Origin of the sequence: Micromonospora sp. KC723 (assembly GCF_004348595.1) — a bacterium.
In the GTDB taxonomy this organism is placed as follows: Bacteria; Actinomycetota; Actinomycetes; order Mycobacteriales; family Micromonosporaceae; genus Micromonospora.
This window is the reverse complement of sequence record NZ_SMKD01000009.1, coordinates 1-57671: the sequence shown is the minus strand read 5'-3', so window position 1 is coordinate 57671 and position 57671 is coordinate 1. Positions and strand designations below refer to the sequence as shown.

Here is a 57671-nt window from a genome sequence, read left to right as displayed (position 1 = left end):
CGCTGCCGGGCACCGACATCGCCGAGGCGCAGCGGATCGTCCTCGGCGAGCTGCCCGCCCTGCCCCACCTGCCCGAACTGCCGGCGCGTGGTCCCGGCGCCGACCTGATCGGCCGGACCGCGGGGCTGCTGGTGGAGCTGCCGGTCGAGCTGTACGCGGCGCGCTGGCGCATCGCACCCCGCCCCGGGCGGGACCTGCGCCGGGCCCGTGACCTCCTGGAACGCGACCTGGACCAGCTCGCCGAGCAGGCCGAGACGTACACCGGGCCGGTGAAGATCCAGGCCGGCGGGCCGTTCACCCTGGCCGCGGCGCTGGAGCTGCCGATCGGTGGGCGGCTGCTGCGCGACCCGGGCGCGGTGCGGGACCTGGCCGGCTCGCTGGCGGAGGGACTGCGGACGTACGTCGCGGCGGTGGGCCGGCGGCTGCCCCGGGCCTCGGTGTTGCTCCAACTGGACGAGCCGTCCCTGCCGGCGGTGCTCGCCGGCCGGGTGCCCACCGAGAGCGGTTTCGGCGCCCACCGGGCGGTGGAGCCCGAGGTCGCCCGGACCCTGCTGCGCCAGGTGGTCGAGGCGGCCGGGGCGCCGACGGTGGTGCACTGCTGCGCCCCGGAGGTGCCGCTGGAGCTGATCCGCTCCGTCGGGGCGGTCGGGGTCGCGCTGGACCTCACGGTGGTCAGCGAGCTGGATCCGCTCGGCGAGGCGATCGACGCCGGGCTGGGGCTGCTGGCCGGCGCCGCGCCCGCGCTGCCGCCGCCGGCCGGTCGCGCGCCGACCTCGGCCGACGTCGCCGACCGGGTACGCACCCTCTGGGACCGCCTCGGGTTCCCGCGTCGGCGACTCGCCGAGCAGGTGGTGGTCACCCCCGCCTGTGGCCTTGCCGGTGCCACCCCGGCGTACGCCCGGGCGGTCCTGGCCGCCTGCCGGGACGCCGGTCGGCGGCTGTCCGAGGAGTGACCCGAACATGACCACCAGCTCCGCGCCGGGGCGCGCCTCCGGATCCCTCTACGGTCTCGCCTACGGTGACGCCCTGGGCGCGCCGACCGAGTTCCTGACCGTCGCCGAGATCCACCGCCGGTACGGCCCCACCGGCCCGCGCGAGTTGGTGGGCGACCCGGCGCTGGTCACCGACGACACGCAGATGGCCCTGGCGGTGGCATGGGCGCTGTACGACGCGGGCGCCTACACGCCGGAGACGGTCGAGCCGCTGCTGCGGCGGCGTTTCCTCGACTGGGCGGTCAGCCCGGACAACAACCGTGCCCCCGGGATGACCTGCCTGCGCGCCTGCGGTGAGCTGAGTCGGGGGCTGCCCTGGCAGCAGGCGACCGTGGCCGGCTCGAAGGGGTGCGGCGCGAACATGCGGGTCACCCCGGTCGGGCTGCTCGACGTCGACCTGGACACCCTGGCCGGGCTGGCGCAGCTCCAGGCCGGTCTGACCCACGGCCACCCCACCGGGCTGGCGGCCAGCGAACTGACCGCGTACGCGGTGCGCCTGTTGCGCGGCGGCGCGGACCTGGCGGAGTTGCCGGCGCTGCTCACCGCGCGGGCCCGTGAGCAGCGCCGGGTCTACCGGGGTGACTGGCTCGGTGACCTGTGGCAGCGACCCGGGGCGGACTCCCCGGCGGGGTTCATCGCCCGGGGCTGGGACGAGTGCCTGCACGCGCTGCACCGGCTCGACGTCGCCCTCGGCCGACCCGACGACGGCGACGATCCCTGCCGGCACACCGGTGAGGGCTGGATCGCCGAGGAGGCCCTGGCCACGGCGCTGCTCTGCGCCCTGCGCCATCCGGACGACCCGCTCACCGCGATCGCCCGGGGCGCCACCACCGCCGGTGACTCCGACTCGATCGCCGCCCTGGCCGGCGCGTTCCTCGGCGCCGCCCACGGCACGGAGGCCTGGCCGGCCCGCTGGTCCACCCGGATCGAGTACGCCGACCAGCTCACCGTCCTCGGCGCGGCCTGGGACTGAACGCGGTCCACCGGACGACCCGGGACGGGCCGGCGTCGGGTGGCGCGCTGACCGGGTGGGCCGGGTGCCGGGCGGAGGCGGCCGGTCAGCGCAGCGGATCCGGGTGATCGCGGCAGGCCCGCCCGGTCAGGTGGGGCTCCGCCGGCCGTGCAGTCGCCGGACCTGCCGCCACAGTTCCGGGTCGCAGGAGCCGGCGCGGCGGGAGAAGTCGCCGGCCGGCACCGGCAGGGGTTCGGCCAGGTCGAGCCAGCTGTCGTGGTCGGCGTCCGGATCCCAGTCGCCGGTGGGGATGCGGACGTGGTCGTCCCGGTCGCTCTTGTCCTGACTGGTGATCTTGAGCACCTCGGCGCTCCGGTCGTCGACCCGCAGCACCAGGCAGGGGCGGACCTTGGAGCCGCTGCCGTCGGCGTACGGGACGTCGGCCCACCAGATCTCGCCCGGCCGGGGCGTACCGGTGGGGGTGCGCGGTCGGGGCGGCGCGGTCGGGCGGGCCCGGTCGCGTGGTGGGGTGCCGCGCTCCGGCCTGGCCCGGTCGCCACCGCCGTCGGACGGGCGGCCGCCCCGGCGTCGCCACTCGTTCCAGGCCCAGCCGGCGACCACGGCCAGGACCACCAGCACCGCCCACCACACCCACTCGGGCATCCGTACCCCGCCTCTCCCAGGCGGCGCACCCGCCGCCGACCTGCGGCGATCGTCGCACGCACGGCCCACGCGCGCCCGTCGGGCACGGCGGGGAGGCGCGGGATTGTCCCACCGGGCCGTTACGGTGCTCCGGTAGCGTGATCACGGTTGGCAGCGGTGTCCGGAGGCGGCAGGGTGTCGGAAGAAGAGATTCCCCATCAGTTCAGCGCCTCGCCGGAGGCGGCAGCCGGCGGCGAGCCCACCCCCGAGGCGCGGGAGCGGCACGCCACGCTGAGTCAGGAGCTGACCGAGCACCAGTATCGCTACTACGTGCTCGACGCGCCGATCATCTCGGATGCCGAGTTCGACCGGCAGTTGCGTGAGCTGGAGGAGTTGGAGGCGCGCTACCCGGCGCTGCGTACCCCCGACTCGCCGACCCAGCGGGTCGGCGGCTCCTTCTCCACCGACTTCGCCCCGGTCGCCCACGCCGAGCGGATGATGTCGCTGGACAACGCCTTCACCGACGAGGAACTGGCCGCCTGGGCGGAGCGGGTCGAGCGGGACGCCGGTGGCCCGGTGCCGTACCTCTGCGAGCTGAAGGTCGACGGCCTGGCCATCAACCTGACCTACGAGCAGGGCCGGCTGGTCCGGGCGGCGACCCGCGGCGACGGGCGGACCGGCGAGGACGTCACCGCCAACGTGCGCAGCATCAAAGACGTCCCGGCCCGGCTGACCGGCTCCGAGGACTTTCCCGACGTGCCGGAGTTCATCGAGGTGCGCGGCGAGATCTACTTCCCGGTCGCCGGCTTCGCCGACCTCAACGCCAGCCTGGTCGAGCAGGGCAAGGCGCCGTTCGCCAACCCGCGCAACGCCGCCGCCGGGAGCCTGCGCCAGAAGGATCCGCGGGTCACCGCGTCCCGGCCGCTGCGCCTGGTGGTGCACGGCATCGGCGCCCGTCGCGGCTTCCGGCCGACGGCCCAGTCCGAGTCGTACGCGGCGTTGCGGGCGTGGGGGCTGCCCACCAGCGACCGGTGGCGGGTGGTGCCCGACCTGGCCGGCGTCGCGGAGTACATCGCCCACTACGCTCAGCACCGGCACGACGTCGCGCACGAGATCGACGGCGTGGTGGTCAAGGTCGACCCGGTCTCCATCCAGGGGCGGCTCGGCTCGACCAGCCGGGCGCCCCGCTGGGCGATCGCCTTCAAGTACCCGCCGGAGGAGGTCAACACCACACTCCGCGACATCAAGGTCAACGTCGGGCGGACCGGCCGGGTGACCCCCTACGCGGTGCTGGAGCCGGTGCGGGTGGCCGGTTCCACCGTCGAGTACGCCACCCTGCACAACGCCCGCGAGGTGGAGCGCAAGGGGGTGCTGATCGGCGACACGGTGGTGCTGCGCAAGGCCGGTGACGTGATTCCCGAGGTGCTCGGCCCGGTGGTCGAGCTGCGTCCCCCCGATGCCAGGCGGTTCGTCATGCCGACCACCTGCCCGGCCTGCGGCACGCCGCTGGCGCCGGCCAAGGAGAGCGACGTCGACATCCGCTGCCCCAACGCGCGCACCTGCCCGGCGCAGATCCGCGAACGGGTCTACCACCTGGCGAGCCGTAAGGTGCTCGACATCGAGGCGCTCGGCGAGAAGGGCGCGATCGCTCTGGTGGACGCACAGATCATCACGAACGAGGGCGACCTGTTCGCCCTCGACGCCGAGCGGTTGGCCCGCTCGCCGTTCTTCGTCAACAAGGACGGCAGCCTCGGCAGCAACGCCACCAAGCTGCTGGACAACCTCGCCGTGGCGAAGGGGCGTGACCTGTGGCGGGTGCTGGTCGCGCTCTCCATCCGGCACGTCGGCCCGACCGCCGCCCAGGCCCTGGCCCGGCACTTCCGCTCGATGGAGGCGATCGAGGCGGCGTCGGAGGAGGAGCTGTCCTCGGTGGACGGCGTCGGCCCGACCATCGCCGCCAGCATCAAGGAGTGGTTCGCCGTCGACTGGCACCGCGAGGTGGTCCGCAAGTGGGCCGAGGCGGGCGTACGGATGGCCGAGGAGGTCGCCGACGAGGGGCCGCGCCCGCTGGAGGGGGTCACCGTGGTGGTGACCGGCACCCTGACCGGGTTCAGCCGGGACCAGGCCGCCGAGGCGATCCAGAGCCGGGGCGGCAAGGTCAGCGGCTCGGTGTCCAAGAAGACCACCTTCGTGGTGGTGGGCGACAACCCGGGATCGAAGGCCGACAAGGCTGTCTCCCTGAAGCTGCCGGTCCTCGACGAGGACGGCTTCCAGGTGCTGCTCGACCGGGGCCCGGACGCCGCCCGGGAGGCGGCCCGGGTCGAAGGGTGATCACTTCGTCCGGAATCAGATCTTGGAGTCGTATACCAACTTAATTACGACTACAACCGATTCGTGACTGTCGCCTGGGGAATCCCGGCACCCAGGGCGTTTGATGGTTGCACGGTGCGCGACCGGCGCACACCGCAGCCGTACGCCCGGGAGGTGCGATGGAGACCGCCGACCCCCGCAACTACCTCCCGTCCGGGCGGGAGGCGCCGTTCGGCGGGTTCGTCGCCGTGGTCGTCGGGCTGGCGGCACTGGTCGGCGTGCCGGCCCTGGCGGGTCTGCCGGACCGGCTCCCCGGGCTGCCGGCGGCGTTCTGGACGATGGCGGCACTCGCCGTCGCCTGCGACGCGTGCCCCTTCGCCCCACCCGGTCGACGGCACACCGCGGCGGTCTTCCCGTCCACCTGCTTCACCGTCGCGATCCTGCTCGGCTGGGGGCTCGCCCCGGCGCTGGCGGTGCAGACCGTCGCGGTCGCCGTCTCCGGATGGCGGTTGCGGCACGCCGTCTGGCGGACCGCCTTCAACGCCGCGCAGTACGCCTGTGCGCTCGGCGCCGCGGCCCTGGTGCTACGGCTCGGGCCCGGTGACCTCGCCGACATCGGCCGGCTGGGCGGCACGGACGTGGCCGTGGTCGGCGCGGCCACCGCCACCTGGTTCGCGGTCAACCACGGACTGGTCGGCACCGCGCTGCGGCTGCGCTTCGGCGGCCGGTGGTGGCCGGGCGTACGGCAGGGGCTCGCCGTCGAACTGCTCGCCACCGGCTCGTTGCTGCTGCTCGCCCCGGTGCTCGTCGCCGCCGCGCGGGCCAGCGCGGCCCTGGTCCCGCTGGTGCTGGTGCCGCTGCTCGCCGTCCACCGGATGTCGCGGCTCGCGGCCGAGCAGGAGCAGCTCGCCGCGCTCGACCCGCTCACCGGCCTGCCCAACCGCAGGGCGTTGCAGGCCGAGGTGGCCGAGCAGGTGCACCTGCACGCCGAGCGGATCGCCCGGGGCGCCCCGGACGCCCACCTCGCCCTGCTGCTGATCGACCTGGACCGGTTCAAGAACGTCAACGACGCGCTCGGCCACGCCGTGGGTGACCGGCTGCTCGTCGAGGTCAGCGCCCGGCTGGGCGACGTCGTCGGCGGGCGGGACATGCTGGCCCGGCTCGGCGGCGACGAGTTCGCCATCGTCGCCACCCGACTGACCGGCGTGGACGAGGCCCGTGAACTGGCCGACCGGGTGGTCGCGGCGCTGGTCGAGCCGGTGCCGCTGGACGGGCTGCCACTGGACGTGGGCGCCTCCATCGGCGTCGCCCTCTTCCCCGAGCACGGCGACGACTACGCCACCCTGATGCGCCACGCCGATGTGGCGATGTACGACGCGAAGCACCGCAACGACACCGTCACCGTGTACGCCGCCGAGTCCGACCACCACTCCGCCGAGCGACTGGGGTTGCTGGCCGACCTGCGCCGCGTACTCGATGCGGGACCGCCCGCGGGGCGGACCGTGCGGGGCGGCGACGGGGCCGCGCTGCCGCCCGGGCTGGGGGCGGCAACGGAGCCGGCGGCCGGACCGGGCCGGCGGTGGCCGCTGCGCCGCCGCCCCCGCAGCGGCCCGGCGCACCCGGACGAGCTGCTGGACCGGATCCTCCACGGGGCGGACCCGACCCGGCCCCGCACCACCCGGCCGGCACCCGAACTGCCGGCGCCGACCGAGACGCCGGACGGGCCCGCGCCGGCCGGGGACGGCGCGGCGGACGTCGGCGACATCACGATGTACTACCAACCGCAGATCGCCATCGCCACCGGCGAGGTGGTCGGCGTCGAGGCGCTGCTGCGGTGGCGGCACCCCCGCCGGGGCATGGTCGACCCCGGCGAGCTGATCCGCCTCGCCGAGCAGAGCGCGGTGATGCGCCTGCTCACCCGGCGGGTCGTCGACGACGTGGTGGAACAGTTGGCCAAGTGGTCGGCGGCCGGCATCACCCTGCGCGCGTCGCTCAACGTCAGCGTCCGTGACCTGCACACCGGTGAGATCGCCGACCGGATCGCCGACCGGCTCGACCGCTTCGGGGTCTGCCCCGAACGCCTCCAGGTGGAGATCACCGAGGGCGCGTTGATGGCCGATCCCCGGCGGGTGCTCACCACCATCACCCGGCTGCACCGGCTCGGGGTGGCCATCTCGCTGGACGACTTCGGCACCGGCTACTCCTCGTTGCAGCACCTGCGGCGGCTGCCGTTGACCGAGGTCAAGGTGGACCGCTCGTTCGTCCTCGGGATGGCCGACGACCCCGACGACGCGGCGGTGGTCCGGTCGATGATCGAGCTGGCGGGCGCCCTGGGGCTGCGGGTGGTCGCCGAGGGCGTGGAGGACGAGCGGACCTGGCGGCTGCTGCACGCGGCCGGCTGCGACGTGGCGCAGGGCTGGTTCCACGCCCGGCCGATGCCGGCCGAGGAACTGACGACCTGGTTGTCCCGGTACCGCCCGGTGCGCCCGGCCGGGGGAGGGGGAGTCGGGGGCGTCGCCGCGACCGCAGGACAATAGACTCGCTCCGGTCACCGCGCGTCATCTCCACGCGACCGCGCGGCCGGCAGCACCAGACGCAGTCAGGACAGCCACGAAGGGGGCACCGATGGCCGCCATCTCCCGCGAGGAGGTCGCGCACCTCGCGCGACTGTCGCGGCTCGCCGTCACCGAGGAGGAGCTGGACACCTTCGCCGGCCAGCTCGACGTGATTCTCCAGTCGGTCGCCCAGGTCGGCGAGGTCGCCGCGGCGGACATCCCGCCGACCTCCCACTCGGTGCCGCTGACCAACGTCCTGCGCGAGGACGTGGTGGTGCCCGGGCTGACCCCGCAGGAAGCGCTGTCGGGCGCTCCCGACGCCGAGGAGCAGCGGTTCCGCGTCCCGCGGATCCTGGACGAGGATGTGGCTTCATGACCGACCTGACCAGAATGACCGCGAGCGAGCTCGCTGGTCTCGTCGCCGCTGGTGACGCCTCCGCCGTCGAGGTGACGCAGGCCCACCTGGACCGGATCGCCGCCGTCGACGGGCGGATCAACGCCTTCCTGCACGTCGACACCGACGGCGCGCTCGCCGCCGCCCGCGCGGTCGACGAGCGCCGGGCCGCCGGCGACGGGTTGGGCCCCCTGGCAGGGGTGCCGGTCGCGGTCAAGGACGTGCTCACCACCCGGGGGGTGCCGACCACCGTCGGGTCGAGGATCCTGGAGGGCTGGCGTCCGCCGTACGACGCGACCATCGTCGAGCGGCTGCGCGCCGCCGGCACGGTGATGCTCGGCAAGACCAACATGGACGAGTTCGCCATGGGCTCCTCGACGGAGTACTCCGCGTACGGCCCGACCCGTAACCCGTGGGACACCGACCGCATCCCCGGCGGTTCCGGCGGCGGCAGCGCCGCCGCGCTGGCCGCGTACGAGGCGCCGCTGTCGATCGGCTCGGACACCGGCGGTTCGATCCGCCAGCCCGGCGCGGTCACCGGCACGGTGGGCGCGAAGCCCACCTACGGCGGCACCTCCCGGTACGGCCTGGTGGCGTTCTCCTCCTCGCTGGACACTCCCGGCCCGTGCGCCCGTACCGTGCTCGACGCGGCTCTGCTGCACCAGGTCATCGGCGGGCACGACCCGCGCGACTCCACCTCCATCCCGGCTCCGGTGCCGGACGTGGTGGCGGCGGCGAGGCTCGGGGCCAGCGGCGACCTGACCGGTGTGAAGCTCGGTGTGGTGAAGGAGTTCACCGGCGAGGGCGCCGAGCCGGGGGTCACGGCCGCGTTCCGCGAGGCGGTCGACACCCTGACCAAGCTGGGTGCCGAGATCGTCGAGGTGTCCTGCCCGCACTTCCGGTACGCGCTGCCGGCCTACTACCTGATCGCCCCCAGCGAGTGCTCGTCGAACCTGGCCCGGTTCGACGGGGTCCGGTTCGGACTGCGCGTCGGCGACGACGGCAACCGGTCGCTGGAGGAGGTCATGTCGCTGACCCGCGAGGCCGGTTTCGGTCCCGAGGTGAAGCGGCGCATCATGATCGGCACGTACGCGCTCTCCTCGGGCTACTACGACGCCTACTACGGGCAGGCGCAGAAGGTCCGTACCCTCATCACCCGGGACTTCACCGCCGCGTTCACGCAGGTCGACGCGCTGATCTCGCCGACCACCCCGTTCGTGGCGTTCCCGCTCGGGGCGCGCACCTCCGACCCGTACCAGATGTACCTGGCGGACCTGTACACCATCCCGACCAACCTGTACGGCGGCCCGGGCATCTCGGTGCCCTGCGGCCTCTCGGAGGGGCTGCCGGTCGGCCTGCAGGTGATGGCCCCGACGATGGCGGACGACCGGATGTACCGGGTCGCCGCCGCGCTGGAGTCCGCGGTCGGCACCTTCACCCCACCGGCACTGTGAGGCAGGAGCACCGATGACCACGACACTGCCCGCGTACGACGACGTCGTCGCGCGCTACGAGCCGGTGATCGGCCTGGAGACCCATGTCGAGCTGGGCACGAACACCAAGATGTTCTGCGGCTGCCCCACCGACTTCGGGGGCGAGCCGAACACCCGGGTCTGCCCGGTCTGCCTCGGGCTGCCCGGTTCGCTGCCGGTGGCGAACAAGGCGGCCATCGAGGCGACGATCCGGATCGGTCTGGCGTTGAACTGCTCGATCGCCGAGTGGTGCCGGTTCGCCCGGAAGAACTACTTCTATCCGGACATGCCGAAGAACTTCCAGATCAGCCAGTACGACGAGCCGCTCTGCGTGGACGGCTACCTGGACGTCGAGGTGAACGGCGAGACCGTGCGGATCGGCATCGAGCGGGTGCACCTGGAGGAGGACACCGGCAAGACGCTGCACGTCGGCGGCGCCACCGGCCGGATCCACGGGGCGACCGAGTCGCTGGTCGACTACAACCGGGCCGGCATCCCGCTGGTCGAGATCGTCACCAGGCCGATCCCCGGCACCGCCGCGCTGGCGCCGGAGGTGGCCCGTGCGTACGTCACCGAGCTGCGTGACGTGATCCGCTCCCTGGGCGTCTCCGACGTCCGGATGGAGGAGGGGTCGCTGCGCTGTGACGTCAACACCTCGCTGAACAGGCCGGGCGAGGAGTGGGGCACCCGCACCGAGACGAAGAACGTCAACTCGCTGCGCTCGGTCGAGCGGGCGGTGCGCTCCGAGATGCTGCGCCAGGCGTCGGTGCTCGACGCCGGCGGGCGGATCACCCAGGAGACCCGGCACTTCCACGAGGACACCGGCGACACCACCCCGGGCCGGTCCAAGGAGACCGCCACCGACTACCGGTACTTCCCGGAGCCGGACCTGGTGCCGCTCGCCCCGGACGTCGCGTGGGTGACCGAGCTGAAGGCGGCCCTGCCGGAGCTGCCCCGGCTGCACCGCCGCCGGCTCCAGCGCGAGTGGGGCCTGTCCGACCTGGACATGCAGTCGGTGCTCAACGCCGGTGCCGTCGAGCTGATCGAGGCCACCGTCGCCGCGGGCGCCACCCCGGCCGCGGCCCGCAAGTGGTGGCTCGGTGAGCTGTCCCGGCGCGCCAACGAGGCCGGCATCGAGCTGGCCGACGTCGGGGCCACCCCGTCGCAGGTGGCCGAGTTGCAGGGTCTGGTCGACGCCGGCAAGCTCAACGACAAGCTGGCCCGGGTCGTCCTGGAGGGCGTGGTGGCCGGCGAGGGCTCGCCGACCGAGATCATGGCCAACCGGAACCTGGAGGTGGTCTCCGACACCGGCGCGCTCACCGCCGCCGTGGACGAGGCGATCGCCGCGAACCCGGACGTCGCCGACAAGGTGCGCAGCGGCAAGGTCGCGGCGGCGGGCGCGCTGGTCGGCGCGGTCATGAAGACCACCCGTGGCCAGGCCGACGCGAAGACCGTCCGTGAGCTGATCCTGGAACGCCTCGGCGTCAAGGGCTGAGGATCCCTGGAACGCCTCAGGGCCAAGGGCTGAGGAGGCAACACAGCACGGAAGGCCGCCGCCGTGACCCGGCGGCGGCCTCCACCGCATCGCACCGCCGAGCAGGCAGCGGGGTCGCGACCGCGCAGCCGCTCCGCCCCGGCGGCGACGCGCGGGTCAGCCGGTCGGGCTGGGCGACAGCGGGCTGGTCGAGACCCGGCCGGGGGAGGTCCCGCCGGGCGAGGGCGACTCCGGGACGCCCCGGGTCGGGGTCGGGGTGACCGGCACGTCGGGGCCCTTCGTCGGGTCCCGGACGACGTGCCGTTCCAGGTTGACCTGGGCCTGACCGGTGCCGCCGACGGTGATGTCGTCGTACGCCTGAAGCCGCTTCTGCTGGTCCAGGTAGAGCACGCTCATCGACAGCGGGGTCGGCTTCTCGCCCTCCAGGCCGCGCAGCCCCGCGCCGCCGGTGGAGCCCTCCACCATCAGCAGGGTGGGCTGCTGGCCGGGCACCTGCGGCAGCTTCGACACCTGCCGGTTGTGGGTGTGCCCGGCGAGCACCAGCGGGCAACTGCCCGAGAGCGGACCCGCCGAGGCCGGATCGTGCACAAGGGCGATGTCCACCGGCTGTGGCGACTTCCGTACCGTTTCGGCGAGCTGCTCGCCGGTCCCGATGACCTGGTCGGCCACCTCTCTGGTGAGCCCACTGCCGGCCGGTGAGGTCTCCTTGTCGGGCGTGAACCGTGGGTCGCCGATACCGGCGATGGTCAGCCCGGCCACGGTGGTGGTCGAGTTGTTCAGCACGATCGCGTTGGGCTGGCGGGCCACCGCCGCCGCCGTACGGACCGAGTCGTGGTTGCCCCGGATGTAGACGTACGGCTTCTTCAGCAGCCCGATCGCGCCGACGTACGAGGCCTCCGGCTCGCTGCCCCAGTCGGTGAGGTCACCGGTGTCGATCACCACGTCGATGCCGAACTGCTCCACCACGGTGCGGATCAGCTGCCAACCGGTGGGGTTGAGGTGCATGTCGGAGACGTGCAGCACCCGGGTGGTACCCGGAGCGGGCTCGTAGACCGGTAGCGCGGACACCGTCGTGTAGAGCTTGCTGACGTTGGCCACCACGCGTTGCAGCTGCTCGGCGTACTTCGTGTAGTCGTTGGCGATCCGCCGCGCGTCACCGACGATCGCCGGGGCGTTGACCAGCAGACCCTCGTACCGTGGCTCCTCGATCGACTGTGGGCGCAGGCTGCCGGCGGCCAGCCCCAGACTCCCGGCGGTCATGGCCAGCGCGAGCCCCGCCGACCAGGCCGTACGCCGCACGTTCCGGAAGATCAGCGCGGCCAGCACCAGGGTGACCAGCACGACCGCGCCGAGGGTGCGCAGGGCGAGCCGGATCACGCCGTCGCGGACGTCGGCGACCGCCGAGTGGCTGGCCCGGCTGAGGCTCGCCGGGTCGTCGATCAGCGCCTCGGTCTTGCGCTGGTCGAGCGCCCCCAGCCCGACGGTCAGGTGGGTCGGCCCGTCGTGGCTGTCCAGTTGCAGGGCGCCCAGCGGCGGGATGTCGACGGTGGTGTGGCCGTCGACCGCCGGGGCGAGCGTCAGGTCGGCCCGGAACGGCCCGATGTCGGTGTAGACCCGGCCGCCGGCCAGCACCCCGATCACCGCGCCCAGAAGGGCGACCAGCAGCACGGCGGCGACCACCCCGGCCCGCCGGGCCGGGCGTGACCGGGCGGCTCCGCGGATCCGGGGCCATCGGGCACGCTCACGCCGGGCCCGGATGTCGTCCCGGGGCCCGCGCTGCTCGTTCTCCTGACCGTCCATGCTCAGATTCTGACCTGCCCACCAGAGGATCTTGGCAAACCCGGCGGAGTGGGATTGTTTCGGCGGTCCGCCGGAGCGTTCAGCTACGGCCGGCGCCGCCGTCGGCGAAGACCAGCCGCAGCAGGCGGTCGTCCTCCGGAGCCGGACGGCCCCGCCCGTCGTGGTTGGAGGTGGAGACCCACACCGAGCCGTCCGGCGCGGCGGCCGCCGCGCGCAGCCGGCCGTACCGGCCGTTCAGCAGCTCGCGCGGCTGGCCGAGCACGGTGCCGGTGTCGGTCAGCTCGACCACCCAGAGCCGCTGCCCGCGCAGGCAGGCGGTGACCAGCAACCGCTGCACCGAGGTCAGGCCCGAGCAGGACGCCTCCGAGGTGCGCCACTGCGCGATCGGGTCGACGTACCGCCCGTTGCCGGCCCGACCCTCGACGACCGGCCAGCCGTAGTTGCCGCCGGCGTTGATCCGGTTGATCTCGTCCCAGGTGTTCTGGCCGAACTCGGTGGCGTACATCCGCTTGCTCGCGTCCCAGGCCATCCCCTGCACGTTACGGTGACCCAGCGACCAGACCGGCGAGCCGGGGAACGGGTTGCCGGGGGCCGGCGTGCCGTCCGCGGTGATCCGCAGGATCTTGCCGCCGAGGCTCGCGCGGTCCTGGGCGGCCTCCCGGTCGCCGGCGTCGCCGGTGCTGACGTACAGCTGCCCGTCCGGCCCGAAGGCGAGCCCGCCGCCATCGTGGGTGCTCGCCCGCGGGATACCGGTGAGGATCGGTGTCGGCGGCTCGCCCAGTTTGAACTTCGCGACCCGGTTGTCCTGCTCCGTGGTGTAGTAGACGAAGACCGTCCGGTCCTTGTCGTACGACGGGGAGACGGCGAGGCCGAGCAGTCCCGCCTCACCGCCGGCGGCCACGTCCGGGATGGTCTGCACCGGGGCGACCCGCAGCCCGTCCGGGCCGGACTCCGGGCCGATCTTCAGGATCCGGCCGCTGTCCCGCTCGGTCACCAGGCCTCCGCCGTCGGGCAGGAAGGCGATGTCCCACGGCACCCGCAGACCGGTGGCCAGGGTGGTGGCCACGACCTGCTGGCCGGCGCCGCCGGGTTCGGCGCTGACCGAGGGGGTCGGCAGGTTGGGCGGCTCGCCGGCCGGGTCCGGCTCCGGCGGGCCGAGGCTGCATCCGGAGGTGGCCAGCAGCAGCGCCGCGCAGGACGCCGCCAGTGCCGCACGGTGGCGGCCGGTGCGGGGGTACGGGGGATGCGCGCTCACCCGGCCCAGCCTAGCCCGAATCGGGGCCTGCGGGTCGTCCCCGGATCGTCCGGGCTCTCAACGGGGCCGGACGGCGAGCAACGCGAGGTCGTCCTCCCGCGGGTACGGGCAGTGCAGCAGCAGGTCGCAGAGGTCGTGGAGCGGCAGGGTGGCGGTACCGGCCAGCCGGTCCACCAGTTCCACCAGCGTCTCGTCGATCGGGCGGTCCCGGCGTTCCACCAGCCCGTCGGTGTAGAGCAGCAGGGTGTCCCCGGCGTCCAGCAACACGGTGCGGCTGCTGCGCGGAAAGGGGCGGGTGAGGCCGAGCAGTGGCTCGTGCCGTCCGTCCAGGTTGTGCACCGCGCCGTCGGCCGTGACCAGCAGTGGCGGCGGATGGCCGGCGTTGCACCAGGTGACCGACAGACCGCCGGGGGTCGGTCTCAGCCGCGCCAGGGTCGCCGTGGCGACGGTGGGGATGCGCAGCCCGGCGATTGTCGCGTCCAGCCTGTTCATCTGCTCGTGCACCGGGTCGGTCCGGCCGAAGGCGTTGCCCCGCACCAGGTTGCGTAGCTGGCCCATGGTCGCCGCGGCCTCGATGTCGTGGCCGGCCACGTCGCCGATGGCCACCATCAGGTCGCCGTCGGGCTGCACGAAGGCGTCGTACCAGTCGCCACCCACCTCGACCCGGTCGGCCACCGGCTGGTAGCGGGCAGCCAGTTCCGCCGCCGGGTACTCCGGCAGCCGGGGCAGCATGCTGTGCTGGAGCACCTCGGCGACGTGCCGCTGCTCGCCGTACATCCAGCTGTTGCCGACCGCCTGCCCGGCGCGGCGCCCGACCTCCACGGCGGTCCGCAGGTCCCGGTCGTCGAAGGGCCGCCGGTCGGGCCCGGCGACCAGGCTGATGATGCCGATGACACCCGCGCCGCCGGGCGCCGGCACGGGCACCGTGAGGTGGGCGGCGAATCCGAGCCGGCCGGCCAGCGCGCGCATCTCCGGCTCACCGACGCCCCGCGCGGCGTCGTCCGCGTCGCCGTGCGTCGGCTGCCCGGTGCGCAGCACCGTCCGGGTGACCGAGTCGGGATCCACGCGCGTCGTCACCAGGTGGGCGAACCGGGCCACCTCGGCGGCCCGGGACGGGTCGCGGTGCACCCCGGTGGCCCGGCGCGGCTTCCCGGCCCGGTCGACCAGCGTCACCACCGCCCAGTCGGCCAGCAACGGCACCACCGCGTCGGCCAGCCGGTGGACGGCCGTGTCCACGTCGAGGGTGCCGGCGAGGGTCTCGCTCAGCCCGGACAGCAGTTCCAGCCGGCCGTGTGCCTCCTCCGCGCGCCGCCGGGCCTCCTCGGCGCCGTCCAGGGCGATGCGCAGCCGCAGCTCGGACGAGCAGGCGGCGGCCAGGTCGGTGAGGGTGCGCAGTTGGGGGGCCGTCCACGCCCGGGGTTTGCGGTCGATCGCGCACAACGAACCGAGCACCCGACCGTCGAGGTCGGTCAGCGGAACGCCCGCGTACGCGACCACCCCCAGCTCGGGGATGGCGAGGTTCCGCCGGACCCGGGGGTAGAGCCGGGCGTCCGGCAGCACCAACGGGATCTCGATGTCGACCACGTGCTGGCAGAAGGAGTGGTGCAACGGGGTTTCCCGACGGCCGGCCCACGGCTCGGGCAGGCCGACCGCGCCGGGGAAGAACTGCCGGTCGGCGTCGACCAGGCAGACCAGCGCCACCGGCGCTTCCAGCAGGTCGCCGACCAGCCGGGCGAAGCGGTCGAAGGCCTCGTCCGGGGCGGCCTTCAGGCCGGTGTCGGCCAGCGACCGGAGCCGGGCCGGGTCGCGCAGCGCGGGAATGTCCACGGCGGCCGGTCGATCGGGTTCCGGGCAACGGGGGGTCATCGGCCTCCTGTCCGTGACGGCACGGTACGCCCTCCGGCGTCTCGGGCACCGTTCATACCCGCGCCGGCGGCGTCGCCACCACGGGAGGATCTTCGCGCCGTGGCGCGGTTGCCGGACCGGGCCACGCCGGGACCGCTATCGTCGGCGGTCGTGAAGGTATGGATCCCCCACCCGGCCGGTGTCGAACTGCTCGGCGAGGTGCCCCCGGGCGTCACCGTCGAGCCCTGGACGGATCCGGCGGCGCCGCCCTCGGACCCGTCGGGCGTCCGGTTCTGGGTGCCGCCGTTCCTGGCCGCCGGGGACGCCACGGCGATGTTGGGGCGGCTGCCCGACCTGGCGGTGGTGCAGCTCCTCTCCGCCGGAGCGGACACCTGGACCGGTCGCGTCCCCGACGGTGTGACGCTCTGCGACGCGCGGGGCGTCCACGACGCCGGTACCGCCGAGTGGGTGGTCACCGCGATCCTGGCCCAGCTGCGCGACTTCCCCGCGATGGTCCGGGCGCAGTCCCGCGGCGAGTGGGCGTACGGCGACGTCGCGCCCACCGACGAGCTGACCGGCAAGCGGGTGCTGATCGTCGGCGCGGGTTCGATCGGCACGGCGGTCCGGGCCCGGCTGGCCCCGTTCGACGTCGAGTTCACCCTGGTTGCCCGGACCGCCCGTCCCGCCGAGGGGGTGCACGCGGTCGACGACCTGTCGCGGCTGCTGCCCGCGGCTGACGTGGTGGTGTTGCTGGTGCCGCTGACCGACGCCACCCGGGGGATGGTCGACGAGCGGTTCCTGGCCGCGATGCCGGACGGGGCGCTGCTGGTCAATGCCGCGCGGGGGCCGGTGGTCCGGACGGACGCGCTGGTCGCCGAGGTTTCCGGCGGCCGGCTGCGGGCCGCGCTGGACGTGACCGACCCGGAGCCGCTGCCGGCCGAACACCCGCTCTGGAGGCTGCCCCACGTGTTGTTGACACCGCACGTCGCCGGCTCGGTGCGCGGGCTGCTGCCCCGGGCGTACCGTCTGGTCGGGGAGCAGTTGCGCCGCTTCACGGCGGGGGAGCCCCTGGCCAACACGGTGGTCGACGGCTACTGATCGCCGGTCAGCCGGCGTCGGGCAGGGTCTGGCCGGTCACCGACACGAGCCGGGGCAGGTCGGTGCGGCGTACCGCGGGCAGGACGATCTCCTGCCCGTCGTCGAGTCGGGCGACCGCCCGGCCGCGCGGGTCGGCGGCCAGCTCGACGATCCGGTCCCACCGGATGCGGCGTTCGCCGGCGAGCGCGCGCAGCCGCAGCTCGCCCGCGTCGGCGTCGGTGCCGGCCCGGTACGCCCAGACGGCGACCGCCAGCGGTACGAGCAGCACCGGCAGCAGATACCAGGCGGCGGTGGCCAGCGGCAGCGCGCCGACAACGGCGACGATGGCCGCCGCCAGGAGGGCCTGGTGGTACCGGAACCGGACGGTGTCGGGGCGACTCACCCTCCGATGATCCCACCTCGGCCCGGCGTCGGGCCGAGGTGGGCAGCGGGACGGCGACCGCCGCCGCAGCGGGGTGACGCGCGTCACTTTCAATGGGGCGTAACCGGAAGGCGCGCGGGTCGTTCGTCGGGGTGACGTGTGTCGGATATCCGTCGCTGTCACGCATCGCCGCACCGCCCCGTGTCCCCCTCACGAAGGCGACCGCCGTGCCACTGTCCTACCTCCTCCGTCGTCCGTCACCCGCGCTGGTCGCCCTGCTGGGGGCGACCGCGCTGCTGGTGGTGGCGGCCCTGGCCGGCGCGCTCCCGTCGCTGGCCGCCGCCACCCTCTCCGGCGCGGTCGGCTGCGCCCTGGCCGGGCTCCGGCTGTCCCGGCTGGCCTCCGTCGGCGGCCGCAGCCGGCGGGCCCGGCGGTGCCGGCGGGCCGCCGCCCAGCTCGACGCCGCGGTCCTGGTCGTCGGCCTGACCGTGGCCGTCCTCCCGCTGGCCGCCCCGTCGCACCGTCCGGAGGTGGCCGCCGCCGGTCTGCTCGCCGCGGCCGTCAGCTACCTCGGTGGTCTACTCACCCTCCCTGGGCACTCCCGGCTGACCGCCCGGGCCCGGCTGCGTCGCGGCGTCGACACGGCCGGTCTCGGCACCGCGCTGGTCTTCGCCGGCTGGGTGCTGCTCCCGCCGGGCGTGGTGCCGGTGCTGGTCCGGGTGGTCACGGTGGTCGGCGCGGTGGGGTTGGCGGGCCTGCTGGTGAGCGCGCTCGCCGATCGGCGGCGCCGGCCCGGCGCGGCGCTGTGCCGGGCCGGCGCGGCGGGCGCGCTGCTCGGGCTGGCCGACCTGGTGGTGCTGTCGAGCTACCGGGCGCCGCAGCAGGCCACCCTGACGGTGGTGCCGTTCCTGCTGGCCGGCGTGCTGCTCACCGCCTACGGGGCGACCCGGGTGGCGGCCGGTGACCCGCCGCTCGGCAACGGACCCGCCCCGGCCTGGCCCCGGGTGACCGCCCCGGCCGCCGTGGCGGGTCTGGCCGCCGGGCACCACCTGTGGGCCGTCGGCGACTTCACCCCGACCGCCGCCCTGCTGGGGCTCGCGGTGATCCCGCCGCTGATCGGTCGAGAGTTGATCACCGCGGCGGACAACCGGGACCAGGCCCGGCAACTGGCCGCCCGGGAGGCGCACTTCCGGGCGCTGGTCACCGGCGGCCGTGACCTGATCCTGATCCTCGACGACGAGCTGCGGGTGCGGTGGCTCTCCGCGGCCGGGCCGCGCTGGTTCGGGCTGCGTGACGACGAGGTACGCGGGCGGCCCCTCGCCGACCTGCTGCATCCCGACGACGTGCCCGCCGCGTTGGCCGCGCTCACCGATCCGGCCGCCGCCCGGCCGCCGCTGCTGGTGGCCCGGATGAGCACCGGCGACGGTGGCTGGCGGGAGACCGAGGCGACGGTGAGCGACCAGCGCGGGGTACCCGAGGTCGACGCGGTGGTGCTGCACGTGCGTGACATCGGCGAGCGCCGCCGGCTGGAGCGGGAGCTGCACCGGCTCGCCGCGGTGGACCAGCCGACCGGGCTGGCCAACCGCCGGGAACTGGTCCGGGTGCTGGGCGAGCGGCGACCGGAGCCGGCGACGCTGCTCCTGGTCGACCTGCACGGCCTGGGCGCGGTCACCGAGCGGTCCGGGGTGATCGCGGGGGAGGCGGTGCTGCGTACCGCGGTCCGCCGGCTGCGCGACGTGGTGGGTTCACGCGACCTGGTGGCCCGGGTCGCCGGAGAGGAGTTCGCCGTGGTCAGCGACCTCGGTCCGGTCCCGGCGTACGCGTTGGGCGGCCGGCTGGTGGCGGCGCTGGCCGAGCCCTGCCCGGCGTCCGGGGAGATGGTCCGGTTACGGGTGAGCGTCGGCCTGGCGGAACTGGCCGGAGCCGGCCCGGAGGACGCGCTGCGCCAGGCGGATCTGGCCCGGCGGCGGGCTGCGCAACTCGGCCACAACCGGGTGGAGTGGTACGACGCCTACCTGGAGGAGCAACTGGTCCGCCGGCTGGACCTGGAACGGGAACTGCCCGGCGCGGTCGCCCGCGGCGAGCTGGACCTGGTCTTCCAGCCGGTCCTCGGGTTGGCCGACCGGCTACCTGTCGGCGCGGAGGCGCTGCTGCGCTGGCGCAGCCCGGTGCTGGGTACCGTGCTGCCGGCCGAGCTTTTGCCGGTGGCGGAGGACCTGGACCTCGTCGGTGAACTGGGGCGGTGGGTGTTGGAGCGGTCCTGCCGGCAGCTCGCCGAGTGGTCGGCCGGGGGCCGGCGGCTCTGGATGGCGGTCAACGTGACACCGCGGGAGCTGCTGGCGCCGGACTTCCTGCCCGGGGTGGCCGCGGTCCTGGCCGCCCACGGCGTGCCGGCGGACCGACTGGTGGTCGAGGTCGCCGAGCACCGGCTCGGCGCCGAACCGGCCACGGTGGTGGCCCGGATGGCCGGGCTGCGGTCGCTGGGGGTGCGGACCGCGCTGGACGGGTTCCGGGCCGAGCAGGCGTCCCTGGCCCAGCTCCGCCGGCTCCCGATCGACCTGCTCAAGGTCCGGCCGCAGTTGGTGGCGACACCGGACGGCCCGGGCCGTCCGATGATCGACGTGGTGGTGAGCCTGGGCGAGCGGCTCGGCCTGACGGTGGTGGGTGAGGCGCTGGAGTCCGACGCCGACGTCGACCTGGCGTACCGGGCGGGATGCCGGTACGGCCAGGGGTTCGCGCTGGTTCGGCCGGCCACCGCCGAACGGGTGGAGGCGTTCTTCGCGGAGTTCCCTTCGGCGTCCCGTTGACCGACGCGTGCGCGCCCGTGTGCGCTTAACCGCTTCATCTCTCTCGCGGCGGGGCGGTGCTGCCGCGCGGGGTGAGGTGGGCCGTCTCGTCCTGGAGCCCGGTCACCGGGTCGCCGGCGATCACCGCGAGCAACTGCCGGGCGGCGTGTGCGCCGTACGCCGGGATGTCCCGCCCGAGCGCGGTCAACGGCGGGTGCACGAGCTGGCAGAGCGGGGAGTCGTCCCAGGCCACGAGCGACAGGTCGCCGGGAACGGACAGGCCCATCTCCTGCGCCACCGAGAGCCCGGCGATCGCCATCACGTCGTTGTCGTAGATGATCGCCGTGGGGCGGGTGGCCGAGCTGAGCAGTCGCCGGGTGGCCCGCGCGCCCTCCTCGCCGGTGTAGTCCGACCACACGGTGACCGCCCCGTCGAGCCCGAGCCGTCGGCACACCTGGTCGAACGCGTCGGTGCGGATCTCGGTGTGCAGCAGCGAGGGCAGCCCGCCCACCCGGGCGATCCGGCGGTGTCCCAGCGCGCCCAGGTACTCCACCGTCTCCACCAGGGCCGCCGCGTCGTCGGACCAGACGCTGGCCAGGTTCCCGGTGTGGCCGGGACCGCCGATCACCACGGCCGGCAGTTGCAGCGTCTCCAGCGCCGGGACGCGGGGGTCGTGGGTGCGCAGGTCGCAGACGAAGACCCCGTCCACCCGTCGCTCGGCCCACCAGCGCCGGTAGACCGCGATCTCCGCCTCCTGGTCGGCCACCACCTGGAGGGTCAGCGCGTACGACCGGGCGGACAGGGCCGCCTCGATGCCGCTGATGAGTTCCATGAAGAACGGTTCGATGCCCAGTGTCCGGGCCGGCCGGCAGAGGGCCAGGCCGACGGCGTTGGCGGTCGCGCCGGAGAGCGCCCGGGCGGCACTGCTCGGGCTGTAACCGATCTCGGCGGCGATGGCCAGGATCCGTTGGCGGGTGGCCTCCGAGACCCCGGGCTGTCCGTTCAGCGCGTACGACACCGCGCCCTTGGACACCCCGGCGCGTCGGGCGACGTCGGCGATGGTCGGCCGCTTCACCGGCGTGCTCCTCAATCCTCACGGCCCCTGCGGGCCGGTCCCACGGCACCGGTCGACCGGCCGCCCTCACGCTACCGCCACGGTTGCCGGTGATCCTGGGGCGGTGGGGCGGCGCGGAACCGTCGGCGCACGGTTGCTTGCGCGGTTCAGCGTACGGCTCCGGTGCTCTTGGTGGTCGTGCCGGTCGCGTTGCGGGCTGCCCGAGAGAGCGCTCCACCACGCATGTTCGCGCTCGCGGCGTCGCGACGAGTCACGGTTGGCCACCGCGCTGACCGGCCGTTGACAGTGCCCTGAGCGGCCCGTACGGTGGCCTAACTTATCCGGTTCAGTCAACGTTTCTCGATGCCGGGAGCGTTTCCATATGGTGCGGAGGATGGCATGAAACGGTCCTGGAAGCACTGGGTCCGCGCGGCGACGGCGGGTGCCGTCGGCCTGCTCATGGTCGCCGGGTGCAGTGGTAGGAGCACCACCGGCGATTCCCGCTCCGGAGACGTCGTCACCCTGAAGATCAACTTCTGGGGCGACTTCGGCCTGCAGGACCTGAAGGCCAAGTACGAGGCCGCCAACCCCAACATCCGCATCCAGCTCAACTCCGGCGAGTACAACGCCCAGCACGAGGACCTGCAGAAGAAGCTGGTGGCCGGCAACGGGGCGGCGGACATCGCGGCCATCGACGAGGGCTTCATGGTCCAGTTCCGCAGCCAGTCCGACAAGTTCGTCAACCTGCTCGACAGGGGCGCCGGCTCCTACGAGGGCAAGTACCTGCCGTGGAAGTGGAAGCAGTCGCTGTCGGCCGACGGCAAGACCCAGATCGGCCTCGGCACCGACGTCGGCGGCCTGGCGATGTGCTACCGGACGGACCTGTTCAAGGCCGCCGGGCTGCCCACCGACCGTGACCAGGTCTCCGCGCTCTGGCCCACCTGGGACAGGTTCATCGAGGTCGGCCAGGAGTACACCACCAAGACCAACAAGAAGTTCATCGACGCGGGCACCAACCTGTTCAACCCGATCCTGGGTCAGCAGCCGGTCGGCTTCTACGGCGACCAGGATCAGCTCCAGATGGAGCAGGGTCCGAAGGTCGCCTTCGACTACACGGTCAAGGCCATCCAGGCCGGCGTCTCGGCCAACCTGGTCAGCTTCCAGGCCGACTGGGACAAGGGCTTCACCAGCGGCGCCTTCGCCGTGCTGGCCTGCCCGGCGTGGATGCTCGGTCACATCCAGCAGACCGCCCCCGGCACCGAGGGCAAGTGGGACATCGCGGCGGTGCCCGGTGGCGGCGGCAACTGGGGCGGGTCCTTCCTGACCATCCCCAAGCAGACCAAGCACGCCGACGAGGCCTACAAGTTGCTGGAGTGGCTCGTCCAGCCGGAGCAGCAGATCGAGATCTTCAAGAAGGTCGGCAACCTGCCCTCGCAACCGGCGCTCTACACCGACCCGGCGATCGCCGAGTTCAAGAACCCGTTCTTCAGCGGTGCCCCGGTCGGTCAGATCTTCCCCAAGATGGCGCAGGGCCTGACCCCGCAGTACCTGGGCAAGAAGAACGGCCCGACCCGGGTCGCGGTGGAGAACGTCATCCGCCGGGTGGAGAACAAGACCCTGAAGCCGGACGTCGCCTGGGCCGAGGCGGTCAAGGAGGCCGAGAAGGTCGCCAAGTCCTGACGCTTTCCGGTGGCCGGTGGCGGAGCGGGACCGACCCGCTCCACCACCGGCTCGGGGCCGCCGCAAGGTCCCCGACGCCCGCCCGCCGGAGGCCGGCGGGCACCGCACCACCCGTGCCCCCGTCACCTCTCGGCCCTGGAGCGTTTTTCATGTCCACCACCCGTGCCGCGCCCGCGTCGTCGGGCCGTGGAGCCGCCCACGGACGCGGCGGCTCCGGAGCCGACGAGCGGCGGCTGTCCTGGCGCAACCGGCTGTACCGCTTCGACATGCGCTACATGCCGTACCTGCTGATCGCGCCCTTCTTCCTGCTCTTCGTCCTCTTCGGGCTGTTCCCGTTGATCTTCAACGGCGTGGTCGCGCTGCGTAACTACCGGCTGGACGACCCGACGCTGCCGTACTGGGCGGGCGTGGAGAACTTCACCCGGCTCTTCGGCGACGAGGACTTCTGGAACGCGCTCTACAACACCTTCGGCATCTTCCTGCTCTCGTCGGTGCCGCAACTGCTGCTCGCGCTGATCGTGGCGTCGCTGCTGAACCGCAAGCTGCGCCTGCAGACCTGGTGGCGGGTCGGCATGCTGCTGCCGTACGTGACCCCGATCGTCGCCTCGTCGATGGTGTTCAGCGTCTTCTTCTCCCGCGACTTCGGCATGGCCAACTGGGCGCTCGGTCTGTTCGGCTACGGCAGCCCGGAGGCCCCGATCGACTGGCGCGCCGACAAGACCCACTCCTGGATCGCCATCGCCACGATGGTGAACTGGAAGTGGATCGGCTACAACGCCCTGCTGTACCTGGCCGCCATGCAGTCCATCCCGCGCGACGTCTACGAGGCGTCGGCGATCGACGGCGCCGGCCCGTGGCGGCAGCTCTGGCGCATCACCGTGCCGATGATCCAGCCGATCATCGTGTTCACCGTGGTGCTCTCCACCATCGGCGGTCTCCAGCTCTTCACCGAACCGATGCTGTTCGATCCGAACGCGCAGACCGCCACCGGCGGCCCCAACGGTGAGTGGCAGACCATCGCGCAGCTCATCTACAAGGTCGGCTGGAAGGACCTCAACCTCGGCTACGCCGCCGCGATGTCCTGGGCGCTGTTCCTGATCATCCTGGTCGTCGCCGGCATCAACACGCTGCTGACCAACCGCCTCTCGGGAGGCCGCAGATGACCGCCGTCGCCCCGCCGCGCCCCGCCGCCCCGGTACGGCGCAACCGTCCGGCCCTGATGGGCCGGGCGCCGCAGGACACTCCGGCCGGGGTCGGAACCTACCTGCTGCTCGCCGTCACCATGCTCTTCGCGGTCTTCCCGCTGTACTGGATGTTCGTCATCGCCACCAGCAACGACGAGGCGCTGGCCAAGCTGCCGCCCGCGGTGGTTCCCGGCGACCGGTTCATGACCAACGTCGAGGAGGTCTTCTCCCTCCAGGACGTCTTCTTCGCCGCCTCGATGGTCAACAGCGTCATCGTCTCCGTCGTGGTGACCGCCTCGGTGCTCTTCTTCTGCTCGCTGGCCGGGTTCGCCTTCGCCAAGCTGCGGTTCGCCGGCCGCAACGCGTTGATGCTCTTCGTGGTGCTCACCCTGACCGTGCCCAACCAGCTCGGCATCGTGGCGCTGTACATCGTGATGGGCAAGCTCGGCTGGAACGGCACCCTGCTCGCCGTCATCGCGCCCGGCCTGGTCACCGCGTTCGGCGTGTTCTACATGCGACAGTTCATCGTCAACTCGGTCCCCGACGAGCTGGTCGAGTCGGCCCGGGTCGACGGCGCCTCCACGATGCGCGTCTACTGGAACATCGTGCTGCCGGCGATCCGCCCGGCCCTGGCCGTGCTCGGGCTGCTCACCTTCGTCGCCACCTGGAACGACTTCCAGTGGCCCCTGATCACACTGAGCGGCAGCGACTACCCCACCTCGATGGTCGCCATCTCCGACCTGGCCAGCGGCAACTACGTGATCTACCGGCGGGTGCTCGCCGGCGCGTTCATCGCCACCGTGCCACTACTGATCATGCTGTTCATCGGCGGCCGACAGATCGTCCGCGGAATCATGGAAGGCGCGGTGAAGTCGTGACCCATCGGACGTTGCACGAGGGCTGGACGCTGCGGGCCGTGCCGGGCTCGCCGGTGCCGCCGGAGATCGCCGAGCGGTCCGTACGGGCCGCCGTGCCCGGCTGCGTGCACACCGACCTGCTCGCCGCAGGCCTGATCCCCGACCCGTTCCTCGACGACAACGAGAAGCGGCTCACCTGGATCGGCCGCACCGACTGGATCTACGAGACCACCTTCCGGTGGCAACCGGGTGACGACGAACGGATCGACCTGGTCTGCGCCGGCCTGGACACGGTCGCGACGGTCACCGTCAACGGCACCGAGGTCGGGCGCACCGAGAACCAACACCGCTCCTACCGGTTCGACGTCCGGTCGCCGCTGCGTGCGGGCGACAACACGCTCACGGTCCGTTTCGACTCGGCGTACCGCTACGCGGAGGCGCAGCAGGACCGGCTCGGCGAACTGCCGAACGCGTACCCCGAACCGTTCAACTTCATCCGCAAGATCGCCTGCAACTTCGGCTGGGACTGGGGTCCGACCCTGGTCACCGCCGGCATCTGGCAGGAGATCGGGCTGCACGCCTGGTCCACCGCGCGGCTGGCCACGGTCCGTCCCCTGGTGACCGTCGCCGACGACCTCGGGCGGGTGGAACTGCACGTCGAGGTCGAGCGGGTCGCCGACGCCCCGCTGACCGTGCACGCGACCGTCGCCGGGGTCGCTGTCGAGGTCGCCGTCCCGGCGGGGGAGCACACCGCCGTGGCGGTCCTGGAGGTCCGCGACCCCGCGCGGTGGTGGCCCCGGGGGTACGGCGAGCCGGCGCTCCACCAACTCGACGTCACCCTCCGCGCGGCCGACGGCCGGGCGCTGGACGGCTGGTCCCGCCGGATCGGCTTCCGCGCGGTACGCCTCGACACCACCCCCGACGCCTACGGCACCCCGTTCGTCCTGCACGTCAACGACGTGCCGGTCTTCGCCCGAGGCGTCAACTGGATCCCCGACGACCCGTTCCCCAGCCGGATCACCCGGGATCGGCTGGCGCACCGGTTCGCCCAGGCGGCCGGGGCCGGGGTCAACCTGCTACGGGTCTGGGGTGGTGGCCGGTACGAGTCGGCGGACTTCTACGAGCTGGCCGACGAGCAGGGCCTGCTGGTGCAGCAGGACTTCCTCTTCGCCTGCGCCGCGTACCCCGAGGAGGAGCCGCTGCGCACGGAGGTCGAGGCGGAGGCGCGGGAACAGGTGACCCGGCTGGCCGCGCACCCGTCGCTGGTGCTCTGGACCGGCAACAACGAGAACATCTGGGGCTGGCACGACTGGGGTTGGCAGGAGGTCCTCGCCGACCGCACCTGGGGGCGGGGCTACTACCTCGACCTGCTGCCCCGCGTCGTCGGCGAGCTGGACCCGACCCGCCCGTACTGGCCGGGCAGCCCCTGGTCGGGCAACGAGGAGATCCACCCGAACGACCCGGCGCACGGCACCACGCACATCTGGGACGTGTGGAACACCGACGACTACACGAAGTACCGGGAGTACGTCCCCCGCTTCCTCGCCGAGTTCGGCTACCAGGCGCCCCCGGCGTACGCGACGCTGCGCCGGGCGCTGTCCGACGCACCGCTGGCCCACGACTCGCCCGGCATGGCCCACCACCAGAAGGCCGACGACGGGGACCTGAAGCTCCAGCGAGGGCTCGACGCACACCTGCCCGTCCCGACCGACTTCGACGACTGGCACTACCTCACCCAGCTCAACCAGGCCCGGGCGATCCAGCTCGGGGTGGAACACTTCCGCTCCCACCGGGACGTCTGTGCCGGCACCATCCTCTGGCAGCTCAACGACTGCTGGCCGGTGACCTCGTGGTCGGCCGTGGACGGCGACGGCCGGCGCAAGCCGCTGTGGTACGCGTTGCGCCGGGCGTACGCCGACCGGCTGCTCACCGTCCAGCCCCGCGACGGGGGGCTGGCCCTGGTGGCGGTCAACGAGACCGGGCAACCCTGGCGGGCTCCGGCGACGGTGACCCGGTTGACCCTGGCCGGCGAGCCGCGCGCCACGACGGCGTACGAGCTGGACGTCCCCGCGTACGCGGCGGTGGCGCTGCCGCTGCCGGCGGACCTGGCCGGGCCGGACGAGGCCCGTCGGGAGCTGCTGGTGGCCGAGGCCGGCGACGAGGTGGAGCGGGCGTTCTGGTTCTTCGCCGAGGACCGGGACGCGGACTGGCCGGCGGCACGCTTCGAGGCGAGCGTCGAGCCGGCCGACGGCGGGCAGCGGGTCCGGGTGACCGCGCGGACGGCGCTGCGCGACCTGACCCTCTTCCCGGACCGGCTCGACCCGTCCGCCGAGGTGGACCAGGCGCTGGTCACCCTGCTGCCGGGGGAGTCGACCACCTTCACCGTGACGGCCGGCGGGCCGCTGGACCCGGCGGCGTTGACCAGCCGGCCCGTGCTGCGCTGCGTCAACGACATCACCGCCGCGGGACCGTCCACATGAGGCGGTGCCCGCGCCGGTGGTGGGGCGGGCCGCTCAGCCGGTGATGAACGGTGTTCCCTTCGGGACCGGGGCGGCATCGGCCGGGACGACGGTGACCGGCACCCACTTGCCCACCGGGTCGGCCCGGCGGGCGGTGGTGTAGCTGAGCTCGCCACCGGCGGAGGGGATCACCACGTCCTTGTTCAGGTTGAGCAACTGGCCGCGTACATCCGCGGCGGACAGCTTGCTCCGCTTCGCCAGCCGGATCGCCGTCACCGCGGTCGCCATGGCGTCGTGGTGGGTGAGGGCGTAGCCGTCGAGGAGCGCGTCGTCATCGCCGAACCCCGCCTCGCGGAAGGTCTCCACGAACGCCGCGAGGCCCTTGGGCACCGGCACCGTCGCGTCGTCGGTGAACCAGGAGGGGTGCACCGACGCGGCGGTGACGATGGTGATCCGGGTCTGCGCCATCCGCGCGGCCGTCTCGGGTGCGACGGTCAGGCCGGTGGCGCCCACCAGGATGGTCAGGGGCTTCTGCGTGAAGCACTGCCGGCTCGCCAGCGTGTTGACGAAGTCGTCCAGGTCGAGGGCGCGGCCGGCGTACAGGATCATGTCGGGTTGTGGGTTGGTGCACACGCTGACCGCGATCGGTTCGAGGAAGCGGGCACGTTGGCCCGGGTCCCCGGCGCCGACGAAGGACCGCTCGTAGGGCAGCAGGTACTCCTTGAGGAGCCTGCGGTACGCCGCGAGGAGGCTCCGGACGTACAGGTCCGGCTCCGACTCGTCGAAGACCACCATGCCCTTCCGGAGGTCCCCGCGCGTCTGGAGGTAGGCCTTCAGCGCCAGGACGTAGTCGGTGTCGCTCGGCGAGGCCCGGACGAAGCCGTCGATCTCACGGAAGTCGTCGGCGGTGGCGACCCCGGCGATCATGGGTAGCTCGGTGGGGGAGGCCGCCAGGTACCGGGCGGCGTCCCGGGTCGCGGCGACGCTCGTGCCCATGCCGATGACGGCGACCAGCGGGTTCTCGTCGTCCGCCAACCGCTCCAGCTCGCGCACCACCCGGCGCCACTGCTCCTGTCGGCTGCCCACGTTGGCCAGGATCAACTCGACCAGGGGCGGGTCGTTCGTGCCGGCGCTGCCGTTGGCGCGCACCTGCGCGACGTACGCGCCCTGCACCGCGTGCCGGACCTGCGCCCTCGACATGAAGCTCTTCGCGGTGGCGGTCATCGGCGACAGCAGCGCCACCCGCACGTACGGTTGCTTCTCGGCGGCCGACTTGGCACGGACGATCTCGTTCTGCTTCCTGATCCGCTGCTGGACGTCGCCGAGGCCCTCGAAGGTGTGGGCACCGACGTCGGTCAGCACCCCGACGCACTCGCCGTCCACCCGGGTCAGCCCGGATCGCAGGCTGCCGCACGAGTTGACCACGACATTGACGGCCAGGGCCGACGCGGCGACCAGACCGGCCACGGCCACCGTGGCCGTGGCCAGCCGGAGCACCCGTCGTGACCGAGGCACCCGGGGCGCGAAGAAGTCCGGGGGGACCCCCGCGACCGGGCTGACGTCGGCTGTGTCCCTCACCGCCACTGGTCCGCCCATCCCTTGTGTCGGTTGGCCTCGGCGACCAGCAACGACTGGTCGTCGGGAAAGTGCAGGGCCAGCGCCCGATAGTCGCGCTTCAGCGCGTCGTGCAGGTCGGCCCGGAGCCGGCCGGTGAACGGGTCCGCGGCGAGCCGCAGGCCGACGACCAGCCGGGTCACCCGGCCGAGCCGGCTCTCCGGGTCCGCGCCGGTCGACCGGGCGAGTCGGTGCGCCTCCTGGGCCGGCGGCGCGGTGTGCGGCCGGCGGGTGGGAGCCCGCGTGACGGCCCGAAGCATGGCCAGCCACTCGGCCGCCGGCACCGCCCCGACCCCGGCGGCGACGTGGCCGCTGACCTCTTCGAGCTGGTCGAGGGCCAACGCGTGGTACAGCTCGCCGATCCGGTCGTCGCGCGCCCGGCACTGGTCCCGCAGGAGGGCGTGCACCCGGTTCCACCCGTCCCCGCCGTCCGGATCGCGGGCGGCGAGCCGCCGCAGCAGCAGCCGGCGCAACGGTGGCGGGTCGGCGTCGGGATCGGCCGACCGCAGACTGTCGAACATGAGGCCGAGCCGGCCGGCGTAGCCGTCGGCGGTGAGCAGCCCGCTCCGCATCGCCAGCGCGGTCGCCTGCTCGACGGTCCGGGCGGCGGCGCAGGTGGTCAGGATGTCCATCTCGTCGACGGGCAGCGGGTTGGCATCCGGGATACCGAGCAGGTGCCGGATGAGCCGCTCCTCGACGGTGAACTGCCTCCGGTCGGTGTCGTCGGCCGGCGCGGGTTCCAGCCGGGCCAGCGCGAGGGCCAACTCCTCGCCGCCCTCGGGCCACGACGACACCTCGTGGGCCGCCGCCAGCAGCATGCTCACCACCAGCGGGTTCCCCTGGCCGAGCTGCTGGATCTGCCGGGGTATCCGGGGTTCCAGGTCCGGGTGTTCCCGCGCCATCCGCACGACGTCGGCCTCGGTGAGGGCGGGCAGCGGGTAGCGGACCCAGCGGGGCCGGGGCTGGTCGGTGTCCCGCCCGGAGGCCAGCGGCTCCTCGGCCGCCAGCAGGCGTTGCTGCGCCTCGGGCAGGTGGCCGAGGAAGGGAGCCCGGCTGGTCGCCACCACCGCCAGCGGCTCGTCCTGAACCGTCTCGCGTCCGCGTGCCAGCTCGATCAGGAAGTGCCGCCCGAGTCGGGTGTCGGCGTTGTCGATCAGCACCACGCAGCGCGGCATCCAGGGCCGACGCAGCCGCCGGCCGAGCCCGGCGGCCAGGTCGGCGCGGAAGGCCGCCCAGAGCAGGTCGTCACGCTGGCGGGCGTTGTTGGCCTCACCCGGCCGGCGGTGCCACCGGTTCAGGTCGATCAGCGTCTCGACGGGTGGGCGGGGGCGCGGGGCGCCGTGCGCGCCGTACCACTTCTGCGCCCGGCCGAGCACGAACCTGCTGCTCCACGCCGCGGACGCGAGCCGGTGGATGACCGAGGCGAGAAGCCGGGTGGACAGGCGTACCGGCGTCTGCACGCTGGCGGGCAGGACGGCGGGCAGATCCCCGGCGCCCTCCCTGAGCGTGGTCACCAGCCGGTCGACGCCCCGGTGCTCGCGCAGCAGCGCATTGATCTGCTGCCGGGCCCGGTCGCGATCTCGCAGGTCGAGCGTGTCGTCGTCCATCACCAGCTTCCCGACGGCGAGCCGGGGGAAGTGCAGGGTGCCGTAGAGCGGGCACGGTCGGCCGAGGTGGAAGGCGAGGGCGTACAGCACCTCCGGGGTTCCCGTCCGGCCGTCCGCCTCCAGGTCGATGTGCGCGTACGGCACCCGACCGTCGAGGAGGCTGGCGAGGCCGGTCAGCAGGGCGGTCTTGCCGCTGCCCCGGTCGCCCTCGAAGATCAGCACCGGCGGGGGCGCGCTGTCCCGCCCGTGGGCCATCACCTCGCGGACCAGTTCCACGGCGTGGCGGCGATGGTGGATGGTCATCGAGCCTCCCCCGCGGCGATCGAACGACCTGCCCAGTCCGCTCATGGTCGAGTCCGGCCGGCGGTCCGGTCAAGATGTGACCGTCGTCGATCGATGACCGATTGCCGACAGCTCCGGGCGCTCCCAGCCGATCGTCGCGACCCGTCCCGCCTCAGCCGGCCGGTGGCGCCCCGGTCAGTCCGGCACCCGGCGGTACGCGCCGTCGCTGGCCGAGGTCGCCATCGAGGCGTACGCGCGCAGCGCGGCCGACACCGGCCGCTGGCGGTCCACCGGCGTGTACGGCCGGTCCCGCTTCTCCTGGGCGACCCGGCGGGCGTCCAGCACGTCGGCCGGCACGTTCAGCTCGATCGTCCGGCCCGGGATGTCGATGACGATCTCGTCGCCGTCGGCGACCAGGGCGATCAGCCCGCCGGAGGCCGCCTCGGGGGAGACGTGGCCGATGGACAGGCCCGACGTGCCGCCGGAGAAACGCCCGTCGGTGAGCAGCGCGCAGGCCCGGCCCAGCCCCCGCCCCTTGAGGAACGAGGTGGGGTAGAGCATCTCCTGCATGCCGGGGCCGCCCTTCGGCCCCTCGTACCGGATGACCACCACGTCCCCGGCGACGACCTCCTTGGCCAGGATGGCCGTGACGGCGTCGTCCTGGGACTCGTAGACCTTGGCGGGGCCGCGGAAGGTCAGGCACTCCTCCGGCACGCCGGCGGTCTTCACCACGCAGCCCTGCGGGGCCAGGTTGCCGTGCAGGATGGCCAGCCCGCCGTCGGCGCTGTACGCGTGTTCCCGGTCCCGGATGCAGCCCTGCGCCGCGTCGGTGTCCAGCGACGACCAGCGGTTGGTGGTGGAGAACGGCTCGGTGGTGCGCACCCCGCCCGGGGCGGCGTGGAACAGCTCCACCGCCTCCGGTCGTGGCGAGCCGCCACGCACGTCCCAGTCCGCCAGCCACTGCGCGAGGCTGGGGGAGTGCACGGCGTGCACGTCCCGGTGGAGCAGGCCGGCCCGGTCCAGCTCGCCGAGGATGGCGGGGATGCCACCGGCGCGGTGCACGTCCTCCATGTGGTAGTTGGGCGAGTTCGGCGCGACCTTGGCCAGGCACGGCACCCGGCGGCTGACGGTGTCGATGTCGGCCACGTCGAAGTCCAGCTCGGCCTCGCGGGCGGCGGCGAGCAGGTGCAGGATCGTGTTGGTCGACCCACCCATCGCGACGTCCAGGGCGACCGCGTTCTCGAACGCGGCCCGGTTGGCGACCGACCGGGGCAGCACCGACGCGTCGTCGTGGTCGTACCAGCGCTTGGTGATCTCCACAACGGTGCGGCCGGCCTCCACGAAGAGCGACCGGCGCGCGGCGTGGGTGGCCAGGGTCGATCCGTTGCCCGGCAGGGCCAGGCCGATCGCCTCGGTGAGGCAGTTCATCGAGTTCGCGGTGAACATGCCGGAGCAGGAGCCGCAGGTCGGGCAGGCGGAGCGTTCGATCTCGCCGAGCTGGTCGTCGGTGACCGCCTCGTTCGAGGAGGCGATCATCGCGTCGATGAGGTCGATCTTGGAGTGCACGACGCCCTCGATCGCCACCGTCTTGCCGGCCTCCATCGGGCCGCCGGAGACGAAGACCGTGGGGATGTTGAGCCGCAGCGCGGCCAGCAGCATGCCCGGGGTGATCTTGTCGCAGTTGGAGATGCAGACCAGGGCGTCCGCGCAGTGCGCGTTGACCATGTACTCCACCGCGTCGGCGATCAGCTCCCGGCTGGGCAGCGAGTAGAGCATGCCGCCGTGGCCCATCGCGATGCCGTCGTCGACCGCGATCGTGTTGAACTCCCGGCCCACCCCGCCGGCCTCGGCCACCGCGTCGGCGACCAGGCCGCCGAGGTCCTTGAGGTGTACGTGACCGGGCACGAACTGGGTGAAGCTGTTGGCGATGGCGACGATCGGCTTGCCGAAGTCGTCGTCGGTCATCCCGGTGGCCCGCCACAGGGCCCGGGCGCCGGCCATCGTCCGACCGTGGGTGGAGGTCCTCGACCGCAGCTCAGGCATGCGTACCAGTGTGGCACCGCGACGGCGGCGCTCCCAGCGGGTCCGGCCGTGTCCCAACAGATGCACACCCGGTGCCCCACGGAACGCCCTCATCCGGCACAGTTGAGGTCGTGCGTTTACCCCCGGGCATGGTCGCGGTCGCGATCCTGAGCGCCCTGGTCGCCGTGACCGCCACCGCACTGCTCGCCGGGTCGACGGGCCGGCGGCGATTCTGCCCGCGCCGGCGGGCGTACGCGCTGCTCGCGACGGCGGCGGTGATCGCGCTGGTGGGCCTGCTGACCGGGCTGGCCGTGGCGTACGCCTACCCGCACCTCGGGCACCGGCCGGGGCGGCTTCCCGGCTGGCCGCTGCTGGTATCGGTGATCAGCGCGCTGAGTGGGCTGGTCGCCGCAGTCGGGCTGCTCCGCCTGCCCGGCGTGGCGGTGAACCGGGCGGCCACCGCCCGACTGCTGCTCGACGGGCTGATCATGGCGACCGCGTTCTGGTTCGTCGGTTGGGTGCTCTTCTCCGAGCCGACCCGCCTGCTCGGCGACGCCACCCCGGTGGCGTGCCCGGCGATCCTGCTCGCCTCGGTCAACGCCGCGCTGACCGCCGGGCTGGCCCTGATCGTGGTGCTCCGAGCCGGTCCGCCTCGCGCCCGCATCGCGGCGCTCGGCACGGGCGTCACCGCCACCGCCACCGGCGGCTTCGGCGTCGTCGGCGGGGTGTGCCAGACCGGCACCGGCGTGGCCCTGGCCGGGGCGGTGCTGCTCGCCCTGGGGCTGCTCGCCGTCGCGCTCGCCGTGCACCGGGTCGAACCGCCGGGGCAGGTGGAGGTCGACCTGATCTGCCGGGACGGCGAGTACGCCTTCGTCCCGATGTTCGCGATGGCCGCCTCGGCGATGTACCACCTCGTGCAGGGCGGCAGTTTCGACGCGCTCGGCGTGGTGGCCGGCAGCATCGAGGGCTTCGCGCTGGTCGCCCGGCAGTACCTGACCCTCAACGACATGCGCGGGTACGCCGACCGGCTGGCCGAACGAGAGGCGCACTTCCGGGAGTTGGCCCACACCGACCCGCTGACCGGCCTGGCGAACCGTCGCGGCCTGCTGCGCGAGTTGCAGCGCTGGGGCGACGAGGGCGTCGACCGCGTCCTGCTCGGCCTCGACCTGGACGGGTTCAAGAACGTCAACGACATGCGCGGGCACGACGTGGGCGATCTGGTGCTGGCCGAGGTGGGGCGGCGGCTGCGGGTCAACCTGCGCCCCGGTGACCTGGCCGCCCGGCTCGGCGGCGACGAGTTCGCGGTGCTGATGCGGGGCCGCCCCGCCGAGGCCCACGCGGTCGCCGAGCGGCTGCTCGGCCTGCTGGGGCGGGCGTACGACCAGCCGGACGGGCCGGTGTTCCTCTCGGTGAGCATCGGGGTGGCCGGCCAGTCCGGCGAGGCCGACCAGGCGGCCCTGCTGCGGCACGCCGACCTCGCGTTGCGCTACGCCAAGCAGCGCGGCAAGAACCGGATCGAGCGTTACGACGGCGCGCACGACCAGCAGTTGCTGCGGCGTACCCGGGTGGAGCACGAGCTGCGCGGCGCGATCGAGCGCGACGAGTTGAGCCTGGTGTTCCAGCCGGTCGCCTCACTGCCCTCGGTGCGCCCGGTGGGGGCCGAGGCGCTGCTGCGCTGGCGCCACCCGGAGCTGGGCAGCGTCCGCCCGGACGAGTTCATCCCGCTGGCCGAGGAGTGCGGGATGATCGCCAAACTCGGCGCCTGGGTGCTGCACCAGGCCTGCTGGCAGCTGTCGCGCTGGCTCGCCGACGGGCACGACGTCTGGGTGTCGGTGAACGTCTCCCCGCGCGAGCTGCACGCCCCGGAGTACGTCGTCCAGGTGGCCGAGGCGCTGCGCGCCCACCACGTGCCGCCGCAGCGGCTGGTGCTGGAGGTCACCGAGCACGCCGTGGCCACCGACCTGGACGAGCTGATCCGGCGGTTGACCGCGTTGCGGCGCACCGGGGTGCGGATCGCGCTGGACGACTTCGGGGCCGGCTACTCCTCCTTGGGACAGCTCCGCCGGCTGCCGATCGACATCCTGAAGATCGACCACAGCCTGGTCGCCGAGCACGAGCCGGTCCGCCCGGTGGACCGGGACGGCCCGGCGTTCGCCCCGATGGTCGACATCGTCATGCGGCTGGGCCACCAGCTCGGCCTGGAGGTGATCGCCGAGGGCGTGACCTGCCCCACGGAGCTGGCCGCGGTGGTGGCCGCCGGGTGCCGGTTCGGCCAGGGCGCGCTCTTCGGGTGGGGGGTGCCGGCGGAGCACCTGGAGGCGATGCTGGAGGCGGCGACCTCTCCGGGCGCACGCCCCGTGTCGGCGCTGCCGTCACCGCCGGCGGGGCCGTCCGTGCCGGCGCGGACGGCGCCGTCGCCGCTGCTGCCCCGGTTGCGCCCGGGTCCGTCGGCGTCGGTGCCGCAGGTGCCCGCGCCCCGCCTTCCGCGGGAGGGATCGGCGCAGGTCGGGCCACACGCAGAGCCTCGAACGGGGGATGGTGTCCCCCGTTCGTGAACCAACATGTGGGATCAGTTGACTCAGCGCGTGAGATGCGTCAGGCTGGTCCCCATGTCGTCGATCCGGTCGCTGCGAGTACTTACCTGAGCGCACTCTCTCCCGTCGAGAGTGCGCTGGCCCCGTGCGTCTGCACGAGGGCCGTTTTTATTGCCGTCGGACCCTGTCGGGGCGGTCGCCGCCCCCGTAGCACCTGTCGCAGAAGCTCCACCCACTCCAGCCGAAGGCCTGAACCGCCATGACGAGACCCACGCCAGAGACACTCGCCCACTCCGCCCGCCGGGCGCGTACGGTCACCGAGCCGACCGGCGACGCCGACCACACCTCCGCGCCGCGCTCCGGCGCCGTCCCGGCCGCCCCGGCCGTACGGCAGTCCGCGCCGGCCCAGGTCTCCGGCGCCGGCTCGCTCGTGCGGTCCCTCGAGGCGCTCGGCGTCGATGTCGTCTTCGGCATTCCCGGTGGGGCGATCCTGCCCGCCTACGACCCGCTGTACGACTCCACGGTCCGGCACATCCTGGTCCGTCACGAGCAGGGCGCCGGTCACGCCGCCACCGGGTACGCGCAGGCCACGGGCCGGGTCGGAGTCTGCATCGCGACCTCCGGGCCGGGCGCGACGAACCTGGTCACCCCGATCGCCGACGCGTACATGGACTCGGTGCCGATGGTGGCGATCACCGGCCAGGTCGCCCGCCCGTTGATCGGCACGGACGCCTTCCAGGAGGCGGACATCCAGGGCATCACCCTGCCGATCACCAAGCACAACTTCCTGGTGCAGACCCCGGAGGAGATCCCGCGGATGCTGGCCGAGGCGTTCCACCTGGCCTCCACCGGGCGGCCCGGCCCGGTGCTGGTCGACATCCCGAAGGACGTCCTCCAGGCGCCGACCACCTTCAGTTGGCCGCCCACCCTCGACCTGCCCGGTTACCGGCCGACCCTGCACCCGCACGGCAAGCAGATCCGCGAGGCCGCCCGGCTGATGGCCGCCGCCCGCCGCCCGATCCTCTACGTCGGTGGCGGTGTGCTCAAGGCCGGCGCCACCGAGGGGCTGCGCCGGCTCGCCGAGCTGACCGGCATCCCGGTGGTGACCACGCTGATGGCGTTGGGCGCGTTCCCCGACTCGCACCGCCAGCACCTGGGGATGCCCGGCATGCACGGCACCGTCGCCGCGGTCTACGGCCTGCAGAAGGCCGACCTGATCGTGGCGCTCGGGGCCCGTTTCGACGACCGGGTCACCGGCAAGCTCGACTCGTTCGCCCCGGACGCCACCGTGGTGCACGCCGACATCGACCCGGCGGAGATCGGCAAGAACCGGCACGCCGACGTGCCGATCGTCGGTGACGCCCGGCACGTCATCGACGAGCTGCTCACGGCGGTCGCCACCGAGCAGAAGACCGGCCACCGGGCCGACCTCACCGACTGGTGGACCCAGCTGGACGACCTGCGTGAGCGGTACCCGCTGGGCTACGAGGAGCCGTCCGACGGCACCCTCTCCCCGCAGTACGTGATCAAGCGGCTGGGCGAGATCGCCGGCCCGGACGCCATCTACGTCGCGGGCGTCGGCCAGCACCAGATGTGGGCCAGCCAGTTCATCTCGTACGAGAAGCCGGGCACCTGGCTCAACTCCGGTGGGCTCGGCACCATGGGGTACGCCGTGCCCGCGGCGATGGGCGCCAAGGTGGGGCGGCCCGACGCGGTGGTCTGGGCGGTGGACGGCGACGGCTGCTTCCAGATGACCAACCAGGAGTTGGCGACCTGCGCGCTGGAGGGCATCCCGGTCAAGATCGCCGTAATCAACAACGGCAACCTCGGCATGGTCCGGCAGTGGCAGACCCTGTTCTACGGTGAGCGCTACTCCAACACCGAGTTGGGCACCCACAAGCACCGCATCCCGGACTTCGTCAAGCTGGCCGAGGCGCTCGGCTGCGTGGGTCTGCGCTGCGAGAACGCCGACGACGTCGACAAGACCATCGAGGCGGCCATGGCGATCAACGACGCCCCGGTGGTGGTCGACTTCGTGGTCGGCAAGGATGCGATGGTCTGGCCGATGGTGGCCGCCGGCACCAGCAACGACGAGATCATGTTCGCCCGCGGCGTCCGCCCGGCCTTCGACGACGAGGTTTAGTCATGACCGATCGCACCGAGCGAAGCGAGGGCCGTGAGGGCATGACGAGGAAGGCTCGGTCATGACCGATCGCACCGAGCGAAGCGAGGGCCGTGAGGGCATGACGAGGAAGGCACAGCAATGACTATGCACACGCTCTCCGTGCTGGTGGAGAACAAGCCGGGTGTCCTGGCCCGGGTCTCCGGCCTGTTCTCCCGGCGCGGCTTCAACATCGACAGTCTCGCCGTGGGCGAGACCGAGAACCCGGACGTCTCCCGGATCACCATCGTGGTCAACGCCGAGTCGTCCCCGCTGGAGCAGGTGACGAAGCAGCTCAACAAGCTCGTCAACGTACTCAAGATCGTCGAGCTGGATCCGCAGGTCTCGGTGGCCCGGGAGCTGCTGCTGGTCAAGGTCCGCGCGGACCGTAACGCCCGCGGGCAGGTGCTGGAGACGGTCAGCCTGTTCCGGGCCCGGGTGGTCGACGTCGCCCCGGACACGCTGACCATCGAGGCCACCGGAACCCCCGACAAGCTGGACGCGATGCTGCGCGACCTGGAGCCGTTCGGCATCAAGGAGATGGTCCAGTCCGGCACCGTGGCGATCGGGCGCGGCTCGCGCTCCATCACCGCCGGTCCCGCGCTGCGCGCCGCCTGATCCGCCCCGCACAAATCCACGACGGCCGACCCGGACCGCCGTACGAAAGGGAAGTCAATGAGCGTTGAGGTGTACTACGACGACGATGCCGACCTGGGTCTGATCCAGGGCCGCAAGGTCGCGGTGATCGGGTACGGCAGCCAGGGCCACGCCCACGCGCTGTCGCTGCGCGACTCCGGCGTCGACGTGGTGATCGGTCTGCCGGCCGGCTCGAAGAGCCGCCCGAAGGCCGAGGAGCAGGGCCTGCGCGTGCTCACGCCGGCCGAGGCGGCGGCCGAGGCCGACGTCATCATGATCCTGGCGCCGGACACCGCGCAGCGGGCGCTGTACGCCGACGCGATCGCGCCGAACCTGGCCCCGGGCAAGGCGCTCTTCTTCGGCCACGGGTTCAACATCCGGTACGGCCTGATCACCCCGCCGGCCGAGGTGGACGTGGCGATGGTCGCCCCGAAGGGTCCGGGTCACCTGGTCCGCCGCCAGTACGTCGACGGCAAGGGTGTGCCCTGTCTGATCGCCGTGGAACAGGACGCCAGCGGCACCGCCTTCCAGCTGGCCCTGTCGTACGCCAAGGGCATCGGCGGCACCCGCGCGGGGGCGATCCGGACCACCTTCAAGGAGGAGACCGAGACCGACCTCTTCGGCGAGCAGGCGGTGCTCTGCGGTGGCGCGGCGGCGCTGGTGCAGACCGGTTTCGAGGTGCTCACCGAGGCCGGCTACGCCCCCGAGGTGGCCTACTTCGAGTGCCTGCACGAGCTGAAGCTCATCGTCGACCTGATGTACGAGGGCGGCATCGCCCGGATGCGCTACAGCGTCTCCGACACCGCCGAGTACGGCGACCTGTCCCGCGGCCCCAGGGTCGTCGACGCGCGGGTCAAGGAGGAGATGCGCAAGATCCTCGGCGAGATCCAGTCCGGCGAGTTCGCCCGCGAGTGGGTGGCCGAGGACGAGGCCGGCCGGCCGAACTTCGCCAAGTGGCGGGCCGAGGGCGCGGCGCACCCGATCGAGGAGACCGGCCAGAAGCTGCGTTCGATGATGAGCTGGGTCGACCGCCCGATCACCGAGACGGCCTGACACCCCGCGGCCCGCGATTCGGCGCTCTCCCCGGCGCCGGGTCGCGGGCCGTCGTGCGTCCTGATCCCGCCGCATGATCGACTCCGGCTGCCCCGGGACGCGCCGTCGGGGGTCCGGAGCACCGGTGCCACCCACCAAGTGGATCAATCCCGATGCCGGCCGGCTTCCCACGTGCTGGGAGAGGTGACCAGGGCCTCGGTCCGGCGTGGTGGCAGGGGCTCGCGAAGGAGCCCCGCCGGCCCCGCCCGGACAGCGGCTGCGGCTGCGGCACGTCCGCCCGCGGGCGGCGGATGAACAGGGGATGACCGGCGTGCGACGGACTGTGTGAGGGCCCTCACCCCGCACCTCAAGGCACCTCGGCCGGAGCGCCCCCTACGATCCATGAATAGGTGCGTAGCCGGCACCTGACGGCCATGGCACGGATCAGCGCGGGGCTCAGCGCGGCGTCCCGACGCTCCAGGCCGACCACATACGACGTCTACGAGGACCGATGAATCCTGTCGTACTGATCGCCGAAGAACTCGCCCCCGCCGCCATCGAGGTGCTTGCGCACGACTTCGACGTACGCCACGTCGACGGCGCCGATCGTCCGGCCCTGCTCTCCGCGCTTGCCGAGGCCGACGCGGTGATCGTGCGCAGTGCCACCCAGATCGACGCCGAGGCGATCGCCGCCGCGCCGCGGCTGAAGGTGGTCGCCCGGGCCGGCGTCGGTCTGGACAACGTCGAGGTGCCGGCCGCCACCGCGCGGGGCGTCATGGTCGTCAACGCCCCCACCTCCAACATCGTCTCCGCCGCCGAGCAGGCCGTCGCGCTGCTGCTCGCCGTGGCCCGCAACACCGCCGCCGCCAGCGCGGCGCTGAAGGCGGGGGAGTGGAAGCGGTCCAAGTACACCGGCGTCGAACTCCAGGGCAAGACGGTCGGAGTGGTCGGCCTCGGCCGCATCGGCGTGCTGTTCGCCCAGCGGATCGCCGCCTTCGGCACCCGGCTGATCGCGTACGACCCGTACATCCAGCCGGCCCGCGCCGCCCAGCTCGGCGTGCGCCTGGTGGGCCTGGAGGAGCTGCTGCGAGAGAGCGACTTCATCTCCATCCACCTGCCGAAGACCCCGGAGACCGTGGGCCTGATCGGCGAGAAGGAGCTGGCGATCGTCAAGCCGGGCGTGCGGATCGTCAACGCCGCCCGGGGCGGGTTGGTCGACGAGCAGGCCCTGGCCGACGCGATCGCCGAGGGCCGGGTCGCCGGCGCCGGCGTCGACGTGTACGCCAAGGAGCCCTGCACCTCCTCGCCGCTGTTCGCCTTCGACAACGTGGTGGCCACCCCGCACCTGGGTGCGTCCACCCACGAGGCGCAGGACAAGGCCGGCCTGGCCGTGGCCAAGAGCGTCAAGCTCGCCCTGCAGGGCGAGTTCGTGCCGGACGCGGTGAACGTCCAGGCCGGCGGCGTGGTCGCCGAGGACGTCCGCCCGCTGCTGCCGCTGGCCGAGAAGCTGGGCCGGGCGTTCACCGCCGTGGCCGGCGGGGTCGCCGCCAGCGTCACCGTCGAGGTACGCGGCGAGATCGTCAACAACGACGTGTCGGTGCTGAAGCTCGCCGCCACCAAGGGGCTGTTCAGCTCCGTGGTGGAGGAGCAGGTCACCTACGTCAACGCCCCGCACCTGGCCGCCGAGCGGGGGGTGGAGGTCAACCTGGTCACCCAGGCCGAGACGATCGACCACCCCAACCTGGTCACCGTCCGCGGCGCACTGCCGGACGGCCGTACGGTCAGCGTCTCCGGGACGCTCACCCACACCGGCGCCCGCGACGTCGTCAAGCTGACCGAGGTGGACGGCTTCGACGTCGAGATCGGCGCGGAGGGCATCCTGCTCTTCCTGCGCTACGCCGACCGCCCCGGGGTGGTCGGCACCGTCGGCACCCTGCTCGGCGCGGCCGGCATCAACATCGCCGCGATGCAGGTCGCGCGCCGGGAGGCCGGCGGCGAGACGCTGATGACCCTCACCGTCGACCAGGCCCTGGGTGCGGACCTGCTCACCTCGGCGGCCGACTCGATCGGGGCCACCGCGGCGAGCGCGGCGGACCTGCGCGACGAGTAGTCCGGACACGACGTCGCGGGGGCCCGGCCGTTTCGGCCGGGCCCCCGCGCGTGTCCCGGGTCAGCCCGTACCGGCGCGCCGCCGGCTGGGGCCGGGCGGTGCGCGGCGGGCCGGGTGGTCAGCGCGCGAGGCGGGACGGCGGCGGGTAGACCGAGCCGTCCTGGGCGTCGAAGAGCATCAGGTCGTGTTCGCCGGCCAGCCGCTCGATGTCGAGCAGCACCTGGTCCGCGCAGGTCGGGACGAGGTACAGCTCGATGTGGTCGTTGGCGGTGTGCAGCGGGAGGGTCGCCCACGGGGTGCCTCCGCCGGTGGGTCGGTCGGGGTACGTGGCGGTGATGGCCCGGTAGAAGGCGACGACCCGCGGGTCCGGGTGCCGGTCGCCGTGGCGTCCCCCCTCGCGGCACTGTCGTACCGCTGCCCGGACGTCGTCGGGCGTGGCTCCGGCCGGCACGGCCCACACGCTCAGATCGAAACTCACGGCGGACAGCGTGCCATCCGCCGTTCACCCTCCTGCAACGACCCCGCCGAGGTTAGCGGGAACGTGACACGTCGGCGGTCACCGTGTTGGTCCGCTGTGGAGACTCTTGCGTCGAGTTGCGCCGATTCGCTAGCGTACCCGTGCGGTCACCGGCCTGAGTGGAGGCGCCCGGCCCGTCTTCGGGTGGCGAGGTCAGGCGTCCGGCCGACCGGGTCCGCACCCCTCGATTGCGCGAGCCACGCGCACTCGTCGCTGAACGGCCCCCACGGTCGTTGCCGAAACCGTGGGGGCCGATCGCGGGCCCGTCGACCGCGCCACCCCGTGGACCCCCTCCACGGGCCGGCCGACGCGCCCCGGCGCGCTCAGCGGCGCCGGTGGGCGAAGAGAGCCTGATATCCCGATCCGTTGCGGAACCACGCCAGACCCGTGGGGCCGGCGGCGTACAGCGCCGTGGCGTAGGCGTCGGCGACCGCCAGGTCGGGCCCGACGACGGTGGCCGCGACCATGTGCGCGGCCGGCTCACCGGTGTGCGGGTCGACCACGTGCCCGTGCCGGCCGCTCACTCCGGAGGTGCCGACCGCGCCGGCCGTCATCTCCAGCACCAGGGGAGCGCGCCGCCCGTCGGTCGGGTGGTGCACGGCCACCCGCCACGGGCCGCCGTGCGCGGCGTGTCCGCGTACGGTCAGGTCGGCCCCGGAGAGCACCGCGTAGTCGGTGATGCCGGCGGCGCGCAGCCGGGCCGCGGCCCGTTCCACCGCCCAGCCGTTGAGCAGGCCGCCCGGGTCGAAGCCGCCGGGCACCGCCCAGGCGTCGAACCATCCGTCGGTGGCCGCGCGCATCGCGGCGCACCGGTCCACCAGGTCGGCCAGCGGCGGGTACGACTCCGGGCTGATCTCGCCCCGGCGCAGCCGGGAGACCAGGCTGTCCGGGCGGCTGGGGCCGTAGGTGAGGTCGATGGCACGCAGCTCGGCGACGGCGTCACGCAACGCGTCACCGATGGCCCGGCGGCCGACGTGCTCGGCGGCGTTGAGCAGCAGGGTGTACTCGGCGGTGCTGGTGCGGACGGTGTGCGTGGCGGCGATCCGGTCGCTGGTGGGCTCACCGGCCCGGTCGACACGGTGACTGCGGGTGCCCAGGCGCAGATCCGGCCGGCGCAGTGTGAACGCCGCCTGGTCCATCCACCGGGTGCGCGGTTGTTCGTCGAGTCCCGCCGCCCCGCGGCGCTGGTCGATCCGCATAGCTGCTCCTTCGCTGACCGCGTCGCGTCGTCGCGACGGATCCGTGGCGAGCCCCCGTGACCCGCACGTGGTCGACCCTAGGTAGTGGAGATGACCGCACCATGAATGCCACCTGGGAGCCTGCTGAGCATGCTGATTTCCCGCATGTTGGAAGACGTGTACCGGGAGGCGGGACGGCGACGTACGGTGCACGGGAACGACGAGGTGAGGAGCGCCAGGTGGCACGGATCGCGGTGGTGGCCGGGGACGGGATCGGACCCGAGGTGGTCGGGCAGGCCCGCAAGGTGCTCGACGCCGTCCTCCCCGGGATCGAGGCCACCGAGTACGACCTCGGCGCGGCCCGCTACCACCGAACCGGCGAGGTGCTGCCCGACTCGGTGCTGACCGAGCTGGCCGGGCACGACGCCATCCTGCTGGGCGCGGTGGGCGACCCCACCGTGCCGCCGGGCGTGCTGGAGCGGGGTCTGCTGCTCAAGCTCCGCTTCGCCTTCGACCAGTACGTCAACCTGCGTCCCTCCCGGCTCTGGCCGGGCGTGTCGGGCCCGCTGGCCACCGTCAAGCCGGGTGAGGTCGACCTGGTGGTGGTCCGGGAGGGCACCGAGGGGCTCTACGCGGGCGCCGGCGGATCCCTGCACCGGGACACCCCCGCCGAGGTCGCCACCGAGGAGAGCCTGAACACCCGGCACGGGGTGGAGCGGGTGATCCGCGACGCCTTCGCCCGCGCCACCCGCCGCGAGCGGCGCAAGGTGACGCTCGTGCACAAGACCAACGTGCTGACCCACGCCGGGTCGCTCTGGGCGCGCGCGTTCGAGGCGGTCGCCGCCGAGCACCCGGACGTGACCACCGAGTACCAGCACGTCGACGCGGCCGCGATGTTCCTGGTCACCCAGCCGCAACGGTACGACGTGGTGGTCACCGACAACCTCTTCGGCGACATCCTCACCGACATCGCCGCCGCGGTCACCGGCGGTATCGGGTTGGCGGCCAGCGGCTGCATCAACCCCACCGGGGCGTACCCGTCGATGTTCGAGCCGGTGCACGGCTCGGCGCCGGACATCGCCGGCAAGGGGCTGGCCGACCCGGTGGCCGCGGTGCTCTCGGTCGCCCTCCTGCTCGACCAGTTGGGCCACCCGGACGCCGCCGCCCGGGTCACCGCCGCGGTCGCCACCGAGCTGGCCAACCGCACCTGCGGCGTACCCCTGCGCACCGAGGAGGTCGGCGACCGGCTTGCCGGGTACGCCGTAACCTGACGGGCGCAGCGTCGCCCGTTTCCGCCGGTCCGGCACCGGGTCCGCCAGATCCCGGGCCGGGCCGTGTCACCCCCGCTGTCGGGTGGATCCGACGCTCCCGCCACGCCGATCGGGTACCCCTGATCCGCCGGTGTGGAGCTATCCGCTGAACGACCGTTCGGGGTAGGTTTCTGGCACGACGTCGGCGTGCGGTCCCGCGCGCCGTTCAACCTTCAGGGAGGTCAGCGCGATGAGCGGTGGTGACAAGCTCGATTTCGAGATCCGTCCGAATCCCGCCCCGGTATCCGCCGGCGACCGGGCCGCCCTGCTGGCCAATCCGGGCTTCGGCCGGGTCTTCACCGACCACATGGTCACCGTCCGCTACGCCGAGGGCAAGGGCTGGTACGACGCCCGGGTCGAGGCCCGCGCCCCGATCCCGATGGACCCGGCGAGCGCCGTCCTGCACTACGCGCAGGAGATCTTCGAGGGGTTGAAGGCGTACCGGGCCGCGGACGGCTCGGTCACCATGTTCCGGCCCGAGGCCAACGCCGCCCGGTTCATCGCCTCCGCGCACCGGCTGGCCATGCCGGAGCTGCCGGCGGAGACGTTCGTCGAGTCGTTGCGGCGGTTGGTGGAGATCGACCGGGGCTGGATCCCGGAGGGCCCCGACGCCAGCCTCTACCTGCGCCCGTTCATGTTCGCCAGTGAGGTCTTCCTCGGCGTCCGCCCGGCCAACGAGTACCTCTACTGCGTCATCGCCTCGCCCGCCGGGGCGTACTTCGCCGGCGGGGTCGAGCCGGTCACGGTCTGGGTCTCCCCGGACTACACCCGTGCCGCCCCGGGCGGCACCGGCGCGGCGAAGTGCGGCGGGAACTACGCCGCCTCGCTGGCCGCGCAGGCCGAGGCGATCGAGGCGGGCTGCGAGCAGGTGGTCTTCCTCGACGCGGTGCAGCGCCGCTTCGTCGACGAACTGGGCGGCATGAACGTCTTCTTCGTGTACGACGACAACACCCTGGTCACCCCGCCGCTGACCGGCACCATCCTGCCGGGCATCACCCGGGACGCCGTCCTCGCCCTGGCCGCCCGGTCCGGGCACCGGGTCGAGGAGCGGCCGGTCAGCTTCGCCGACTGGCAGGCCGACGCGGCCAGTGGTCGACTGCGTGAGGTCTTCGCCTGCGGCACCGCCGCGGTGATCACCCCGATCGGCCGGGTGCGGTTCCCCGACGGGGAGTTCCTCGTCGGGGAGGGTGGTCCCGGTCGCGCCACGATGGCGCTGCGGGAGCAACTCGTCGCCATCCAGCGCGGCGAGGCCGAGGATCCGTACGGCTGGGTGCAGCGCGTCCTCTGAGCCGTCGACGGTGACCGCCGGCCCGCCCCGCGGGTGTCCGGCGGTCACCGTTCGGGCTGAGCCTGTGCGGGGTGTCGGAGCGGTAGAGCCGCCCACAGCGCACGGCACGGCCGTCGCGGGCGGGATAGCCGCCCACGTCGCGGCGGTTGAACATGACGACGAAGGGGAGATGGCGGGCGGGCTCGACGTCGTCCACACCGGACGGGTAGTGGGTGGCGCGGCCACGGCCACCGGCCGTCCGTGCTCGGCCAGTCCCGGCCCGGCGTCCGGCGCGCCGGACGCCGCACCGGCCGTCGGAGTCAGCGGGCCGTGCCCGGGGGCAGGTTGCCGTACGTCTCGTCGTAGTAGCCGCCCAGCGTGTCCCGGTACGCCGGGTCGCTGTGGCTGGTCTCGTCGTACTCCGGGGCGGCCTTGATCTGGTCCCGGCTGCGGTCGACGTGGACCTTCCGGTCGTCGTGGTCGACCTGGTTGACGGTGCCGGCCGGCAGCATGACCTTCTTGCCGAAGACCCACGGACCGGTGTCGACGACGAGGTAGCTGCCTCCGACCTCGTGGCTCGCGCTGTCGATCTTGCCAATACCGCCGTCGGTGGCCTCGACCTTGTAGCCGACCAGGTCGGCGTCGGTCACCCCGGCCTCGTCCCGGTAGCTCCACGGGTTGAAGGCGCCGCCGGGCGCACCGCCCGCGACCGCGCCCTGGCCGTCGTCGACGATCGGGTCGGTAGTGCCGTGGGTGGCCTGCGGGTCGAGCCGGTCCATGGGTGAACTCCTGCCTCGGCTGTCGACAGCCGTCTCGGCGGTGAGGCTTCCTCGTTCGAAGATCAGGTACCCGGTCCGGCGGTTTCCCACACCCCGGTACCCGTCACGCCCGGCCGGGTTGTCCGACCGGTCCGGGCGAGAACGCCGACGGGCCGGCACCGCACGGTGGCGGCGCCGGCCCGTCGGACCGTACGGTTCAGGCCAGGGCGGCCTGCGCGTCGAGCGCCACCGCGGCGGCGTGCACGACGGCGGCGATGCGCAGCCCCTCGTGCACCTGCTCTCGGGTGAACCCGGCGGCGCGCAGCGCCTTCTCGTGCGACTCCAGGCAGACCCCGCAGCCGGTGACCGCCGAGACGGCGAGACACCACAGCTCGAAGTCGCCCTTGTCCACGCCCGGTCGGGCGATGATCTGCATCCGGAGCCGGGCCGGCATCGAGGCGTACTGCTCGTCGCCGATGAGGTGCTTGGCCCGGTAGTAGACGTTGTTCATCGCCATGATCGTGGCGGCGCCCTTTGCCGCCTCGGCCGCCTCCGGCGTCAGGTGGGTGCCGGCCTCGTCGGCGATCTCCGCGAGCACCCGCGGGTTGCGCGCGGCGACGGCGCAGGCCAGGGCGGTGCCCCAGGCCTGCTCCGGCTTGAGCGTGGAGGTCCCGACGGTCGAGCCGAGGTTGAGCTTGATGTCCTTGGCGTACTCGGGTAACGCCGCCTTGATCGCGTCCAGACCCATCGTCAGGCCCCGGCGCCGGCGAGGAGGGCGTTGGCGTCGAGGGTGGCGCCGCCCCTGTTCCAGTTGCACGGGCACAGTTCGTCGGTCTGCAGCGCGTCGAGCACCCGCAGCACCTCGGAGACGTTCCGGCCGACCGAACCGGCGGTGACCATCGCGAACTGGATCTCGTTGTCCGGGTCGACGATGAAGGTGGCCCGCTGCGCCACGCCGTCCTCGCCGAGCACGCCGCAGGCGGCGGTCAGCTCGCGCTTGATGTCGCTGAGCATCGGGAACGGCAGCTCGCGCAGGTCCGGGTGGTCCTTGCGCCAGGCGTAGTGCACGAACTCGTTGTCCACCGAGACGCCGAGCACCTGGGCGTCTCGGTCGGCGAACTCGCCGTTGAGCCGGCCGAACTCGGCGATCTCCGTCGGGCAAATGAAGGTGAAGTCCTTCGGCCAGAAGAAGACGACCCGCCACCTGCCCTCGTGGGACTTGTGGTTGATCGTCTCGAACGCCTGGTCGGCGTCGAGCGAGACGCAGGCGGTGAGTTCGTACTCGGGGAAGCGATCACCGACAGTGAGCACTGGTCCTCCTTGACAGCGGCACCGGGGCCGGTAACTGGATCGGTTCCGGATACTTTCGTAGCGATGTTTCCTCCTGGTGGCGACCGGGTGACTTGTGAAGTCCATCACCAATGGCAAGTTCTGCCCGCAATGCGGGGGTGGATCAGGTATTGCGTACCTCGAGTCGCCGTCCTGCCATGTGGATTGTGCTCCCAGAAAGCGGTCAGCAGTGGCAGAGTGGCGACCGTGAGCAGCACCGTCCTGATTATTGGCACCTAGCGCGCCGGCCTCCCCTCCGCCGAGCGCGCAGACCTCCCGCACCCCGCGGGGGGTCTTTTTGTTGCTCCCCAGTTGCTTCCAGCCCGCGAAGAAGGGACTCCCATGACGTTCCAGGTGTACGACACGACGCTGCGCGACGGCGCCCAGCGCGAGGGGCTCAGCTACTCGGTGGTCGACAAGCTGGCGGTGGCCCGGCTGCTCGACGAGTTCGGAGTGGGCTTCATCGAGGGTGGCTGGCCGGGGGCGGTGCCCAAGGACACCGAGTTCTTCCGCCGGGCGCGTACCGAACTGGACCTGAAACACGCCGTGCTGGTCGCCTTCGGCGCCACCCGCCGGGCCGGCGTGGCGGTGCAGGACGACCCGCAGGTACGCGGCCTGCTCGACGCCGAGACCCCGGCCGTCGCGCTGGTCGCCAAGGCCGACACCCGGCACGTCGAGCGGGCGCTGCGCACCACCGGGGCGGAGAACCTGGCGATGATCCGCGACACGGTGGCCCACCTGGTGGCCGAGGGGCGCAGGGTCTTCGTCGACGGCGAGCACTTCTTCGACGGATTCCGGCACGACCCCGCGTACACCGCGGCCGTGGTGGAGGCCGCGCTCGCCGCGGGTGCCGAGCGGTTCGTGCTCTGCGACACCAACGGCGGGATGCTGCCGTCCCAGATCAGCGGGGCCATCGCCGAACTCACCGCGCGCACCGGGGTCGCCCCGGAACTGCTCGGCATCCACTGCCAGAACGACACCGCCTGCGCCGTGGCGAACACGATCGCCGCCGTCGAGGCCGGCGTCCGGCACTTCCAGGGCACCGCCAACGGGTACGGCGAGCGCCCCGGCAACGCCGATCTCTTCGCGGTCGTCGCCAACCTCCAGCTCAAGCTCGGGCTGCCGGTCCTACCGGACGGCTGCCTGGCACAGATGGTGCGGGTCTCGCACGCCATCGCCGAGATCGCCAACATCGCCCCCGACACCCACCAGGCGTACGTCGGGGCCGCGGCCTTCGCTCACAAGGCGGGGTTGCACGCGAGCGCGATCAAGGTCGACCCGTTGCTCTACAACCACGTGGACCCGTCGGTGGTGGGCAACGACATGCGGATCCTGGTGACCGAGATGGCCGGCCGGGCCAGCGTCGAGCTCAAGAGCCGCGAGCTCGGCCTGGACCTGGCCGGCCATCCGGAGGCGCTGTCGAAGGTGACCAGCCGGGTCAAGGAGCTGGAGGCGGGGGGCTGGTCGTTCGAGGCCGCCGACGCCTCGTTCGAGCTGCTGGTCCGCTCCGAGCTGCCGGGCGCCGAACCGGTGCGGCCGTTCGCGCTGGAGTCGTACCGGGTGCTGGTCGAGCACCGTGAGGACGGCTCGGTGGTCTCCGAGGCGACCGTGAAGATCCGGGTACGCGGCGAGCGGGTGATCGCCACCGCCGAGGGCAACGGGCCGGTCAACGCCCTGGACGAGGCGCTGCGGGTCGGACTGTCCCGGCACTACCCGGAGCTGCGGCACTTCGAGCTGGCCGACTACAAGGTCCGCATCCTGGAGGGCAGCCACGGCACCGGCGCGGTCACCCGGGTGCTGGTGGAGACCGCCGACGGCGCGGGCCGGGACTGGACCACCGTCGGCGTCCACCCCAACGTGGTCGAGGCATCCTGGCACGCCCTGGTCGACGCCCTCACCTACGGCCTCGACCGCACCCGCGTCTGACCCGCCCGCCCCGGCGGCGTCGCCGGCTCGCCGGTTGATCGCCCACACGGGGCCGGCCGGGCTGCCTGCCGTGCCGGCGGGTCAGGAACCGGGCAGGCGCAGGCGGGCCAGGACGGCGCGGTGGTCGGTGCCCCGGACGCGGTGCACCTCGACCGCGTCCACGGCGATGCGGCGGTCGACCAGGACGTGGTCGATGGTGACCGGCGGGATCGGGTCGCCGTCGTACGGACCCCAGGTGCCGGCCAGCCCGGCCCCGGCCGCGTCGGCCGCGTCCACGTACCCGCTGTCCAGCAGGGCGCGCAGCGGGGCGTGGTCGAGGGTGGCGTTGAGGTCGCCGGCGAGAATGCCCAACGGCCCGGCGGGGGTGGCGCGCGGCTGCGCCCGCAGGTCGGTGAACCAGTCGTCGACCACGTCGAGCGCGTACGGGGCGGCCGGGTGGGCCGACTCGACCCGTACCGGCGGCGCACCGGGGACCGTGACCGTCGCGTACGCCTGGGTGAAGGCGAAGCCGCTGTTGCGCCGGAACCCGCCGGCGGCGAGCGGGTGGCGCGCGTAGAGCCCGGAGCCGGTGGTGCCGGCCTCCGGGTTGAGCTGCCGGTGGGGGAGCAGGTCGGCCAGGCCGGCCCGGTCCAGCGCGGCCTGCGCCTGCGGGGTGAACTCCTGCACGGCCAGGACGTCCACCTGGTGCCGGCGGACCAGGTCGACCAGGGCACGGGCGTCCGCCCCACCCTTGAGCAGGTTGGCGGTGAGCAGCCGCAGCGCCGGCCCGTCGACGGCGGGTTGCCCGGACGCGACGGCCCGTGGGGCCACCACGCCGACCAGGGTCAGCGCCGTCACGGCGGCCACCACCGCCGGCCAGCGGCGGCGCAGGGCCAGTGTCAGCGCCAGCACCAGCACGCTCCCGGCCGCGACGTACGGGGTGAAGGCCAGCGCCTGCACCAGGGGCCCGCGTTCCAGCCCGCCGAGGCGCACCACCGCCCAGGCCGCGCCCGGTACCACCGCGAGCCGGCAAACGATGGTCGCGGCTCGGTGGTCGAGGCGGTGCGGCACGACAGTGTCGATCACGGAGCCAGCGTAGCGGGAATCCCCCGTCAATCGGTGCGCCGTCGTTTCATGAATGGCGCGCCCTTCCCCGCTCGCGTTTCTCGCCAATTGTCGACACCATGCCGAAACGCGCTGACCAGCTATTGACGGGCAGCTTTTAGAGGGTTACGTTCCTCCTGGTTGAGGCGCCCCAACAGAGCGTAGTAATGCCTGGTCAGACCGGGTGCGGGAGGTGGCACGGTCGACCTCTCGCGGTGCGGGGCAAGGGGTTTTCCCTCGCTTTCCCGGCCTTTCCGCAGCTGTTATCCGACCCGCGGGGAACGCGAGTCGGCCGTATCACCACGGTCACACAAAGGGAGACCTGCTATGGCCACATTCTTCAGGCGCAAGGCGGCGGCGGTAACGCTCGGCGTCCTGGCGCTCACCCTGGCGGGCGGCGGGATCGCCACCGCCCAGCCGACGACCAAGGCTTCTGCCGAGATCGCCCAGCCCGCTGCCCGGTCCTCCGGCGCCGGCCAGCCGCCCGTCTCGGCGGCGGACGCCAAGCGGGCCCGCGCGGCGCTCGACGCCGTCGGCGCGCAGGCGACCGCTCCGGGCACGGTGGCCTGGGCCGTCAGCAGCAGCGGCGGCAGCCTGCTGCGCGGCTCCCCCGAGGCGGTCTCGGTCACCCGGTACGGCCCCGGCCAGTACCAGGTGCTGTTCAACTACGACGTGAGCCGCAAGTCGTACCAGGCGACGATCGGCACCACGGACCAGTTCAACATCCCGCCGGCGGGCGAGATCTCGGTCGCCCCTCGGCTGTCGACCATCAACGGGGTCTTCGTCCAGACCCGGAACTCGGCCGGCACCCCGGCGGACCGTCCGTTCCACCTCCTCGTGGCCAACTGACCACAGGCGACGTGCCGGCCCCCGCGGACGTGGGGGCCGGCACCCGTCTGTCCCGGTGACGGCCGGGTTGGGGGCTCTTGCGGCGGTTGCGACGGCCAGCGGGCGGGTCGTACCGGTTGGCGGCCAATCGCCCGGCCTGCGCGTGAATTCCGAGGTTTGCCCACCCGGCGGCCCGGGAAGCAAGCACCGTGACGGACATCTCGGACACCCTGGCCAGCCTGCCCACCCCGGCCGCGGAGGACCCGGCCGGCACCGGGCTGGAACAGACGCTCATCGAGGTCAAACGGGTGATCGTCGGGCAGGATCGGCTCGTCGAACGCCTGCTCACCGCGATTGTCGCCGATGGGCACTGCCTGCTGGAGGGCGTACCCGGCGTGGCCAAGACCCTCGCCGCGCAAACCCTCGCCACGGTCGTCGGGGGCACCTTCTCCCGCATCCAGTTCACCCCCGACCTCGTCCCCTCCGACATCGTCGGCACCCGCATCTACCGCGCGTCGACGGAGAGCTTCGACGTCGAACTGGGCCCGATCATGGCCAACCTGGTGCTGGCCGACGAGATCAACCGGGCCCCGGCGAAGGTGCAGTCCGCGCTGCTGGAGGCGATGGCGGAACGGCAGGTCTCCATCGGCGGCCGCACCTGGCCGGTACCGGAGCCCTTCCTGGTGCTCGCCACCCAGAACCCGATCGAGTCCGAGGGGGTCTACCAGCTCCCCGAGGCGCAGCGCGACCGCTTCCTCATGAAAATCGTCGTGGACTACCCGGACGATGCCGAGGAACTGGCCATCCTCTACCGGATGAGCGGCGACCGGCCCCGGCCCCGCCAGGTGCTCGACCCCGGACGGCTGCGCGAGATGCAACGGCGGGCCGCCCACATCTTCGTGCACCACGCCGTCGCGGAGTACGTCGTCCGGCTCATCCTCGCCACCCGCGACCCGGGTCGGTTCGGGCTGCCCGAGATCGCCCCGATGCTGGCGTACGGGGCCAGCCCCCGGGCCACCCTCGGCCTGGTCGCCGCCGCGCGGGCCCAGGCGTTGCTGCGCGGCCGGGAGTACGTGCTCCCCGAGGACGTGCGGGAACTCGCGGTGGACGTCCTCGCCCACCGCCTGGTGCTCTCCTTCGACGCGGTCGCCGACGGGATCTCCCCCGAGGCGGTGGTGCGCCGGCTGGTCCAGGCCGTGCCACCGCCGACGCTGGCCGCCGGGCAGCCCGAGCACGCCCGTGACCTGGCGGCGGCATGAGGCGCGCCGCCGCGCCGCCGCCCGCCCCCGGACTGGCCGACCTCGCCCCCGACCAGCGGCTGCGCCGGCTGGAACTGACCGTGACCCGCCGCCTGGACGGGCTGCTCCAGGGGCAGCATCGGGGCCTGCTGCCCGGACCGGGCAGCGAGATCGCCGGCAGCCGTGAGTACCGGCCCGGCGAGGACGAGGTACGCCGGATGGACTGGGCGGTCACCGCCCGTACCGCCGTACCGCACGTCCGCGAGGTCGACGCCGACCGGGAACTCACCACCTGGCTGCTGGTGGACGCCAGCCCGAGCATGGAGTTCGGCACCGCGGAACTGGACAAACGGGAGCTGTCGGTGGCCGCCGTCGCCGCGGTCGGCTTCCTCACCGCCGGGACCGGCAACCGGCTCGGCGCCCAGGTGCTCACCTCGGGCGGGTTGCGCCGCTTCCCGGCACGCGGCGGCCGTACCCACCTGCTGAGCCTGCTCCGGGCGCTGCTGGCCGCTCCTCGCGCCGGCGGGCACGACACCGGGCAGCCCCCAGCCGCCCCGCCCGAACTGGGCGCGGCGCTCGCCGCGGTGCAGCGGGTCGCCACCCGGCGCGGCCTGGTCGTGGTGGTCTCCGACTTTCTCGACGGCCTGCCCGCGCACCACGACGAGCCGGCCCCGTGGGAGCCGGCGCTGCGCCGGCTCGCCGCCCGCCACCAGGTGCTCGCGGTCGAGATCACCGACCCCCGTGAGCTGGAACTGCCGGACGTCGGACTGATCACGCTGGTCGATCCCGAGACCGGTCACCGGCGGGAGGTGTGGACCGGCGACGCCGCCCTGCGCCGCCGCTACGCCAGCGCCGCCGCAGCCCAACGCGACCAGGTGCGTCGGATGCTGCGCCGGTGCGGCGCGACCCACCTGGCGCTGCGCACCGACCGGGACTGGACCGCCGACATCGTGCGCCACGTGCACACCCAGCGCCGCCTCGCGGCGGCGCCCGCCGCGACCCGGGGAGGTTCCGCGTGACCTGGCAGTCACCCGCCCGGCTGCTGCTGCTGTTCGGGGTGCTCGCGCTGGCCGTCGGCTACCTGCTCGCCCAGCGCCGACGGAGCCGGTACGCCGTCCGCTTCACCAACCTGCGGCTGCTCGACCAGGTCGCACCGGTCCGGCCCGCCTGGCGGCGGCACGTTCCGGCCGGCCTGTTCCTGGCGATGCTGGCACTGCTGGTGGTGGGCTTCGCCCGGCCGGAGGCCGAGGTGCGGGTGCCTCGGGAACGGGCCACCGTCATGGTGGCCGTCGACGTCTCCACCTCGATGCTCGCCACCGACGTGGAGCCGGACCGGCTGGCGGCGGCCAAGGAGGCGGCCCGCCGCTTCGTGGACGGACTGCCCGACGAGTTCAACGTCGGGTTGGTCGCCTTCGCCGGCAGCGCGGCGGTCCTGGTGCCGCCGAACACCGACCGGGAGGCCCTGCACGAGGGGATCGACCGGCTCGCCGAAGGGATCACCGGCGTGCAGGGCACCGCGATCGGCGAGGCGATCAGCGCCTGCCTCGGCGCGGTGAAGAGCCTGGACGGGAAAGCGGCGAAACAGCCGCCGCCGGCCCGGGTCGTCCTGCTCTCCGACGGCGCGAACACCTCGGGCATGGACCCGATGGAGGCCGCCTCGGCGGCGGTGGCCGCGAAGGTTCCGGTGCACACCATCTCCTTCGGCACGCCCGGCGGCTTCGTGGACCGGGGCGGTCGGCCGATCCAGGTCCCGGTGGACGGGCAGACCCTCAAGGCGGTCGCCGAGGACACCGGGGGCCGGTTCCACGAGGCCAGCAGCAGTCGGGAGTTGCGCGAGGTGTACGAGGACATCGGTTCCTCGGTGGGCTGGCGCACGGAACGCCAGGACATCTCCGCCCGGTTCATCGGCCTCGGGCTGGTGTTCGCCATGGCCGCCGCCGCCGGGTCCATGCGGTGGTTCTCCCGGCTGCCCTGAGCCGGCACGACGACCGCCCCGCCCCGCTGGAGGACCGACCGGGGTGGGGCCGGGCACAGCGACAGTGAGGAGCGGGTGGATGGCAGCACAGACCGGTCTGGGTGAGCCGCGGGGTCCCTGGTTCGTCTCGCCCGAGCTGGGGCCGGACCGACGGTTCCGGTGGGACGTACCGGGGTCGGGGGAGGACCCGTCGAGGCGCCGCTGGCGCGGGCGGCTGCTCACCGCGGCGGCGGTGGTCGCCCTCTCCACCGTCTCCGGCGCGGCGGCCGGCGCCTGGGTGGCCGGCCACGACGGCGGCCCGGGAGCGACGCCGGCCTCCGCCGCGCCGGTGCCCGCGGAACTGGTGACCGCCGCGCAGCGGACGGTGCCGGGCGTGGTGTCGGTGATGGCCGGTGGGGCCGGGACCGGCGCGAGCGGCTCCGGTTTCGCGATCGACGACCAGCAGCACATCATCACCAACGACCACATCCTGGCCAAGGGAAGTGGCGGCGGCACCGTGACGGTGGAGCTGCCGGACGGCCGCCGGTACGCCGCCGAGGTGGTCGGCCGGGAGCCGGGCAGCGACCTGGCGGTGCTGAAGGTGCCGACGGACGCCGGGCTCGCCCCGCTGCCGCTGGCCAAGCCCCGCTCGACCCGGGTGGGGGAGCCGGTGCTGGCGGTCGGCTCGCCGCTCGGGCTGCCCGGCACGGTCACCGCGGGCATCGTCAGCGCGCTGGACCGTCAGGTGCGCCTGGGCACCAACCGTCGCAGCGCGGTGCAGACCGACGCGTCCATCAACCCGGGCAACTCCGGCGGTCCGCTGGTGAACGCCCGGGGTGAGGTGGTCGGGGTCAACACCGCCATCGCCACCATCGACGGCAACGGCTCCATCGGCATCGGATTCGCCATCCCGATCGACCAGGTCCAGCAGACCGCCGACACGATCATCGGCAAAGGTGGCTGAACCGGGCAGGCCCGCCGGAGAGTGGCCGTAACGGCAGAACTGTCAGATATACGGCGTGGGACCATCGGACCATAGAAATATCACGCACGGTGTGGATACTGGCGTGGGTGGAGCTTCCTCTCGTTGGGGTCCTGCTGGCGGTGGGACTCTTCCTCGGATGGGGCGTGGGCGCACAGTACGCCCGGGCCAGACGCGGCTGGACCGACTACAAGGCCGCCAAGAAAGCGGTGCCCGGCGCCCGCCGGACCGCGTGGTTGCTGGTCCGGGCGGTCACCACCAAGGTCGGGGTGATCGCGTTGCTGCTCGTCGGCGCCGTCGCGTACGCCGCAGTCGGCCCCGACCACGAGCGCGCCGAGCCGGCCCCCAGCCCTTCTCCGACCGCTTCCACCAAGGCCGGCGTGAAGGGGCGCTAGCCTCACAGCTGTGGACGATGGACTGCGGGTGACCGACCGGTGGGTCGTTCCCTCCGCCGAACTGCGGGAACGCTTCTCCCGATCGTCCGGTCCGGGCGGGCAGGGGGTCAACACCACCGACTCCAGGGTGGAGCTCAGCTTCGACCTGGCGGGCACCGCCAGCCTGGCGCCGGCGCTGCGCGCCCGCGCGCTGGACCGGCTCGCCGGGCGACTGGTCGACGGGGTGCTGACCGTCGCCGCCAGCGAGCACCGGGCCCAGCTCGCCAACCGGGAGGCGGCCCGGGAGCGGTTGGCGGCGTTGCTGCGCGAGGCCGTCGCGCCCCCGCCTGCGCCCCGTCGGCCGACCCGGCCCTCCCGGGGCGCCAAGGAGCGTCGGCTCGCCGACAAGAAGCGCCAGTCGCAGCGCAAACGGGACCGGCGGGTCGACGGGGACTGACTCTTCGGCGCGACCGGGCGGTGTCGGGCGGCGCCTCGCGGCCGGATCCGCCCTGCCGGCACCGGTCCCGCCCGCGTGATCCGACGGGTACGAACATTGAGTTCGACGATGTTCGATGCTGGAATGACGCCGGGAGCAAGGGCCGTCATCCATCGCACGTCGTCGACGCGACAGGAGTTCCCTCACCATGCGCCGAAGGTCCTTCGTCTCCGCCCTGCTCGCCGCGCTCGCGGCCGTCCCCCTCACCCTGCTCGGGCTGTCCGACGCCGCTCCCGCCCGTACGGCCGCCGCGCCGGTGCGGATCATGCCGCTCGGCGACTCGATCACCGGGTCGCCCGGCTGCTGGCGGGCCATTCTCTGGAACCGGCTCCAGTCCGCCGGCCACACCGACATCGACTTCGTCGGCACCCTCGGCCCCCAGGGTTGCGGCCAGCCGCACGACGGGGACAACGAGGGCCACGGCGGATACCTGGCGACGAACGTCGCCAACCAGAACCTGCTGCCCGGCTGGCTCTCGGCCACCCGCCCCGACATCGTGCTCATGCACTTCGGCACCAACGACGTGTGGAGCAACATCCCGCCGAGCACCATTCTGGCCGCCTACTCGAAGTTGGTCGACCAGATGCGGGCCAGCAACCCGGCGATGCGGGTGATCGTCGCGAAGATCATCCCGATGGCTCCGGCCAGTTGCGCCGAGTGCGGGCAGCGGGTGGTGGCCCTCAACAACGCCATCGACGGCTGGGCGGCGGGCAAGACCACCGAGCGGTCGCCGGTCGTGGTGGTCGACCAGTGGACCGGCTTCAGCACGGCCACCGACACCTACGACGGGGTGCACCCCAACGCCGCCGGCGACCGGAAGATGTCCGACCGCTGGTACCCGGCCCTGGTGGCCGCCCTCTCCGGCGCCAGCCCGAGCCCGACCACCAGTCCGACCGTGAGCCCGACCACCAGTCCGACCGTGAGCCCCAGCACCAGTCCGACCGTGAGCCCCACCGGGGCGCCGCCGTCGGTGGCCTGCGCCGCGACCTACCGGACCATCAGCCAGTGGCCGGGCGGCTGGCAGGGCGAGGTGACCGTCCGCAGCACCGGCACCGCCCGCACCACCGGCTGGCGGGTCGGGTTCACCCTTTCCGACGGTCAGCGGATCACCCAGGTGTGGAACGCCGAGCTGACCCAGACCGGCACCGCGGTCTCCGCGCGCAACGTGGGCTGGAACGGTGCGCTGACCCCCGGTGCCGAGACCACCTTCGGTTTCCTGGCCGGCGGCTCCACCATCCCCAC

44 protein-coding genes and 1 pseudogene (1 of these 45 running past the window's edge) are annotated in these 57671 nt (G+C 73.2%); 29 read left to right on the top strand and 16 right to left on the bottom strand.

Features of this window, described 5'->3' with window-relative positions; genetic code table 11:
* Positions 1-953, top strand: the 3' portion of a protein-coding gene (locus E1165_RS04225; RefSeq protein WP_132387888.1) for a methionine synthase. The gene continues 52 nt to the left of window position 1, outside the view; the window shows 953 of its 1005 coding nt (coding positions 53-1005); its start codon lies beyond the left edge, outside the window; the stop codon is at positions 951-953.
* A 7-nt stretch (positions 954-960) separates the two neighbouring features.
* Positions 961-1965, top strand: a complete 1005-nt coding sequence (locus tag E1165_RS04220) for an ADP-ribosylglycohydrolase family protein (RefSeq protein WP_132387886.1) — start codon at positions 961-963, stop codon at positions 1963-1965.
* 126 nt (positions 1966-2091) lie between these two features.
* Here the strand turns inward: E1165_RS04220 and E1165_RS04215 are convergent, their stop codons facing one another.
* Positions 2092-2607, bottom strand: a complete 516-nt coding sequence (locus E1165_RS04215) for a type II toxin-antitoxin system PemK/MazF family toxin (protein WP_132387884.1) — start codon at positions 2605-2607, stop codon at positions 2092-2094.
* Between the two features lie 174 nt (positions 2608-2781).
* Here E1165_RS04215 and ligA point away from each other — a divergent pair, with 174 nt between their 5' ends.
* From ligA to gatB, 5 genes are all read left to right on the top strand, one after another.
* Complete coding sequence (gene ligA, locus E1165_RS04210; RefSeq protein WP_207916546.1) at positions 2782-4917, top strand: NAD-dependent DNA ligase LigA; 2136 nt, start codon at positions 2782-2784, stop codon at positions 4915-4917.
* A 158-nt stretch (positions 4918-5075) separates the two neighbouring features.
* The gene (locus E1165_RS04205) at positions 5076-7433 is read left to right on the top strand and encodes a bifunctional diguanylate cyclase/phosphodiesterase (protein ID WP_132387882.1); all 2358 of its coding nucleotides are present in this window, start codon (positions 5076-5078) and stop codon (positions 7431-7433) included.
* An 88-nt stretch (positions 7434-7521) separates the two neighbouring features.
* Positions 7522-7827 (top strand): Asp-tRNA(Asn)/Glu-tRNA(Gln) amidotransferase subunit GatC, encoded by a 306-nt coding sequence (gatC, locus tag E1165_RS04200; protein WP_091190253.1) that lies wholly within the window; start codon positions 7522-7524, stop codon positions 7825-7827.
* Positions 7824-9299: an Asp-tRNA(Asn)/Glu-tRNA(Gln) amidotransferase subunit GatA gene (gene gatA / locus E1165_RS04195; RefSeq protein ID WP_132387880.1), complete on the top strand. Its 1476-nt coding sequence runs from the start codon at positions 7824-7826 to the stop codon at positions 9297-9299. The genes gatC and gatA overlap by 4 nt, the downstream gene beginning before the upstream one ends.
* Positions 9300-9312: 13 nt before the next feature.
* Positions 9313-10812, top strand: coding sequence for an Asp-tRNA(Asn)/Glu-tRNA(Gln) amidotransferase subunit GatB (gene gatB, locus E1165_RS04190; protein ID WP_132387878.1), 1500 nt, complete (start codon positions 9313-9315; stop codon positions 10810-10812).
* Between the two features lie 156 nt (positions 10813-10968).
* On the opposite strand, the gene E1165_RS04185 is transcribed toward gatB, so the two are convergent.
* From E1165_RS04185 to E1165_RS04175, 3 genes are all read right to left on the bottom strand, one after another.
* A complete protein-coding gene (locus E1165_RS04185) occupies positions 10969-12612 on the bottom strand; it encodes a metallophosphoesterase (protein WP_132387876.1) in 1644 nt (547 codons plus the stop codon).
* A gap of 79 nt (positions 12613-12691) precedes the next feature.
* Positions 12692-13867: a sorbosone dehydrogenase family protein gene (locus E1165_RS04180; RefSeq protein ID WP_132387874.1), complete on the bottom strand. Its 1176-nt coding sequence runs from the start codon at positions 13865-13867 to the stop codon at positions 12692-12694.
* 57 nt (positions 13868-13924) lie between these two features.
* On the bottom strand, positions 13925-15733 hold the full coding sequence (locus E1165_RS04175; RefSeq protein ID WP_132387872.1) for a SpoIIE family protein phosphatase: 1809 nt from the start codon (positions 15731-15733) through the stop codon (positions 13925-13927).
* A 150-nt stretch (positions 15734-15883) separates the two neighbouring features.
* Here E1165_RS04175 and E1165_RS04170 point away from each other — a divergent pair, with 150 nt between their 5' ends.
* The gene (locus E1165_RS04170) at positions 15884-16810 is read left to right on the top strand and encodes a 2-hydroxyacid dehydrogenase (protein ID WP_132387870.1); all 927 of its coding nucleotides are present in this window, start codon (positions 15884-15886) and stop codon (positions 16808-16810) included.
* A 7-nt stretch (positions 16811-16817) separates the two neighbouring features.
* Here the strand turns inward: E1165_RS04170 and E1165_RS04165 are convergent, their stop codons facing one another.
* A complete protein-coding gene (locus tag E1165_RS04165; RefSeq protein WP_132387868.1) occupies positions 16818-17192 on the bottom strand; it encodes a PH domain-containing protein in 375 nt (124 codons plus the stop codon).
* A 206-nt stretch (positions 17193-17398) separates the two neighbouring features.
* Here E1165_RS04165 and E1165_RS04160 point away from each other — a divergent pair, with 206 nt between their 5' ends.
* A complete protein-coding gene (locus tag E1165_RS04160) occupies positions 17399-19978 on the top strand; it encodes a bifunctional diguanylate cyclase/phosphodiesterase (protein ID WP_243704583.1) in 2580 nt (859 codons plus the stop codon).
* Positions 19979-20012: 34 nt separating this feature from the next.
* Here the strand turns inward: E1165_RS04160 and E1165_RS04155 are convergent, their stop codons facing one another.
* A complete protein-coding gene (locus E1165_RS04155) occupies positions 20013-21032 on the bottom strand; it encodes a LacI family DNA-binding transcriptional regulator (protein ID WP_132387864.1) in 1020 nt (339 codons plus the stop codon).
* Between the two features lie 378 nt (positions 21033-21410).
* Here E1165_RS04155 and E1165_RS04150 point away from each other — a divergent pair, with 378 nt between their 5' ends.
* From E1165_RS04150 to E1165_RS04135, 4 genes are all read left to right on the top strand, one after another.
* A complete protein-coding gene (locus E1165_RS04150; protein WP_132387862.1) occupies positions 21411-22691 on the top strand; it encodes an ABC transporter substrate-binding protein in 1281 nt (426 codons plus the stop codon).
* Between the two features lie 149 nt (positions 22692-22840).
* Complete coding sequence (locus tag E1165_RS04145) at positions 22841-23854, top strand: carbohydrate ABC transporter permease (RefSeq protein ID WP_132387860.1); 1014 nt, start codon at positions 22841-22843, stop codon at positions 23852-23854.
* Between the two features lie 56 nt (positions 23855-23910).
* Entirely contained in the window at positions 23911-24753 is an 843-nt protein-coding gene (locus E1165_RS04140) for a carbohydrate ABC transporter permease (RefSeq protein WP_165942548.1), read from the top strand.
* Positions 24750-27212, top strand: coding sequence for a glycoside hydrolase family 2 protein (locus tag E1165_RS04135; RefSeq protein ID WP_132387858.1), 2463 nt, complete (start codon positions 24750-24752; stop codon positions 27210-27212). Before E1165_RS04140 ends, E1165_RS04135 begins: the two co-directional genes overlap by 4 nt.
* Positions 27213-27245: 33 nt before the next feature.
* On the opposite strand, the gene E1165_RS04130 is transcribed toward E1165_RS04135, so the two are convergent.
* From E1165_RS04130 to ilvD, 3 genes are all read right to left on the bottom strand, one after another.
* Complete coding sequence (locus E1165_RS04130) at positions 27246-28769, bottom strand: ABC transporter substrate-binding protein (protein WP_132387856.1); 1524 nt, start codon at positions 28767-28769, stop codon at positions 27246-27248.
* Positions 28766-30715, bottom strand: coding sequence for a hypothetical protein (locus tag E1165_RS04125; RefSeq protein ID WP_132387854.1), 1950 nt, complete (start codon positions 30713-30715; stop codon positions 28766-28768). Before E1165_RS04125 ends, E1165_RS04130 begins: the two co-directional genes overlap by 4 nt.
* 174 nt (positions 30716-30889) lie before the next feature.
* Positions 30890-32737 (bottom strand): dihydroxy-acid dehydratase, encoded by a 1848-nt coding sequence (gene ilvD, locus E1165_RS04120; RefSeq protein WP_132387852.1) that lies wholly within the window; start codon positions 32735-32737, stop codon positions 30890-30892.
* A 110-nt stretch (positions 32738-32847) separates the two neighbouring features.
* Here ilvD and E1165_RS04115 point away from each other — a divergent pair, with 110 nt between their 5' ends.
* From E1165_RS04115 to serA, 5 genes are all read left to right on the top strand, one after another.
* The gene (locus E1165_RS04115) at positions 32848-35271 is read left to right on the top strand and encodes an EAL domain-containing protein (RefSeq protein WP_132387850.1); all 2424 of its coding nucleotides are present in this window, start codon (positions 32848-32850) and stop codon (positions 35269-35271) included.
* A gap of 238 nt (positions 35272-35509) precedes the next feature.
* Positions 35510-37393 (top strand): acetolactate synthase large subunit, encoded by a 1884-nt coding sequence (locus E1165_RS04110; RefSeq protein WP_132387848.1) that lies wholly within the window; start codon positions 35510-35512, stop codon positions 37391-37393.
* A gap of 120 nt (positions 37394-37513) precedes the next feature.
* Entirely contained in the window at positions 37514-38029 is a 516-nt protein-coding gene (gene ilvN, locus E1165_RS04105) for an acetolactate synthase small subunit (protein ID WP_132262538.1), read from the top strand.
* Positions 38030-38086: 57 nt separating this feature from the next.
* Positions 38087-39100, top strand: a complete 1014-nt coding sequence (ilvC, locus tag E1165_RS04100; protein WP_132387846.1) for a ketol-acid reductoisomerase — start codon at positions 38087-38089, stop codon at positions 39098-39100.
* 490 nt (positions 39101-39590) lie between these two features.
* Positions 39591-41189, top strand: coding sequence for a phosphoglycerate dehydrogenase (gene serA, locus E1165_RS04095; RefSeq protein ID WP_132387844.1), 1599 nt, complete (start codon positions 39591-39593; stop codon positions 41187-41189).
* Positions 41190-41307: 118 nt separating this feature from the next.
* On the opposite strand, the gene E1165_RS04090 is transcribed toward serA, so the two are convergent.
* Both E1165_RS04090 and E1165_RS04085 read right to left on the bottom strand, forming a co-directional pair.
* A complete protein-coding gene (locus tag E1165_RS04090; protein ID WP_132387842.1) occupies positions 41308-41667 on the bottom strand; it encodes a hypothetical protein in 360 nt (119 codons plus the stop codon).
* Between the two features lie 362 nt (positions 41668-42029).
* Entirely contained in the window at positions 42030-42905 is an 876-nt protein-coding gene (locus tag E1165_RS04085; protein WP_132387840.1) for an FAD:protein FMN transferase, read from the bottom strand.
* Between the two features lie 218 nt (positions 42906-43123).
* Between E1165_RS04085 and E1165_RS04080 the strand changes: the two genes are divergently transcribed.
* Both E1165_RS04080 and E1165_RS04075 read left to right on the top strand, forming a co-directional pair.
* Positions 43124-44155 (top strand): 3-isopropylmalate dehydrogenase, encoded by a 1032-nt coding sequence (locus E1165_RS04080; RefSeq protein ID WP_132387838.1) that lies wholly within the window; start codon positions 43124-43126, stop codon positions 44153-44155.
* 229 nt (positions 44156-44384) lie between these two features.
* Positions 44385-45482, top strand: a complete 1098-nt coding sequence (locus tag E1165_RS04075) for a branched-chain amino acid aminotransferase (protein WP_132387836.1) — start codon at positions 44385-44387, stop codon at positions 45480-45482.
* A gap of 55 nt (positions 45483-45537) precedes the next feature.
* Here E1165_RS04075 and E1165_RS04070 read toward each other — a convergent pair.
* The 4 genes and pseudogenes from E1165_RS04070 to E1165_RS04055 form a co-directional block, all read right to left on the bottom strand.
* A pseudogene (locus E1165_RS04070) lies at positions 45538-45636 on the bottom strand (tyrosine-protein phosphatase); the annotation flags it as partial.
* A 145-nt stretch (positions 45637-45781) separates the two neighbouring features.
* Positions 45782-46240: a PRC-barrel domain containing protein gene (locus E1165_RS04065; protein ID WP_132387834.1), complete on the bottom strand. Its 459-nt coding sequence runs from the start codon at positions 46238-46240 to the stop codon at positions 45782-45784.
* Positions 46241-46436: 196 nt separating this feature from the next.
* Positions 46437-46967, bottom strand: coding sequence for a carboxymuconolactone decarboxylase family protein (locus E1165_RS04060; RefSeq protein WP_132387832.1), 531 nt, complete (start codon positions 46965-46967; stop codon positions 46437-46439).
* A gap of 2 nt (positions 46968-46969) precedes the next feature.
* Positions 46970-47530, bottom strand: a complete 561-nt coding sequence (locus E1165_RS04055) for a peroxiredoxin (protein WP_132387830.1) — start codon at positions 47528-47530, stop codon at positions 46970-46972.
* A gap of 360 nt (positions 47531-47890) precedes the next feature.
* Here E1165_RS04055 and cimA point away from each other — a divergent pair, with 360 nt between their 5' ends.
* A complete protein-coding gene (gene cimA / locus E1165_RS04050; protein WP_132387828.1) occupies positions 47891-49474 on the top strand; it encodes a citramalate synthase in 1584 nt (527 codons plus the stop codon).
* Between the two features lie 81 nt (positions 49475-49555).
* Here the strand turns inward: cimA and E1165_RS04045 are convergent, their stop codons facing one another.
* The gene (locus E1165_RS04045) at positions 49556-50536 is read right to left on the bottom strand and encodes an endonuclease/exonuclease/phosphatase family protein (RefSeq protein ID WP_243704584.1); all 981 of its coding nucleotides are present in this window, start codon (positions 50534-50536) and stop codon (positions 49556-49558) included.
* Positions 50537-50884: 348 nt separating this feature from the next.
* Here E1165_RS04045 and E1165_RS04040 point away from each other — a divergent pair, with 348 nt between their 5' ends.
* The 8 genes from E1165_RS04040 to E1165_RS04005 all read left to right on the top strand — a co-directional run.
* On the top strand, positions 50885-51406 hold the full coding sequence (locus tag E1165_RS04040; RefSeq protein ID WP_132387826.1) for a hypothetical protein: 522 nt from the start codon (positions 50885-50887) through the stop codon (positions 51404-51406).
* A 188-nt stretch (positions 51407-51594) separates the two neighbouring features.
* Positions 51595-52644 (top strand): MoxR family ATPase, encoded by a 1050-nt coding sequence (locus E1165_RS04035; protein ID WP_132387824.1) that lies wholly within the window; start codon positions 51595-51597, stop codon positions 52642-52644.
* Positions 52641-53642: a DUF58 domain-containing protein gene (locus tag E1165_RS04030; protein ID WP_132387822.1), complete on the top strand. Its 1002-nt coding sequence runs from the start codon at positions 52641-52643 to the stop codon at positions 53640-53642. Before E1165_RS04035 ends, E1165_RS04030 begins: the two co-directional genes overlap by 4 nt.
* Positions 53639-54598 carry a VWA domain-containing protein gene (locus E1165_RS04025; protein ID WP_132387820.1) on the top strand — a complete coding sequence of 320 codons (960 nt, stop codon included), beginning with the start codon at positions 53639-53641 and terminating at the stop codon, positions 54596-54598. Before E1165_RS04030 ends, E1165_RS04025 begins: the two co-directional genes overlap by 4 nt.
* A 79-nt stretch (positions 54599-54677) precedes the next feature.
* The gene (locus E1165_RS04020; protein WP_132387818.1) at positions 54678-55541 is read left to right on the top strand and encodes a S1C family serine protease; all 864 of its coding nucleotides are present in this window, start codon (positions 54678-54680) and stop codon (positions 55539-55541) included.
* A 107-nt stretch (positions 55542-55648) separates the two neighbouring features.
* A complete protein-coding gene (locus E1165_RS04015) occupies positions 55649-55954 on the top strand; it encodes a hypothetical protein (protein WP_132387816.1) in 306 nt (101 codons plus the stop codon).
* Positions 55955-55964: 10 nt separating this feature from the next.
* A complete protein-coding gene (arfB, locus tag E1165_RS04010; protein ID WP_132387814.1) occupies positions 55965-56390 on the top strand; it encodes an alternative ribosome rescue aminoacyl-tRNA hydrolase ArfB in 426 nt (141 codons plus the stop codon).
* A 187-nt stretch (positions 56391-56577) separates the two neighbouring features.
* On the top strand, positions 56578-57671 hold a 1094-nt coding region (locus tag E1165_RS04005; protein ID WP_132387812.1), incomplete at its 3' end, for a cellulose binding domain-containing protein.

Coding starts and splice junctions, on each gene's coding strand:
- E1165_RS04220 (WP_132387886.1), top strand. CDS start 961: ATGACCACCAGCTCCGCGCCGGGGCGCGCCTCCGGATCCCTCTACGGT.
- E1165_RS04215 (WP_132387884.1), bottom strand. CDS start 2,607: ATGCCCGAGTGGGTGTGGTGGGCGGTGCTGGTGGTCCTGGCCGTGGTC.
- E1165_RS04205 (WP_132387882.1), top strand. CDS start 5,076: ATGGAGACCGCCGACCCCCGCAACTACCTCCCGTCCGGGCGGGAGGCG.
- gatC (WP_091190253.1), top strand. CDS start 7,522: ATGGCCGCCATCTCCCGCGAGGAGGTCGCGCACCTCGCGCGACTGTCG.
- gatA (WP_132387880.1), top strand. CDS start 7,824: ATGACCGACCTGACCAGAATGACCGCGAGCGAGCTCGCTGGTCTCGTC.
- gatB (WP_132387878.1), top strand. CDS start 9,313: ATGACCACGACACTGCCCGCGTACGACGACGTCGTCGCGCGCTACGAG.
- E1165_RS04185 (WP_132387876.1), bottom strand. CDS start 12,612: ATGGACGGTCAGGAGAACGAGCAGCGCGGGCCCCGGGACGACATCCGG.
- E1165_RS04175 (WP_132387872.1), bottom strand. CDS start 15,733: ATGACCCCCCGTTGCCCGGAACCCGATCGACCGGCCGCCGTGGACATT.
- E1165_RS04150 (WP_132387862.1), top strand. CDS start 21,411: ATGAAACGGTCCTGGAAGCACTGGGTCCGCGCGGCGACGGCGGGTGCC.
- E1165_RS04145 (WP_132387860.1), top strand. CDS start 22,841: ATGTCCACCACCCGTGCCGCGCCCGCGTCGTCGGGCCGTGGAGCCGCC.
- E1165_RS04140 (WP_165942548.1), top strand. CDS start 23,911: ATGGGCCGGGCGCCGCAGGACACTCCGGCCGGGGTCGGAACCTACCTG.
- E1165_RS04125 (WP_132387854.1), bottom strand. CDS start 30,715: ATGACCATCCACCATCGCCGCCACGCCGTGGAACTGGTCCGCGAGGTG.
- ilvD (WP_132387852.1), bottom strand. CDS start 32,737: ATGCCTGAGCTGCGGTCGAGGACCTCCACCCACGGTCGGACGATGGCC.
- E1165_RS04110 (WP_132387848.1), top strand. CDS start 35,510: ATGACGAGACCCACGCCAGAGACACTCGCCCACTCCGCCCGCCGGGCG.
- ilvN (WP_132262538.1), top strand. CDS start 37,514: ATGACTATGCACACGCTCTCCGTGCTGGTGGAGAACAAGCCGGGTGTC.
- ilvC (WP_132387846.1), top strand. CDS start 38,087: ATGAGCGTTGAGGTGTACTACGACGACGATGCCGACCTGGGTCTGATC.
- serA (WP_132387844.1), top strand. CDS start 39,591: ATGAATCCTGTCGTACTGATCGCCGAAGAACTCGCCCCCGCCGCCATC.
- E1165_RS04085 (WP_132387840.1), bottom strand. CDS start 42,905: ATGCGGATCGACCAGCGCCGCGGGGCGGCGGGACTCGACGAACAACCG.
- E1165_RS04075 (WP_132387836.1), top strand. CDS start 44,385: ATGAGCGGTGGTGACAAGCTCGATTTCGAGATCCGTCCGAATCCCGCC.
- E1165_RS04065 (WP_132387834.1), bottom strand. CDS start 46,240: ATGGACCGGCTCGACCCGCAGGCCACCCACGGCACTACCGACCCGATC.
- E1165_RS04060 (WP_132387832.1), bottom strand. CDS start 46,967: ATGGGTCTGGACGCGATCAAGGCGGCGTTACCCGAGTACGCCAAGGAC.
- cimA (WP_132387828.1), top strand. CDS start 47,891: ATGACGTTCCAGGTGTACGACACGACGCTGCGCGACGGCGCCCAGCGC.
- E1165_RS04040 (WP_132387826.1), top strand. CDS start 50,885: ATGGCCACATTCTTCAGGCGCAAGGCGGCGGCGGTAACGCTCGGCGTC.
- E1165_RS04030 (WP_132387822.1), top strand. CDS start 52,641: ATGAGGCGCGCCGCCGCGCCGCCGCCCGCCCCCGGACTGGCCGACCTC.
- E1165_RS04020 (WP_132387818.1), top strand. CDS start 54,678: ATGGCAGCACAGACCGGTCTGGGTGAGCCGCGGGGTCCCTGGTTCGTC.